The organism is Pseudoalteromonas espejiana DSM 9414, assembly GCF_002221525.1.
Classification (GTDB): Bacteria; Pseudomonadota; Gammaproteobacteria; order Enterobacterales; family Alteromonadaceae; genus Pseudoalteromonas; species Pseudoalteromonas espejiana.
Genome location: NZ_CP011028.1, coordinates 3,676,263 through 3,720,756 on the forward strand (window position 1 = coordinate 3,676,263; position 44,494 = coordinate 3,720,756).

At 38.3% G+C, this 44,494-nt stretch carries 41 protein-coding genes, 1 rRNA gene and 1 pseudogene; 3 read left to right on the forward strand and 40 right to left on the reverse strand.

The window, feature by feature from the left end; translation table 11 throughout:
• Nucleotides 1-201 precede the first annotated feature (201 nt).
• The 5 genes from PESP_RS16705 to PESP_RS16725 all read right to left on the reverse strand — a co-directional run bounded on the left by PESP_RS16705 (nucleotide 202) and on the right by PESP_RS16725 (nucleotide 10,215).
• Nucleotides 202-1,737 (reverse strand): 16S ribosomal RNA (locus tag PESP_RS16705).
• A 596-nt stretch (nucleotides 1,738-2,333) separates the two neighbouring features.
• Nucleotides 2,334-4,127, reverse strand: coding sequence for a choice-of-anchor I family protein (locus tag PESP_RS16710; RefSeq protein WP_089349029.1), 1,794 nt, complete (start codon nucleotides 4,125-4,127; stop codon nucleotides 2,334-2,336).
• A gap of 144 nt (nucleotides 4,128-4,271) precedes the next feature.
• Entirely contained in the window at nucleotides 4,272-5,630 is a 1,359-nt protein-coding gene (gene glmU / locus PESP_RS16715; RefSeq protein ID WP_089349030.1) for a bifunctional UDP-N-acetylglucosamine diphosphorylase/glucosamine-1-phosphate N-acetyltransferase GlmU, read from the reverse strand.
• 210 nt (nucleotides 5,631-5,840) lie between these two features.
• Nucleotides 5,841-8,978, reverse strand: coding sequence for a lantibiotic dehydratase (locus tag PESP_RS16720; protein ID WP_089349031.1), 3,138 nt, complete (start codon nucleotides 8,976-8,978; stop codon nucleotides 5,841-5,843).
• Nucleotides 8,979-8,997: 19 nt separating this feature from the next.
• Nucleotides 8,998-10,215: a lanthionine synthetase LanC family protein gene (locus tag PESP_RS16725; protein ID WP_089349032.1), complete on the reverse strand. Its 1,218-nt coding sequence runs from the start codon at nucleotides 10,213-10,215 to the stop codon at nucleotides 8,998-9,000.
• A gap of 149 nt (nucleotides 10,216-10,364) precedes the next feature.
• Here PESP_RS16725 and PESP_RS16730 point away from each other — a divergent pair, with 149 nt between their 5' ends.
• Entirely contained in the window at nucleotides 10,365-10,544 is a 180-nt protein-coding gene (locus PESP_RS16730; RefSeq protein WP_089349033.1) for a hypothetical protein, read from the forward strand.
• Between the two features lie 516 nt (nucleotides 10,545-11,060).
• Here PESP_RS16730 and PESP_RS20485 read toward each other — a convergent pair.
• The 14 genes from PESP_RS20485 to PESP_RS16750 all read right to left on the reverse strand — a co-directional run bounded on the left by PESP_RS20485 (nucleotide 11,061) and on the right by PESP_RS16750 (nucleotide 20,979).
• The gene (locus PESP_RS20485; protein ID WP_164504432.1) at nucleotides 11,061-11,207 is read right to left on the reverse strand and encodes a hypothetical protein; all 147 of its coding nucleotides are present in this window, start codon (nucleotides 11,205-11,207) and stop codon (nucleotides 11,061-11,063) included.
• A 354-nt stretch (nucleotides 11,208-11,561) separates the two neighbouring features.
• The gene (locus PESP_RS20490) at nucleotides 11,562-11,729 is read right to left on the reverse strand and encodes a hypothetical protein (protein WP_164504433.1); all 168 of its coding nucleotides are present in this window, start codon (nucleotides 11,727-11,729) and stop codon (nucleotides 11,562-11,564) included.
• A 17-nt stretch (nucleotides 11,730-11,746) separates the two neighbouring features.
• Complete coding sequence (locus PESP_RS20495) at nucleotides 11,747-11,923, reverse strand: hypothetical protein (RefSeq protein WP_164504434.1); 177 nt, start codon at nucleotides 11,921-11,923, stop codon at nucleotides 11,747-11,749.
• A 449-nt stretch (nucleotides 11,924-12,372) separates the two neighbouring features.
• Entirely contained in the window at nucleotides 12,373-12,546 is a 174-nt protein-coding gene (locus PESP_RS20500) for a hypothetical protein (protein ID WP_164504435.1), read from the reverse strand.
• Between the two features lie 114 nt (nucleotides 12,547-12,660).
• Entirely contained in the window at nucleotides 12,661-12,834 is a 174-nt protein-coding gene (locus PESP_RS20505; protein WP_164504436.1) for a hypothetical protein, read from the reverse strand.
• A 114-nt stretch (nucleotides 12,835-12,948) separates the two neighbouring features.
• A complete protein-coding gene (locus PESP_RS20510) occupies nucleotides 12,949-13,122 on the reverse strand; it encodes a hypothetical protein (RefSeq protein WP_164504437.1) in 174 nt (57 codons plus the stop codon).
• A gap of 253 nt (nucleotides 13,123-13,375) precedes the next feature.
• A complete protein-coding gene (locus PESP_RS16735; RefSeq protein ID WP_089349034.1) occupies nucleotides 13,376-14,293 on the reverse strand; it encodes an ATP-grasp domain-containing protein in 918 nt (305 codons plus the stop codon).
• Between the two features lie 13 nt (nucleotides 14,294-14,306).
• Entirely contained in the window at nucleotides 14,307-14,480 is a 174-nt protein-coding gene (locus PESP_RS20515) for a hypothetical protein (protein WP_164504438.1), read from the reverse strand.
• Nucleotides 14,481-15,984: 1,504 nt separating this feature from the next.
• A complete protein-coding gene (locus tag PESP_RS20705; RefSeq protein WP_281255071.1) occupies nucleotides 15,985-16,113 on the reverse strand; it encodes a hypothetical protein in 129 nt (42 codons plus the stop codon).
• Nucleotides 16,114-16,147: 34 nt separating this feature from the next.
• Complete coding sequence (locus tag PESP_RS20710) at nucleotides 16,148-16,273, reverse strand: hypothetical protein (protein WP_281255072.1); 126 nt, start codon at nucleotides 16,271-16,273, stop codon at nucleotides 16,148-16,150.
• A 560-nt stretch (nucleotides 16,274-16,833) separates the two neighbouring features.
• Nucleotides 16,834-17,064 carry a hypothetical protein gene (locus PESP_RS20520; RefSeq protein WP_164504439.1) on the reverse strand — a complete coding sequence of 77 codons (231 nt, stop codon included), beginning with the start codon at nucleotides 17,062-17,064 and terminating at the stop codon, nucleotides 16,834-16,836.
• A 113-nt stretch (nucleotides 17,065-17,177) separates the two neighbouring features.
• A complete protein-coding gene (locus PESP_RS16740; RefSeq protein WP_089349200.1) occupies nucleotides 17,178-19,391 on the reverse strand; it encodes a peptidase domain-containing ABC transporter in 2,214 nt (737 codons plus the stop codon).
• Nucleotides 19,391-20,635 carry an HlyD family secretion protein gene (locus PESP_RS16745; protein ID WP_089349035.1) on the reverse strand — a complete coding sequence of 415 codons (1,245 nt, stop codon included), beginning with the start codon at nucleotides 20,633-20,635 and terminating at the stop codon, nucleotides 19,391-19,393. The genes PESP_RS16740 and PESP_RS16745 overlap by 1 nt, the downstream gene beginning before the upstream one ends.
• Nucleotides 20,636-20,637: 2 nt before the next feature.
• Nucleotides 20,638-20,979, reverse strand: coding sequence for a hypothetical protein (locus tag PESP_RS16750; RefSeq protein WP_089349036.1), 342 nt, complete (start codon nucleotides 20,977-20,979; stop codon nucleotides 20,638-20,640).
• Between the two features lie 471 nt (nucleotides 20,980-21,450).
• On the opposite strand from PESP_RS16750, the pseudogene PESP_RS20765 reads away from it, so the two are divergent.
• Nucleotides 21,451-21,630, forward strand: a pseudogene (locus tag PESP_RS20765) (transposase); the annotation flags it as partial.
• Nucleotides 21,631-21,752: 122 nt separating this feature from the next.
• The gene (locus PESP_RS16760) at nucleotides 21,753-22,121 is read left to right on the forward strand and encodes an IS3 family transposase (RefSeq protein ID WP_164504440.1); all 369 of its coding nucleotides are present in this window, start codon (nucleotides 21,753-21,755) and stop codon (nucleotides 22,119-22,121) included.
• Between the two features lie 500 nt (nucleotides 22,122-22,621).
• On the opposite strand, the gene PESP_RS16765 is transcribed toward PESP_RS16760, so the two are convergent.
• From PESP_RS16765 to rpmH, 21 genes are all read right to left on the reverse strand, one after another.
• On the reverse strand, nucleotides 22,622-23,122 hold the full coding sequence (locus PESP_RS16765; RefSeq protein ID WP_089349038.1) for a hypothetical protein: 501 nt from the start codon (nucleotides 23,120-23,122) through the stop codon (nucleotides 22,622-22,624).
• Nucleotides 23,123-24,182: 1,060 nt separating this feature from the next.
• Entirely contained in the window at nucleotides 24,183-26,300 is a 2,118-nt protein-coding gene (locus tag PESP_RS16770; protein WP_089349039.1) for a winged helix-turn-helix domain-containing protein, read from the reverse strand.
• A 167-nt stretch (nucleotides 26,301-26,467) separates the two neighbouring features.
• Nucleotides 26,468-26,890, reverse strand: coding sequence for a F0F1 ATP synthase subunit epsilon (locus PESP_RS16775; RefSeq protein WP_089349040.1), 423 nt, complete (start codon nucleotides 26,888-26,890; stop codon nucleotides 26,468-26,470).
• A gap of 13 nt (nucleotides 26,891-26,903) precedes the next feature.
• A complete protein-coding gene (atpD, locus tag PESP_RS16780; RefSeq protein ID WP_089349041.1) occupies nucleotides 26,904-28,289 on the reverse strand; it encodes a F0F1 ATP synthase subunit beta in 1,386 nt (461 codons plus the stop codon).
• A gap of 33 nt (nucleotides 28,290-28,322) precedes the next feature.
• Nucleotides 28,323-29,183, reverse strand: a complete 861-nt coding sequence (atpG, locus tag PESP_RS16785; protein ID WP_089349042.1) for a F0F1 ATP synthase subunit gamma — start codon at nucleotides 29,181-29,183, stop codon at nucleotides 28,323-28,325.
• A 60-nt stretch (nucleotides 29,184-29,243) separates the two neighbouring features.
• Nucleotides 29,244-30,785, reverse strand: a complete 1,542-nt coding sequence (atpA, locus tag PESP_RS16790; RefSeq protein ID WP_089349043.1) for a F0F1 ATP synthase subunit alpha — start codon at nucleotides 30,783-30,785, stop codon at nucleotides 29,244-29,246.
• Nucleotides 30,786-30,799: 14 nt separating this feature from the next.
• Nucleotides 30,800-31,333, reverse strand: coding sequence for a F0F1 ATP synthase subunit delta (atpH, locus tag PESP_RS16795; protein ID WP_089349201.1), 534 nt, complete (start codon nucleotides 31,331-31,333; stop codon nucleotides 30,800-30,802).
• 16 nt (nucleotides 31,334-31,349) lie between these two features.
• Nucleotides 31,350-31,820, reverse strand: coding sequence for a F0F1 ATP synthase subunit B (gene atpF, locus PESP_RS16800; protein WP_089349044.1), 471 nt, complete (start codon nucleotides 31,818-31,820; stop codon nucleotides 31,350-31,352).
• 42 nt (nucleotides 31,821-31,862) lie between these two features.
• Entirely contained in the window at nucleotides 31,863-32,096 is a 234-nt protein-coding gene (atpE, locus tag PESP_RS16805; RefSeq protein ID WP_004588071.1) for a F0F1 ATP synthase subunit C, read from the reverse strand.
• Nucleotides 32,097-32,147: 51 nt separating this feature from the next.
• Nucleotides 32,148-33,005 carry a F0F1 ATP synthase subunit A gene (gene atpB / locus PESP_RS16810; RefSeq protein WP_089349045.1) on the reverse strand — a complete coding sequence of 286 codons (858 nt, stop codon included), beginning with the start codon at nucleotides 33,003-33,005 and terminating at the stop codon, nucleotides 32,148-32,150.
• 14 nt (nucleotides 33,006-33,019) lie between these two features.
• The gene (locus tag PESP_RS16815) at nucleotides 33,020-33,400 is read right to left on the reverse strand and encodes an ATP synthase subunit I (RefSeq protein WP_089349046.1); all 381 of its coding nucleotides are present in this window, start codon (nucleotides 33,398-33,400) and stop codon (nucleotides 33,020-33,022) included.
• Between the two features lie 142 nt (nucleotides 33,401-33,542).
• Entirely contained in the window at nucleotides 33,543-34,469 is a 927-nt protein-coding gene (locus tag PESP_RS16820; protein ID WP_089349047.1) for a ParB/RepB/Spo0J family partition protein, read from the reverse strand.
• Between the two features lie 20 nt (nucleotides 34,470-34,489).
• Nucleotides 34,490-35,275, reverse strand: coding sequence for a ParA family protein (locus tag PESP_RS16825; RefSeq protein ID WP_089349048.1), 786 nt, complete (start codon nucleotides 35,273-35,275; stop codon nucleotides 34,490-34,492).
• Nucleotides 35,276-35,288: 13 nt separating this feature from the next.
• The gene (rsmG, locus tag PESP_RS16830; RefSeq protein ID WP_089349049.1) at nucleotides 35,289-35,909 is read right to left on the reverse strand and encodes a 16S rRNA (guanine(527)-N(7))-methyltransferase RsmG; all 621 of its coding nucleotides are present in this window, start codon (nucleotides 35,907-35,909) and stop codon (nucleotides 35,289-35,291) included.
• Nucleotides 35,910-35,924: 15 nt separating this feature from the next.
• Nucleotides 35,925-37,814 carry a tRNA uridine-5-carboxymethylaminomethyl(34) synthesis enzyme MnmG gene (gene mnmG / locus PESP_RS16835; protein WP_089349050.1) on the reverse strand — a complete coding sequence of 630 codons (1,890 nt, stop codon included), beginning with the start codon at nucleotides 37,812-37,814 and terminating at the stop codon, nucleotides 35,925-35,927.
• Nucleotides 37,815-38,241: 427 nt separating this feature from the next.
• Nucleotides 38,242-38,691, reverse strand: a complete 450-nt coding sequence (mioC, locus tag PESP_RS16840; protein WP_089349051.1) for an FMN-binding protein MioC — start codon at nucleotides 38,689-38,691, stop codon at nucleotides 38,242-38,244.
• Nucleotides 38,692-39,925: 1,234 nt separating this feature from the next.
• Complete coding sequence (gene mnmE, locus PESP_RS16845; protein ID WP_089349052.1) at nucleotides 39,926-41,290, reverse strand: tRNA uridine-5-carboxymethylaminomethyl(34) synthesis GTPase MnmE; 1,365 nt, start codon at nucleotides 41,288-41,290, stop codon at nucleotides 39,926-39,928.
• 135 nt (nucleotides 41,291-41,425) lie between these two features.
• Nucleotides 41,426-43,060 (reverse strand): membrane protein insertase YidC, encoded by a 1,635-nt coding sequence (yidC, locus tag PESP_RS16850; protein ID WP_089349053.1) that lies wholly within the window; start codon nucleotides 43,058-43,060, stop codon nucleotides 41,426-41,428.
• Nucleotides 43,061-43,068: 8 nt separating this feature from the next.
• Nucleotides 43,069-43,344 carry a membrane protein insertion efficiency factor YidD gene (gene yidD / locus PESP_RS16855; protein ID WP_004588061.1) on the reverse strand — a complete coding sequence of 92 codons (276 nt, stop codon included), beginning with the start codon at nucleotides 43,342-43,344 and terminating at the stop codon, nucleotides 43,069-43,071.
• A 125-nt stretch (nucleotides 43,345-43,469) separates the two neighbouring features.
• Entirely contained in the window at nucleotides 43,470-43,895 is a 426-nt protein-coding gene (rnpA, locus tag PESP_RS16860; protein WP_029772813.1) for a ribonuclease P protein component, read from the reverse strand.
• 7 nt (nucleotides 43,896-43,902) lie between these two features.
• Complete coding sequence (gene rpmH, locus PESP_RS16865) at nucleotides 43,903-44,037, reverse strand: 50S ribosomal protein L34 (RefSeq protein ID WP_004335215.1); 135 nt, start codon at nucleotides 44,035-44,037, stop codon at nucleotides 43,903-43,905.
• Between the last annotated feature and the right edge of the window lie 457 nt (nucleotides 44,038-44,494).

Consider the following 44,494-nt stretch of genomic DNA (forward strand, 5'->3'; position numbering starts at 1 on the left):
AAGAGTGATTAAATGGCACTGAATGATACTGCTATCATTCTTTTTTACTTTTGAAAACTCTTGATAAATACGAATATTTATCAGAATTTTATTATCAGCTTTTCCAAATTTTTAAAGAGCATATTAATTAGTAAACCCAAAGGGCAAACTAACTAACAATCATCTGTGTGGACACTACGAACAAATAAGTTCTAAATCGTATAAGGAGGTGATCCAGCCCCAGGTTCCCCTAGGGCTACCTTGTTACGACTTCACCCCAGTCATGAATCACTCCGTGGTAAACGTCCTCCCGAGGGTTAGACTATCTACTTCTGGAGCAACCCACTCCCATGGTGTGACGGGCGGTGTGTACAAGGCCCGGGAACGTATTCACCGCGTCATTCTGATACGCGATTACTAGCGATTCCGACTTCATGGAGTCGAGTTGCAGACTCCAATCCGGACTACGACGCACTTTAAGTGATTCGCTTACTCTCGCGAGTTCGCAGCACTCTGTATGCGCCATTGTAGCACGTGTGTAGCCCTACACGTAAGGGCCATGATGACTTGACGTCGTCCCCACCTTCCTCCGGTTTATCACCGGCAGTCTCCTTAGAGTTCTCAGCATTACCTGCTAGCAACTAAGGATAGGGGTTGCGCTCGTTGCGGGACTTAACCCAACATCTCACAACACGAGCTGACGACAGCCATGCAGCACCTGTATCAGAGTTCCCGAAGGCACCAAACCATCTCTGGTAAGTTCTCTGTATGTCAAGTGTAGGTAAGGTTCTTCGCGTTGCATCGAATTAAACCACATGCTCCACCGCTTGTGCGGGCCCCCGTCAATTCATTTGAGTTTTAACCTTGCGGCCGTACTCCCCAGGCGGTCTACTTAATGCGTTAGCTTTGAAAAACAGAGCCGAGGCTCCGAGCTTCTAGTAGACATCGTTTACGGCGTGGACTACCAGGGTATCTAATCCTGTTTGCTCCCCACGCTTTCGTACATGAGCGTCAGTGTTGACCCAGGTGGCTGCCTTCGCCATCGGTATTCCTTCAGATCTCTACGCATTTCACCGCTACACCTGAAATTCTACCACCCTCTATCACACTCTAGTTTGCCAGTTCGAAATGCAGTTCCCAGGTTGAGCCCGGGGCTTTCACATCTCGCTTAACAAACCGCCTGCGTACGCTTTACGCCCAGTAATTCCGATTAACGCTCGCACCCTCCGTATTACCGCGGCTGCTGGCACGGAGTTAGCCGGTGCTTCTTCTGTCAGTAACGTCACAACTAGCAGGTATTAACTACTAATCTTTCCTCCTGACTGAAAGTGCTTTACAACCCGAAGGCCTTCTTCACACACGCGGCATGGCTGCATCAGGCTTGCGCCCATTGTGCAATATTCCCCACTGCTGCCTCCCGTAGGAGTCTGGGCCGTGTCTCAGTCCCAGTGTGGCTGATCATCCTCTCAAACCAGCTAGGGATCGTTGCCTTGGTGAGCCATTACCTCACCAACTAGCTAATCCCACTTGGGCCAATCTAAAGGCGAGAGCCGAAGCCCCCTTTGGTCCGTAGACATTATGCGGTATTAGCAGTCGTTTCCAACTGTTGTCCCCCACCTCAAGGCATGTTCCCAAGCATTACTCACCCGTCCGCCGCTCGTCAGCAAAGTAGCAAGCTACTTTCTGTTACCGCTCGACTTGCATGTGTTAGGCCTGCCGCCAGCGTTCAATCTGAGCCATGATCAAACTCTTCAATTAAAAAGTTTTTATGTTCCGAAGAACAGCTCAATGAATTCTGAATTTATTTAATATCTTTCGATATTGAATTGACTGTGCTGAATAACTACCTAAGTAATTATTCTGTTGGTCACTCAGTTTCAATTGAGACTCTAAATTTATTTGCCTCACTACCGAAGTAGCTTGGCTGTTAGAACTCAATCTGTACGAGTGCCCACACAGATGATTGCTTTATATTGTTAAAGAACGTTGCGACGCTGTCGCTAGGGATGCGTATAATACACCCTTTATTTTTCGAGTCAACACTTAATTTTAAACTTTCTTTTCAGAAGATTAAAACCGAAGTTTTACTTAACTCTGTGAGTCGTTGCTGCCTTGCTATGCTTCGGCGTTTCCCGTCTCAGTGGGGCCGCATTATAGGGAGATTCGAGCGGGGGTCAATGTTTTATTTCAGCTTTTTGACAAATAAATGAATTTAGTATGAAACGCATACAAATATAGGGCTGCGGACTGATTTTAGATTAAAAAACGCGCATGTTAAGTCGCTATTTTACAGCTAGTATTTGCGCGTTAGAAAAAGCAGTACATTTAATAATCGCTGCACTGCTTTGTTGGTTTTAATTTGCTGCAATTTGCCATACAGCTATAGAACCTGAGATCTCATTACCTATTATAAGGAGTGGTTTGTTAGTAGCACTTTGCTCAGCCGGTACAAACACCATGCCTTCGGGTGCAAGGTCCCCGGTTATATCTGCTCCCTCTATTACACCTCGGTTATAAAAGTAATCTTCAAATTGTACATCGTAAGGGTTAGTAATATCGTAAACCATAATCCCACCCATACGCTCAAGACCTATAAAAGCAAAGGTGCGTTCGCCGATAGTACCTATTGTTAGCGCTTCTGGTTCTGCGCCTTTGTCGTCTGAGCGTGTGTCACCTTCGTTTTCATCTTCATTATTATTAAAGGCTTCGCCATGTACAGATGCAGTTATACGGCCTATATCGTCGCCTGAATCAAACACCACCAGCCCATTACTGTCCCAAATGGTAAACGACCGTGCACCGTAGGCATAAAGCGATTCGTACTGGCCATCGTGGTTAGCATCACCTTTTACTCTACTTACTTTTAAACGACCAATATCGTTATCGTCGTTATTTAAGTAATCAAAATTAGCAGCAAGGGTTAAATCTTCAACACGGCTTTCATCTATATATGCAAGGCAACCATCACCTTCATCGTAACCTAGACCACCTTTTGCTATGCAGTCTGCTTCGTCTGTTGTATCAAAGAAGTATTCACGTGCATCACCTTCATTTGCCGACACTATAAAGTTTGCGCCTTTCCAGCTAAAACTTGAGATAGTATCTGGCTGATACATTCCATATAAGCCAGAGTATGATTTAAAATTAACACCGCCGTCTTTATCTGATGCATCTATTTGTAAGTTAGACCAATCTTTAAACCCTAACCCTTTTAGTTCAAGAGAGTTATCTTCTAAATTAACGATGGCTAGTGCGTTATTTTCTTGAATTGATATATAGGCATATTTGTTATCTTTAGAAATGCTTATGTACTCAGGCTCTAGGTCCATGGCAACTGTTGTATTTATTTCATTGCCATTAATTGTTCGCCCTGTGGGGTTGGCAAAAACTAGCCCTTTCTCTTCAAGCTCGGTTTGTTGATTGTTATATGCAGTAAAATCAATATTGGTGGCCGTATCGGCAATTACGCCATTTTCAATATTAATAACACTAATAGAGCCCTCTGGGTCGATACTGTAATCGCCGTTAGGTTCGCCCTCATTGGCAACAACTACTTTTGCCCCATTATGACTAAAGGTCACCATGTCTGGTAAAAAGCCGGCCGTTACATTTTTAATAAACACCGGTGTATCGCCGCTAATATTGTAAAACGCTATTTGACCCGCTTCGCCCATGGTTTTAGCAGCCATTGCAACAGCCAGTAATTGGTTAGTTTCATCTATTGCTATGCTGTTTGCATCGCCTGGGGTGCTATCATTTAAGTTAAGGGTAATTGCTGATGCAAGGTTAGTTGCACTCACTATTCCTTCGTTATCTTGAACGAGTGAGGCAGTATCAAAGGTATCGGCGGGTATAATGTTCACTACTGCTTCACCACCAGAGCTATTAATAGCGTAAATCCATTTTTTAGATGCTTGATAAGCCACTATTTCAGCCGCGCCCTCAGGGCTTTGGGCATTAAGTACGACTCTACCGACCAAGCTTATATTTAACGCAGAATTTGCATTGGTGCCATTAGTACCATTTTGACCCGTTGCACCTTGTTCTCCTTGAATACCTTGCGTGCCGTCTTTGCCGTTATCTCCATCTAGTGAGCAACCCGTTAATATTGATATGAGTGAAAGTGCTATAAGTGACCTTTTTAACATTGTTATTTTCCTTAGTGTTGTATTGGCAAAAATAACAACACACCGGTATGACAAAGTTATGGCATTTTTATTTTGATTAGCTTTCGGCAATAAAAAAGCGAGTTATAAAACTCGCTTTAATTATTTAATGAGGAATGGTCATTCCTATTTTTTAACTGGGCGTTTCCAGCCGGTTAAATTACGCTGTTTAGAACGTGCTATTGCAAGCTGCTCATCTTCAACGGTACTGGTGATCACAGAGCCTGCGCCTACAGTTGCTGTTGCACCAATATTTACAGGAGCAACAAGTGATGAATTAGACCCAATAAAGGCGTTATCACCAATAATGGTTTTTGCTTTATTAACACCATCGTAGTTACAGGTAATAGTACCCGCACCAATATTCACTTTTTCACCGATTTCTGCATCGCCTAAGTAACTTAAGTGGTTTGCTTTAGAACCCTTACCTAAGCGGGTTTTTTTCATCTCTACAAAGTTACCAATGTGCGAGTCTTCTTCCATTACCGCACCTGGGCGTAGACGTGCATATGGCCCAAGCGTACATTTAGCCGCTACGCTTGCATCTTCAATTAGGGTATTCGCTTTTATTACAACGTTATCGCCAATAGTGCAGTTTTTAAGTACACAGTTAGGGCCAATTTGTACATTGTTACCAAGGGTTACATTGCCTTCAAAAATAACGTTGATATCAATTAACACGTCTTCGCCTGTTTTAACGTCGCCACGTACATCGATACGGGCTGGATCGGCGAGGGTGGCACCGTTTAACATTAACTCTTCTGCCTGCCATGCTTGATAAGCTCGTTCAAGGCCTGCAAGTTGTACGCGGTTATTTGCGCCTTCAACTTCCATTGCATGATCTGGCTGTGCTGAAGTAATTTCTACGCCTTCACTGTGAGCCATAGCAACGATATCGGTAAGGTAGTATTCACCTTGCGCATTATTATTAGATAAGTTGCCTAACCATGTTTTTAAAAGCTTGCCGTTAACCGCCATAATGCCGGTGTTTACTTCACTAATAAGTAACTGCTCGGCGCTTGCATCTTTTTGCTCAACAATACCAACAAGCTTGCCATTTTCACGCAGCATACGGCCGTAGCCATTTGGGTTAACTAAGTTAACGGTTAATACCGCTAAACCATTTTTAGGTGTTGCAGCTAATAAGCGCTCAAGCGTTGATTGCTTTGTAAGAGGTACATCGCCGTACAACACAAGTACGGTGTCGTCATCATTAATATGTGGGTTAGCTTGTGCTACTGCGTGGCCAGTACCAAGTTGATCTGCTTGCAGTACCCAGTTTACGTTGTTATCGGCAAGTTGTTGTTGTAATAGTTCGCCGCCGTGTCCGTAAACTAAATTAGTGGTGGTTGCACCAAGTGCCTTTGCGTTATCTATAACGTGCTGCACCATAGGTTTACCTGCCACTTTATGCAGTACTTTAGGTAGAGCAGAGCGCATACGAGTACCTTTACCCGCAGCAAGAATTACTGTTGTTAGAGCCATTAAAACAATTTCCTTTTTCCGTTGTTTTAGTTAACAAGTCTGTTTATACAGAAGATTGCGTAAGTCACGCCCTGTGCAAATACTCAGTAAACTAATTTGCTAGTACTGAATCTTGACTGAAAAACACACTTAATTTAATGGCGTTATTGTAACGGGAATTGAAAAAATATATAAGCGCGTTTAAAGCTGTTACACCTTTAAACCGCTTTTTTATTTTGCTTTACTTATAGAGAAATATTTTCGCCTCATTAAATCATGTACGACAAACTCTTGTTCTCTCCCATACGATTTGAACATACGATTATTATGCATATGCAAAAGTGAAGCTAAAAGTGAGTCTCTTCCACAATTGAGTTTATTTTCATTAATGAGATTAACTAAAGATTTAACTACTGGTTCAGCATTTTGCTGCCAGACATTAATTAGCTTAAAAATAAACGTTTGCGTTTCATCAAGCCCTTCATTATCAATATTATCTAGTTTATTGAAATCGTCATTTAATTGTTCTTGATACTCTCGAAAACGATTACCTAACTGCTTACGTAAAAGACTACTTTCATTAAACTCACTTCCAAAACCATCTCGTAAACGGCTAATGAGATTTAAACGTTCGTCACCTGTATAATTAAATAGATCTAGCAACTTATGTGTATAACTCAATGCTATTCGCCAACGTATATCTTCTCCGTATTTATCGATTAATAAACATGTGTTCGTAACCAACAAACTGTCATACATAAATAAAGATTCAACCAAGCCTATAGACTTAGGCCCACCATAGCGTTCAACTTCACGCTCATAGGTCATTAGATCTACTTTTTGTAACTCACCGCTTTCGATCATTGGATCAAGCAACTGGTTTAATAAAGGTAACAACTCACCACATAGTTTACTTGGCTCCCCTTGAAAGCGAACTCTAATATGCCAGTCAGGGTCTGCGTACCTAATAAAAAACCACTTATTAAAAAGGTTTTTGTTTGACTCAATGAGTGGAAGTAACTTCTCACACAAAAGTTGTTCAACTAAAGAGTTACCGCTATAAATTTTTAAACTCAGCCATTCAGAACCAGCACTAAACCTTCTTTTCATTGGCGCAGCTGATATATTTGCAAGAGGCTCCTCTACAAAGTGTTGATGTACTTTTGCTAACTTATTTCTAAAAGGCACTATTACTTCATTATTATAATGATGACCAAATTCATCTTTTACACGAGACGAAAAACTAGAAGATAAAACCTCCTTCAACTCAACCTTAGCTTGTCCTTTAGTCTCTGCTAATAAAATTTCAAACATGTCAGAATTTCGCAAATCCAATTGCAAAATATTATCAAACATTGCATAACAAACTTGCGGGTCTAATTGGAAGGTAGCTAAGAGAGTATTAAGCTTATCCCTATTAAGTCGGCCATCAACTAAGACTTCCTGTAAATATTTCCTATCAATGCGCCACGTTTTTTCACTAAGCACTAAATTATCTAACATTATTCGCGGCACAAAACTATCTCTAGTTGTACTTTGTGGCATAGAAAACTGAGGTACTCGCCCATCTTGATGTTGCAGCATACATAAAAATTTATATGCACTAAGGCTACGTGAAGAATAATTGTGTGCACATGATAAGCGCGGAACAACTTGTTTATTTAATCGCTTACTCCAGAGCTTAACCTGATGGCCTTCAACCCAAACATGTAAATCACTTAAATGAATTTGATATTCGTCATTTAGGCTACTGTCAGCCATAAATACAATCTCGTATTCACGCAAATGCGGACGAGCAATAACGTTACCTGGTCGCCCTTCTGGCATGTGTACAACTTCAGCAAAAATAACATTTGGAGAATGTGCCTGTTCTAGCTTTAACTCATCCCTCACTCTATTTTTTAAACTTTCATCTAAATGGCAAAATCGCCCCAATAAGTTTGCTGACGATGGCCCATAGCAACCATTAAACTTAATTATAGGATGGTGTTTATCATCTTCGTACAAACTTAGCATTGCAGCAAAAGAGCTGGGATAATATTTTAGTGCGTCAGTATTTGTCGCTTTAACTTTGAGCTCCTTGCTTTTTAAAACAATACAGTTTTTATTGCGATTTTTTGGTAAACTAATTTCTTCTTCAATAATTGCATCAATTAGACTCACACCTGCCGAAGTATTAACAATACCGCCTGCCCGAGAAAGGGGTAAGCCAGCAATCAGCGGTGCTTCATAGCCTGTTTCATTTGAAATACCAATCCCTGTTTCATCATCTAAAATCACATCAAGTGCAACAAATTGCCCTTCAAAACGAGCATTAAATTGGTTAATAAACGGGGATAAAGGGTTGCTTCTTTCGTTTAAGCTCAACCCAGACAGTAACTCAAGCTGCTTTTGCAAGCGATTAATCTCTATTTCATTTAGATAACACGTACTGTAATTACGATATATATCAGCTTGAAATAGCTTATTTTCTTGTGCTTTTATCGGCAATTTATCTAAATGCGTAAGTAATTGTTTATATGGTGCAATGCTTCCTAAGTTACCTTCATCTAAATGTTCTATTTTTACCAAAGCTGTAGCAAGGTGGTCTGCGTAAGTGTTTTCGTTAAGATTTTGAATAGACTTTAATAAAGCATAATCTGGAGAATCTCCAGTTAATGGCAATGGTATATCAGCTATTAATATGCCTTCATCTATTAAATCTTGAATATATGATTCTACCTCTTCTTTATTGGCATCTACATATTGCTCACAAAAAGCCTTACATAAGTTATTAAAACTAGCCCCGGTACTTGATAAGTTTAAAGCAAATTTAAAATATTCGTCACTTTCAATAGCACTCAGTCGATATTGCATACTATTATCTAAGAGGTAACTTTCTATATACCGGCATTGATCCGCAATAAAATAATGTGAGGGGTTTGGCTTATATACAAGTGAATTTGAGCGAGGAATATTTTTAATAAAGTAATCTTTTAGTGCGTTTAAATAAAACATGTCTAAACGCGTTTTACGGCTATCTTTTTTATAATCCCCACAGATTAAATCTGTAACCGAAGTAATATCGCCTTTATTTACACCAGAAAACAAACCAAATGGCGTTGGCCTTGAACACATTCTGACCATATATTTTATTAAAGCGTGTGTAATCTTTTTCCCTTGCTTGGTGTTTGGCTTTTCACGCCATTGGCTTATGCGCTCTAATAAAGAAGGGCTTGCAAGATAAAGCGCCTCTTGAACACCGTACATACTTAACCAGCTTTCTAGTATTTTGTTAGTATTAACATTATTAAACTGTAGAAGTTGTTCGTTACTTAACCGTGGTGTACGTATAACAAAAAATGGAGCATTTTTTATTTTATTTGTCATTCCAATTTCCTTTTGTATTTTAATCAATTAGCAAACTATCGGCCCAACCAAACTCACCATTTAAAAGACTCATAATTACTAACCCAGTACCTGAATACCCCATTAAGAGATTGAAATCCTCTTTATAACCGCCCTCACCACCTTTATAGCTGTAAAAGCTGCTAATTCCATTATCTGCGTATTGCTCTAAAGCAAAGTTTAGCCAATAGTTAATGGCAGCTTGTAAATCTGGATGTGGTGATAGTTTATTTAACAAGCTAAATATCATTATTAACCCAAAGTAACCGTGGCAACCCCCCGCATCCTTGACGTAGCCAGAAATCTCATCACGCTTGGCTGCGTGACAAGCGATAACTAAAGCTCTTTCAACATAGTGAGGTATATTTAAAACGACCCCTACGCGCATAAGAGTCAAAGCAATTGTTAAGTCACCATAACACCAGCCCAAACGGGAATCGCCCCTATCGCCAGCACAACTGCCAAAACAAGCGTTACTACATAAATTACAGTTTTGATTAGTCAATAGCCAATCACAACTGCCTAACAATAACTTACGCGCTCTTGCCTCTAGTTTGGGTATATGTAGGACAGGAATTAAAACAGCAATAATACCTGGCACACCATCGGCTAAGCCTAAATTATACTCAGGTAAGTTTTCATCATTTTGATTAAACCTATAAGCCGACTTATAGGGTTGAGACCAAGTAAAGTTTTCATTATCTAAGTAAGTGGCTGTTTGCTCAAAAGATCTAACGATAATACTATAAAGACTTGTTTGATCGTTAAAACGAGCACGTCTTGCTGTATAAGGTGTGTAACCTGCTAGACCTAGTATTGTTTCAATCTCACCAAGCCAAACATCATTCTGAGACAAACTATTAGCAAATAGAATATCCATACTTTCAAGAAGCTCGCTATCATAATCAGCTTGATTTGATTGATTTAAAAATTCCAACAACCATGCCTGCCCAGCTAATCCCGAACTAAACTCCAAGGAGTGCTGAGCTAACTGAACCTGTAAAAGCTCCATCTTTTCATTAAAGAATGAATCAACAACACAAATATCCTCAAATTTCTCTGCATTGTATAAAAACAAGATGTAACCAGCCAGACCATTTAATAACCCATTACCACTATCTTTTTTTATTATCTCTTCTGATATTTTTTGAGTTATTTCTTTGAGAATCACCTTCATCATATCTCTATGTGCACTGCCAACCAACCCATTGATTATCATTAAATTCCTTCCTGTCAACGTCTGTAAGAAATCAAACAACCATATTTTCATATTAACATTAAAGGCACAAATGTTAATGTTTTACATTGCATATTTAACTTGGTGTGGTGTAATAACATACTACTGTGTTACTAAGCTATAAACTAGAAATGAAATTAAATAAAAAGAATATTAAAAGCTTATCATCAGGCATGCAGCTTGTACCAAATGAACTTACACCATTAATCGTCGGAGGAGCGATGAAAGAAGGCCGCCATAGGTCGCTGAATGAAACATATAATTTACAAGTAAACTTAAGTTATCAAAAAACTTTATGGGTAGAGGGATAAAAGAACTAGAGTGGTTTAATTACAAACCGGAACATACTCAATCATTGTCAGCCTAGATTGAACATCACTTTTTGCCGATAAACGAGAGCGGGTATAGTCTCTATGTAAAAAAGCCTAAGCACAAAAATATTTTATATTACTTACTAAAACAGAGTTTACCTTTAAGTATTGCTTTGAGTAACATTGAGTTTTATGCGGTTTAGTGAAGATCCACTTTCAAAATATAGTACCTAAGTTAGTGCATTACCAACCAACTTTTTATTATCAGTAACTTCTGTGTTAGATTACAGAAGCAATTGGTTATTCACCGCTGTATCTAATTTTTGTAAAGATAAATACATTCAAAACCTATCGCTAACCATTTTAAAAATTATCAAAAATAGGTGATTCTTTATTTACCTTATGCTAATGACCTCTTTTTAAAAAACGTTATAGTCCAAAACAAGAGTAACTTATTCCCATAATAACAATCCATTTAACATAAGTGCGTTCAGAATAGATATTGTTTAGTAAAAATTAAAGCCTTTCAAATAAGCTTATAAGGGTATCAACTAAAGATGACCCTATGGATATGCCTAATATAGCGGCTAAAATGAAACCCACAATCAAACATCCCACTTTAAAATAATTTGTATTTTTTTCAATTGTTTCTTCAGATTCCATGATTTTCCATATTTTAGGTTGTTATTTTTAGGCAACTTAATCCTTTGCCGTCCGATTATTACAAAAAGATTTTGGTTAAAGCCGCAGTATTAACTAATAGCTACACATAAACGCCCCTAATACTACCAGTTACAGCACCAATGAACCCAACAACCTTAGTGCACCACCTATAGCTGGCAGAGGTAGGAAACTATACCTTTATTAACACCTTGAATTTTTTGGTACTTACTTTTTATGTTTGATGTTTTTAAAAAGGTTTGATTATAAGCTCACTTTTCTACAAAAAAATGGGCTTATAATCAGTTAACATCAGAAACTTTTCAAAGTTTGCTGATGCTAACTATATTTAGTGGCTTAACGTAATTGAAGATAAAGTTCGATACCAATACCTACAGCCAAACCTGCTGGACCACCGAAGCGCGCACCAACTGAAATAAACCGTAAAGCTGCTGTTGCCGTACGCGAGTATTTAGATGCCCCACCGGCTACTTCATTAAAGTCTTCCTTTATTAATTCATACATTTTTACTATCCTTTCTATTAAAGTCGCTTCATTAAAGAAACTAAACGATTAGTTGCGAATGAGCCGGCCCCAATACCACCAATTGCTGCACCAACGAACCCAGCCACTTTTAATGCACCACCTACAGCTGGTGGAATTAAGAAAACCACTCCGCCATTGGCATGTTGAATTTCTTGTACGTTTAATTCTCGCATATAATCACATCCTCTATATTTTATATAAATCAAATTGTTATAATCTTATTTCTTAAATAATTAACTTGTTATTAGTTAATCAGATCGTATTTAAAGTTTATTAAAGCTAAATACTTTACCAATGCATTACCTAAAATGGTGATGTACCAATAACGATCATAGGTGGCATGCGAATACAGCCCTGGCCATTTTCGTCCATTTTTACGCCACCAAAAATTTTATCTACTTTTTCTGTTCAACCATCTTTACTACTATCACTTAATAATAAATGGAGGAAAATTAATAAGTGGAGGAATACAACCATTACCATTTTCATCCATACGTACACCACCTGAAATAGCAGATATTGTTTCTTTATTTCTTAACTGAATCATTTTTAGCCTTAGATTGTTTATTAAAATAAATTTTTACTTATACTTCGGGCCACTACACCCCGAGTTTAAAGAGCCTTACATCCACTCTTCAGGTGGGAATGGGCGTGGATCGTTACCATCTTCTGGGATAGCCATAGTAATCGGATCATCTGGACCACCTGTTTCTTTTAGGGCGAGGGTTACATAGAAGTCGCTTTTACCGCCTACAACTTGCTCATTTTGTTTTTTTTCTAATGAAAATGGGTGCACTTTCTCTTCCTTATTTACTTTCTCGTTAATGGCTTTATTGCCGTGTTTATTACGTGATACTCCGCCAAGAACCCACGTAATGTTAAAACTTACCTTTGCCTATAAAGTTTTTACTTACATCCACTCTTCAGGTGGAAATGGACGGGGGTCGTTACCATCCTCTGGGATTGCCATAGTGATCGGATCAAATGGGCCACCGGTCTCTTTTAAAGCGAGGGTTACATTGAAGTCACCTTTACCGCCAACAACTTGCTCATTTTGTGTTTTTTCTAATGAAAATGGATGCATTTTCTTTTCCTTATATACTTTCTCGTTAATGGCATTATTGCCGTGTTTATTACGTGATACTCCGCCAAGAATTCACGTAACGTTAAAGCTTACTTTTATCTATAGAGTTTTTACTTACATCCACTCTTCAGGTGGAAATGGGCGTGGATCGTTACCATCTTCTGGAATAGCCATAGTGATAGGACCATCTGGACCACCAGTCTCTTTTAAAGCGAGGGTTACATTGAAGTCACCTTTACCGCCGACAACTTGCTCATTTTGTGTTTTTTTTAATGAAAATGGATGCATTTTCTTTTCCTTATTTACTCTCTCGTTAATGGCATTATTGCCGTGTTTATTACGTGACACTCCGCCAAGAATTCACGTAACAGTAAAAACTAATATTTCTGTTTAACCTACTTAAAAATTAAGGGAAAAATTTTCGGATAGCTTGCAAGCTATCTACCCAATTACCATTTTCGTCCCAACCCAATCCACCATTAACGGCTTCCATTTCAACAATACCTAACTCTTTCATATATATTCTCCGCTTTATTAATTACTAATGCTCTAACATGTAATCAACAATATAATCGGACATTGAAATGCCTGATTGTTTTTCAAAACCAATAAACATGGGAGAAGGGTTTGCTTCTAAAAAATAATACTCGCCGCTTTCGTTCCTACGCCAATCTATAGCAGTCCAATTAAGGTATAACTCCTCAGCAATCTGTTTTGCTTGGCTCTTTATTAACTCAGGAGTATCAATCACTACCAGTTTTGCATCATCATCTACTCTAAAATCAGCCAACTCACTTTTTAGCTCTATTGATATAACACGCTCACCTACTACATAGGTTCGTATATTAGTGCCGGCAATAAACTCTTGTACTGTAATGGGAGATTTAGCCAACGCCGCTTCAACTCTTCCAGCCTCAAAGTGAGACTCTGTTAAAATTTCAGTATGCGCGCCACCAAAAACAGGTTTAAAAATACTTTGATCTAAATTTTTATATGCAAGCTTTATATCTTCTATGTTGTTACCAACATAGGTTTGAGGAATTTTAACGCCCAAATTTTTTATTTTTTGTAACTGATACGGTTTTTCTTGATGATGCTGAAAAGCCTCCCAGCCATTAACCCACTTAGTGCCATTTTTTAAGTAAAACCAAGTTCTTAAGCAGGCCATGCTATCCTTTGCAGAAATACCCTGCTCAGTCATAAAAGTGGCTCGAGTCTCTTCATCGGACACGCCCGAGAAGCTACGCCAAAACACGGCTTTAATATCACTTAAATTGATAAGCGTGCCACAACTTAAAGTTAAACTACCATCGCCATCATTAGGTGAAAAACTAAACTTTACTTTGCGAGGAAAGTCATGCGTCTGTAGCAAATATGCGTCTACATTTCTCGCTTTTAATTTATTAAGTATTTTTAAGGCATGCTCATCATGTAACTGCCCAATAACAATATAAGCCATTTACTAAACCCTATTAATAAAGTGTGTAATAATCTAAATTACTTATGTCGCTTTCCGCGATATTGAATATTTGACAGCTATTACTCATAACACCGTCTGAATCTAAATAACTGTCAATACAGTCGGCTGCAATTTGCTTATCTAAAAAACGTTCTAGTTCGTATTCTGATTGGAAGTACTTAGCCATTTTTATTGTTCCTATTTTGTTATTAGTGGCTGTAACAACTACGCTTTCAAATATGCATATAAAATCAGCCAATTACTGGTTTATAATTCAAACTCATGTCGCTCTATGTTTTCGACGGGATTAATAATGAGCGTTTTTTATAAATTTAGCAAAAGTCAGATAGACAATTAAAATAAATAAAAATCAACAGCTTAATTAAAAATATTATCCTTTTGTAAGTTCATTTTATGACCTACATATGAAATAACCATTTTGATAAGAGCTGTATATTATTTAATTAGCTGATAAATTAAGCAGGGCCTTTTCAACTATCGGAAGTCCAGAGTAGCAATGTTTAAAGTTCAGGAAATGGCTGTTCATGAATTAAGTAAACGCTTTTTATAGGTATAAGGAAAATTCGTAAAAGGGTTTTATCGAAAACTTAATTAGCAAATTCAATAGGCATTCTCATGAAAACTATTATTTAAAGTCTTGAATAGTAATTAGCAGTAAAATCACAAATTGAATCAAGCTTAGAATAAAAACCGCAATATCAATAAAGTGCTAAAAGACCTGCTAAAGGGAAAGGTTTTGAATTATTCTGTCATTTTAAGTTATTTAGTAAGGAGTGACTGAAGAGAGATTTAATATATCACCATAAAAAGGATCTATTTTATAAATAAATCAACAATCCCTGGCTCAAAATATAAATGTATGCCCGCTTACCAACGGAAAACCGAAGTAACCAATATGATAACTATAGAAGAGTATGGCCTAATAAATTATTACCCCGATAGAAAGCGATAGTAACCTGTTAATGAAAGCCCCTAAACAATTTAAAGCAAATAGATAAGCAATAGTAAGCGCCGGCAATAAGCTCAGCTATTTGGCTTGAGAGTCTATTAGCAATCAGAGTTTAATACTTGGAATTTATACAGCGCTATTACTTGTTAACAGTCTCTCAATAGAAGAGTCTAAGCTCAATCGAACCACTGTATAAAAAGCTTTGATTGTAGCCAAAGCTTGGATATCACACTACCTAAACAAGGTTAAATATTAGGAACCATTACCATACCAGGGCTTAGGTGATATAACACCAATAAAAAACTCAACAGCTAGTCGTCGTTAAAAATGGGGGTCACCTGCCCTTTGTTTGTATATTAAAACTCGCAGTTTTTGAGGGCAAAAAAAAAGGAGCATACCTGCTCCTTATTCATCTTATTTCTCGCAATAAATTAATATTACTTCTCCGCCAAGAGAGCTCATACTATCGATTAAAACCTTTATTATCTGGATGCATCGGAGCTTCTTCATCAACAGCTAATTTTTAAATTTCAAAGAAATATAAATATTTGCTATGAACTCCTTACTAAGATTAGTAATAAGTTTTTAGAATATAATAATAGGTTCACAAACTGTTATTGCAGGTTTCCTTAGTTCAATTTCATCATCCGCAACAGCTTGTATCTTGTGCTGGTCTAGCTTTTTCATATGCACTTCCTTTTATTAATAAAGCTCTAACTTGTTACTTACAAACAAAGCCACCATTACTTACTGATTGAACATTTCCTTCTCCACAAACCTCCGTTGCAATAATGGCATTGGTTTTCACGCTTCCACCACTTACAAACCCCAATAATGTAATTTCTTTCATTTTCTTTCCTTTTTATTAATTCAATTTCTATTTCTTACTTACAAACAAAACCATCGTTACTTACCGACTTAACACCATCTTTGCATATCTCCATTGCAATAGCTGCATTAGTTTTCACACTTCCACCACATACAGACGCTAATAATGTAATCTCTTTCATTTCTTTTCCTTATATTTAATTAAAATATCTTTTTAGTTTAAGCTTGTGAAAAAGCCGTATACTACACCAGCTAAAAAAATTGCCGTAACGGGGTCTATCCCGCCATTTACTTCTTGGATGTCTACTCTTTTTAACTCTTGCATAACTGTTTCCTTATTATTTTATGAGTGATGCTAACCATTGACCAACTGCAACACCTGCATCCCAAGCAGCTTCTAATACATTTACGCCACCATTAACATCTTGTACCTGATTTTCATTTAACTCTTTCATTTTATTTCCCTTATTATTTATAAACTTGTGAAAAATCCGTAGACAACACCAGCCAGAAAAACTGCGGTTACTGGATCTATACCGCCATTGACTTCTTGAATTTCTACTCTTTTTAACTCTTGCATAACTGTTTCCTTATTATTTTATGAGTGATGCTAACCATTGACCAACTGCAACACCTGCATCCCAAGCAGCTTCTAATACATTTACGCCACCATTAACATCTTGTACCTGGTTTTCATTTAACTCTTTCATTTCTTTTCCTTATATTTAATTAAAATATCTTTTTAGTTTAAGCTTGTGAAAAAACCGTAAACTACACCAGCTAAAAAAATTGCCGTAACGGGGTCTATTCCGCCATTGACTTCTTGGATGTCTACTCTTTTTAACTCTTGCATATATGTTTCCTTTTTATTAGTTTTAGTTGCTATGATTCTTAAATATAAGTGAGACTTTACACAGACCACTTCACTTACTTTCAACTCTAACTTTAGAGTTATTAAGGCAATATTTTGCACTTGTCTCCTGGTAATGGGAAAACCCCTTCAAAAAGGCCAATAAAGCGACCGCCGTTTACACTTTTCATTTCATTTAGGTTTAACTCATTCATTTATTTCTCCTTTTTTATTAATTAACTTATTAAAAAACTTCCGTCTGAACTTGTGTCTGTAAACTCTTCATTTTCAATATTTAAGCTATTTATTTTCTTTATAGCTTTAGTTCTTGAACCTAAATCTGGCTTATCTACTTCTATTGCTTCACCATATCTAAGCTCTATAACTCTATCTGCACTGGCTATTGTTTCAGGCCTATGTGCAATAATAATGCGTGTCACATCTAAATTTTTAACGGCTTCGTTTACTGAAAACTCTAGCTTTGTGTCTAAGTTACTTGTTGCTTCATCCATAAATAGAATTTTAGGTTTTCTGTACAAAGCTCTTGCTAGTAATAAACGCTGTATTTGTCCGCCCGATAATGCAGCCCCCATGTCACCAACGAGTGTGTTGTAGCCCATTGTCATTTGTAAAATATCGTTATCTATAGCCGCAATTTTGGCTGCCCATTCAACTTGTTGCATATCGAGCTCTGGGTCAAAAAACGATATATTGTCTGCTATTGATCCTGATAGAAGCTGGTCGTCCTGCATTACAGCTGCAATCTGCGTTCTATATTGACCAAGTCCTAGCTGTCTAATATCAACACCGTCTACCTCAATTTTTCCTTCGTCGGGTTCAAACAATCCAAGCATTAACTTTGCAAGCGTGGTTTTACCGCAACCCGACGGGCCAATAATGGCGACTGACTCTCCGGCTTTAATTGATAGGTCTAGGTGTTTAAATACCTGTGCTTCTTTTTTGTTATATCGGTAATTAATGCCTTTAAGCTCTATATCACCACTGATTTTTTTACCGCTCATTTTCCCTTGAATATCTTGCTCTTTCTCAGTTAAAGAAATATCAGCTAGGCGGTTAAAATGAAGACTAAGCATTTTAAATTCGATTATTTTTTCGATTAAGCTCGCCATTTTTTCTACAAATTGGCGTTTATAAGCCATAAAGGCAAACAACATACCGACCGTTAAATCACCTTCCATGACCAGCATGGCTGCAAAGTAAATAACTAGAACATTTTCAAGGCCAAAAATAACTTTATTAAACGCTTCGTAGCCTATGTTTAAATGACCTACTCGTATGCCTGAGTTCAAGCTATCTGCATATTTGTTATGCCACACACTTTGCCTTTGCACTTCTCGACCAAAAAGCTTAATGGTTTGAATACCCCTCACTGTTTCCATAAAGTTAGATTGCTCTTTTGCCTGATTAACAATCACCTCTTCTGACATTTGGCGAAGTGGACGGTACATTGCAATTCTGAATACGGCATAAATAGCTATTGCAATTAACACGATAACGCTCAGCTTTGGGCTATATAAAAAGATCATAATGAGTGTCGCAATAGCCATAACACCATCAATAACCGCTTCAATCACACCTTTAGTTAAAAGTTCTTTCACCTGTTGCAGTGAACCGAACCGAGAGACAACATCACCAATATGTCGCTTTTCAAAATACTGCAAAGGTAGTCTGACTAAATGATGAAATAAGTTTGCCCCGAGCTGTATACTCATCAAGTTACCAAAGTGTAGTAATAAAATGCTTCTAACTGCACCTGTCACCATTTCTATCGCCATCAACAACCCAAAACCAATAGCCAATATAGCGAGTAAATTTTTGTCAAAACTCAGAATCACCTCATCTACTACTAACTGCATGTAATAAGGACTCGCTATTGCAAATGCTTGTAGTAATAGTGATAAAACAAATACTTTACCTAGCGTTGATTTTAAGCCTGTTACTTTGCTCCAAAAGTCAGATAATTTTAAGTTCACCCGCGAATCTTCAGATTTAAACTCTTCAGTTGGACTAAGCTCTAACGCAACACCTGTAAAATGTTTAGAGAACTCCTCCATTGTATATTTTCGTTCGCCTAAACCTGGATCATGTATCTCTATTGACTTTTTAGTTACCTTTTTCAGAACCACAAAGTGATTCATATCCCAATGTAAAATACAGGGTGTTTTAAGCTGTGATAAATGTTCTAAATCTAACCTTAGTGCTCGTGTGCTTAACTTTAATTTATCTGCAATTTGCATTAGCTCTTCAAGGTTTGCACCCTTCAAAGATATTTCATGCTCTTGACGTAAACTAGTTAAGTCTGTTTTGTAACCATAATAAGCGGCAACCATTGCTATACTTGCTAACCCACACTCCGCAGCTTCTGTTTGTAAAATTACTGGGAGACGTTTTGTTCCGCTAAATTTTAATAAATGCATTGGGTTTTCCATCATACTGCTCCCTTAATGCTATATATTGGCTCAAATAACCACTCAAAGAGTGAACGACTATCTACCATAATGTCTGCTTCGAGTAACATACCTGCTTGCAAAGGAACTGAAGCTCCATAAGCTTGTGCATTTTGATTCGTTAGCTCTACAACCACTTGATACATTGGCTCTTGGAGCGACACTGGTAAAGCCGTCTCGTTTGGTAAAAGTATTGACTTAGAAACACTTTTTATTACTCCGTCATAAATACCAAAGCGTTGATACGGAAATGCCTGATAACGAATGCGTGTACTTTGCCCTTTCTGCACAAACCCATATGCCCTTGTGGGTACAAAAAGAACAGCTTCTAATTTTGTGTCTTCTGGTAACACTGCCATTAATGGATAATTTGATTGCGCCATCATCCCAGGTTTAACTAATAAGTTACTGATGCGACCGCTACGCTGACTTCTCACATCATAACTTCCTTGTGATTCAGCCTGGCTAATTTGCTGATTTATGTCAGCTAATTGAGAGCGTATTTGCGATTCAACTTCTTGCTGGTTCATCGGCATTTGTATTAATTCAAATCGATACTGACTTAGTAATTCTTTTTGTGAAAGTAACTGGGCTTCTAAATCTTCTGCTTGTTGCTGAATAGAAAAGTAATTATCTTTTACCGTTTCTAAATCGGCGTTAGAAGCAAATTGCTTTTCTATAAGCGACTCAGTATCAGTAACTCTTTTTTTACTTAAAACAACTCGTTTATTTAATAATGTCAGTTGTTTTTTAGACTGCGCCACTTGAAAAGTCGTACTCGCTATTTGAGATTCCAGTTTCTGAATACTGACTTCAGCTAATAATTTTTGATTTTGTAAGTTTTCATTTAAAAACTGCTTTTGCTTAGTTAATTCACTTACGATTACATCATTAATATCGTTACCAGAGGAAAGTAACCTTTCCATCCTGATCCGCGCTAACAGTTGCCCTTTGGTGACATGTTGGCCTTCTTCCACAAAAATCTCTTCAACGACCCCTGTTGTTAAAGGGTAAACTTTAGATAAACCAGTCGTTGGTCGCAAATAGCCAGAAACAACCTCTTTTCGGTGATATTCACCTAAAACAAGATATGTAAAACCAATAATCACAATCCCTAAAATTAGTCCGAGTATCCATGTAAAAGACATATGCGTTGCTATAGTTACTTCACCGTCAAGTTTTTGCCCTTGATGGTCAATCGCTTCTTTACGAAATAAATCAGACATATTTACACCATTGCCTCAGGTAGCGGTGTACTACAATGTAATTTCCATTCACCAGACTCTTTTACTAGCGAATGTAAATTGCTCGACACTTTATCTATATCATTGCCATCTATCTCGGCTTTAAAATTAACTACATCTCTTACAACTAATAGGTCGTCTTGTTTTGCAATTAGTGCAACATTTTGCAAAGTGAATTTAAAATCAAATTGCTTCCTTAGTGTTTCAAACTGTTGCTTGGTTGCATTAAATAAAGGGGAGCCAGAACAAAAGTAATTCTCTAGTTCATCTAAACTACCATCGCAGATTAATGCATAGTAACTACTAAAATATTCATTAAGCGTCATAGTAAACTCCAAATTATTTAACTTTCTAAAGAGGGCTTTTTCATAGTCCCCTCTGATTTGATGAGATTTATATTTACAGTTATTTTTTAATTTAGCAAATCAGAAAATAACAAATAAAAACAAATAAAAACAAGACTATAACTAAAAACATTACTTTCGGGTAAGGTCGAAATAGTGACTAGATTTGTTTTATTAACTTAGAGGTATTATTTTTTTGAGTTGCATTCATTTTTTTATTTACTATGTTCTTTACGCTATATGAAATTGTAGTGACATAGTTAATAAGCCATCGGTTAAGATATATTGTAAATTCAAATAAGTAATGTCTTAAAAAAAGCAAACACTAAGTGGACTTCCCATAGTTTGCTAGACACCCAATGAGTTACATTGTAACTTCGAAAAGAGGTGTTTTAAGAGCAAAGGCAAGCGTTATACCCCAGAGCTTAAAGAAGCGGCAATAAACAAGTTACTGAGCGTGGATATTCAGTTGCAGAAGTCACTGAACGATTAGATATTTGTACCAAAACTTTATATCACTGGCGGAGCCAGTTAACAGATCAAACTAAATCCATTCAATCATCAGATGAAAAGTTGAAGATCGCTAAATTAGAGGCTGAGTTAAAGCGTGTCACGGAGGTACGGAACATTTAAAAAAGGCCATAAAGCACTTTGCCAGCAACCCCTAGTAAAGTACGGCTTCATTCGAGAACACCAAAATGAGTTTTCCATCACTACGATGTGCCGGCTTTTAAGCTGCATCATAGTGGTTGTTTGTGTATGGTCAAACATTTTATGTAACCAATGGCGGCACGTATGGTAGCTCTTGGATACATGCTGACTTGCAAGAAGCTGATGAGCAATGCTGCGTAAATCGAGTTGCTAAGATTATGCGACAACATAAGCTTAAAGCGCAAATTGTGTATAAGCGTAGCCATATTAAAGGCGGTAAAGCATCACGGATTGTAGATAACTTATTAGCACGCAAATTTAACCCAGCTGCGCCGAACCAATCGTGGGTGAGCGACATTTCTTACATGGGAACTTATGAAGGTTTTTTATATGTAGCAACAGGAATGGATTTATTCTCTAGACGTATTATGGGGTGGCCAATGGATAACATATGGATAAACACCTTGTTATAAACGCACTGTTGATGGCTGTATATCAACGTCAACCGAAGAGTGAAGTAGTGAAGTAGTGAAGTAGTGAAGTAGTGAAGTAGTGAAGTAGTGAAGTAGTGAAGTAGTGAAGTAGTGAAGTAGTAGTGAGAAGTAGTGAAGTAGTGATGCATAGTATAGTGATCAAATTAGTCAATACGGTAGCGCTGATTATCGCGCATTCATGAAGGAACATAACCTTGTGCCTTCAATGAGTAGCGCAGGGAATTGTCATGATAATGCGGTTGCTGGAAGCTTTATTGCGACGATTAAAAAACGAACAATTAAGCGTAAGTTATACTCGATACGAGAAGATTCGAAAGCTGAGATATTTAATTTTATAGAAATGTCTTACAACCCCAAAAAACGCCATTCTCACAGGTGGCTTATTACCTGTTAAGTTTGAAGCTAGTGTAATATTCTGATTTAAAACAGTCTAGTGAAAGCTGGAAGTCCATCAGTTAGAAGTTTTTAATAGTTCTATTTTATTGATTACAAATATAAAACGTTGAAATTTCTGAAGTTACATGCTTTTGCAAAACGTCTGAGTTTAATTTCATTGATACTAAAATTGTCTTATTATTAACCCTGAAAACCTCGAAGGGAGAATTATACTCTTCCGAGCATATTAAAGTGCCCACCTTTAAAAAAGATTCAAAGTTAGAGGTACTTAGTGATGATAATACAGCATAGACAGCTTTACTTTTGATTTTGAATAATAATTCCCCCTGCCTAAAGAAGCTTTTGCTCCCAAATTCAGAACTATAAGTTATTATTCCGTCGAAAGTTGAGTTGAGATATTTTTCCTCTTTCGCGGCAATATACAATATTAATGGATCTTGCTTTTTTACCTTATCGCCTTTGCTAACATAAATCTCTAGAATCTCTCCTTGCTCTCGAGAATATAAATATTCCTGAATCTCAGGAGTATTTATATTCAACGTAGCTGAAAAGGTAACAGCTAAGAATAAATTGATTGTAAACAAGCCCACCGCCTTTAGTTGCTAATCTTTTGAAAGCCTACATCAGGCCCTATGATATCTGGGAGAGGTATGCTAGAAGGTGATGCGCCGTTTATAAGCTTTGTTTGTTTCATGTCTATAGCGTTACGACTATCAAACGTATTAGATCTTAAAACCTTGAGCTTTTTTTTCTTTAAAAATAGATTCATTTTATTAATCTCACTAATTATTTTTTTGGATGTTTTGTCACAATTAATTTAGCGCCAAAATTCGTTTTAAGGTAATTATGAATCCTTATGGTTTTCAGTAAGATTTTAATTTAAACTGTTGAATTATATCAAAAAAAATAAATTATGATTTAAAAAGTTTAAGGTAATACTTTCAAGGGTTTGTAATACTACTAAAAAGGCATTATCATTGTCTTTCCTTATTACATTTGCTCTTCTCGCACATGTAGCCCAAAGTACCGCCATACTTTGGGCATATTATATATACTCCAAGTTATATCCAATTACCCAACCAAGCTTATTTGAATAACGACAATGACTACTAATATTGTGCTCCTTGCAATCGTTATCAAAGCTATACTGAAGACTATATTTAGTGTAGACAGCCAAAATCAAATGTCATTGTTACAGCGAGCAATAGATTACCAAGCATTTTAAAGGCTATTAGCTTAATAAGCGGTATTAGTTGACACAGGAACTGTTAAGTTAATATGGCTGCAAAAAATTTTTCAATTCACGTAAGAAATGAATATATGTGACTAGCTATGAAGCACGAGCAGACTTATTTGGTTATATGATCTAGTTTGACTTCACAGCCAGTTAAGCCATCAGCCCCTTGAAGGTTTTAAAATCATATATAAATTGGCAAGCTAAGTTTTTGGGGTTAGGGGAAGAGCAAACTCTCCCACAGGAGGAGGCAATAACATTTTTTACCAGTCCGTTACTCTTTCTGGGCCGTGAGTAGGATATTCAACTATCACTTTTCAAGTTATTGGATCAGCTTTTATAGAGTGTATACTTTGTCCAACTTCAAAAGCCAATATAAAGTAGTTATTAAATTTCTTTAAAGCTAATAACTACTTATCTAAAGTTAGCCTAACAAGCTCGTTATTCTCTAGCTCTAAAACCTCTAAAAGCAGCTCTTTCCCCGAGTTAGAGGCTTGTATATTACTAATAAAATATTTCTTATTATCAATACTATAAACTTCAAGAGGTTTCACCTCGATACCCTTCGAGTAATCATACTCATATATTCGACTACCATTCGAGTGAAATAGTTTATTTCCAGCAATTGAAAAAGAATTTTTATAGCTTGATTTGTTTATCTTTCCACCCTTTTTTTGGGTTCCTGTAGATAAATCAAAAAATAATAACTCATCTAAATTATTCAAAAAAACAAACTTATTATTCGCTAACTGAGCAAACCATACAGCATTTTTTATCGGTAATAGTGTGCTCTTGGAGCTTGAGCGATTATAAATGTAGGATTGGCTTTTATTACCACTCCCCCCATATGCGATATATCCTATATTATTTTCTTTCAGATACTCTACTGATATTAAATTGTCAGTTGACTCGATAATATGTTTCATAGACAAGTTTTTATAATCTAAAATTTCTATCTTTCGCTGATCAAAACCTAAAGCTTCTTTTGAGTTTTTTGAAACTAGGAAGCCTTGATAAATTAAATTAGCTGGTTTTGAAGTTATCTTGTTATTTTTGTCAATAGTGTACAAACTATTTTCATTTTCAGATTGACTAAAAAATACGATACTTTCATCGACGAAGTTCGAAAACTTACTTCTATGGGAAGAAACTCTCTCAAAGGCTGCTGAAGATAAATCTAATTTATAGACGTTGTGTGAAAATGGGTAAGTTAAACCTAATATTTTATTCTGTGATATTGGAAATGTTAAAGAATAGGTACTTAGGCTATCAACTTTAACCTTACCTGCTATTCGGTTCCTTCTCAAAGAATAGTCATATAATACTTTATCTACATTGTCATACCATATTAACGAATCAGAGTTAGCATCATAATTCACAGTCCAAATTCTATTTTTAGTCTCGTATAGTTTAACCTGATCGCCCCCTTCTAAATCTGTCATGTATAACTCACTAGAATTGAACTGACGTCTTTCGAACACAATCTTACCTTTACTTTTTATATAAAATAGGTATTTATCACCGTAAGAATTTAAATTTGGTGAACTTATTTGAAATTCGTTTCCGGTTGATAAATTTCTATTTACTAGTACAGACAATTCACTCCTTTGCCTATATCCATATTTTGCGTATATAAAAGTGTCATTCCCCAAACCTATGTTTGTAGACATTAAAGGATCTGATGGCTGACATTCAAACAAATAATTACTATTTGCAAACTCATCTGTCCCAACATCCCAAAGTTCACATTTACTTTGAGTTTGTAATCTATAAATAACCCGGTTACTATCAGCCGACCATCCAGCAGGAAAAATATTAGCGTTAGGATCCGATATTTTTCTTTCTTGGCCTGTACTTAAATTTTTAATTAATAACGATGAATAATGTTGGCCTTTTTGTATGTAAGATATCGATACAGAAGAGTTATCAGGTGAAAGCATCATCTGGTTGTACACTCCTCGCATCCATGAAAGAGTCTCTTCATTGTACTTTTTATTAGTAACTATGGTTTTTCCTGGGGCAGACTTTAAATCAGTGAAGGCATCTTTATCGACGAAGATAGAATAAAAGAAGTAAAAAGAAGTAGCTACAATTATCATTATAGCCACAGGAACATTTAAAATTTTTCTTCTACTTTGATATTTTACAGCTTCTATTTCACTAACCGTATCAGCATTTCCTTTGTGATATACAATTTCAGGTTCTAAGAAAAAGCTATACCCCTTTCTGTAGTGTGTTTTTACGACTAAACCACGTTGCACTTCAGATTTTAGAACTTTTCTTAGTTCTGACATTGCTCGATTAATTGCATTGTCATCAACATAATGTTGACACCAAACATCGTCTATCAGGTCTTGGCGGGTAATAATCTCATCTTTGTTAATAATCAAATAAGAAAGTATTTTAAATAGGAGTGGCTCTAATTCTCTTTCAACATCACCATCTGTAATTATTTGCAGTTTTGGATTTAGGGTCCAAGCACCAAACTTGACTTCTTTGACACTTCGAGGGAAATTTGCTTCTTTCATAATTATTATGATCCAACATCCATATCACAGCTTGAGAATAAAAATGTTTAAAACTGTTTTAAATGCAAAAAAAAACATTAACGTGAGATTAACAGCTATGTAAAGTAATGTCATCCAGCAGGCACAAAAAAGCCCACATAAAGTGGGCTTTTTAAAACCGGATAGGCTTACTTTTTACGTAATTGCTGAATTACGCGAAGTTGTGCAATAGCTTCCGCTAGTTGCATAGCTGCTTTTTGATAATCAAATTCAGCAGCTGACGCGTTAGCCATTTGGCTTTCTGCGTCACGTTTAGCTTGCTCTGCAGCTTGCTCGTCAAGGTCTTCACCACGAACAGCTGTATCAGCAAGTACGGTTACTATGTTCGGTTGAACTTCTAGTGTACCGCCAGCAATGTAGATCAGTTTTTCTTCACCAAATTGCTTAACTAAACGTACCATACCAGGTTTAAGGGCAGTTAGTAGTGGGGCGTGACCGGCATTAACACCAAGCTCACCTTCACTACCAGATACTTGAATCGATTCAACTAGACCAGAGAACAAGCTCTGTTCTGCGCTTACTACGTCAAGATGTACAGTCATAGCTGCCATACTACCCTCCTAATTACATGCTTTTAGCTTTTTCTTGAGCTTCTTCGATAGAGCCAACCATGTAGAACGCTTGCTCTGGAAGGTCATCAAACTCACCGTTTAAGATGCCTTTAAAGCCAGCAATTGTATCTTTTAGTGATACGTATTTACCAGACGCGCCTGTAAACACCTCTGCCACGAAGAATGGCTGAGATAGGAAACGTTGGATTTTACGTGCACGAGATACAAGTTGCTTATCTTCGTCAGAAAGCTCGTCCATACCTAGGATTGCAATGATGTCTTTAAGTTCTTTGTAACGCTGAAGAACTGTTTGAACGCCACGTGCTGTATCGTAGTGCTCTTGACCAATTACTAATGGGTCAAGTTGACGTGAAGATGAATCAAGTGGATCTACCGCTGGGTAAATACCAAGTGATGCGATATCACGTGAAAGTACTACTGTTGCATCTAAGTGAGCAAAGGTCGTTGCTGGAGATGGATCCGTTAAATCATCCGCAGGTACGTATACCGCTTGGATTGATGTAATTGAACCAGTCTTAGTTGAAGCGATACGCTCTTGAAGCACACCCATTTCTTCAGCTAGTGTAGGCTGGTAACCTACCGCTGATGGCATACGACCAAGTAGTGCAGATACTTCTGTACCAGCAAGCGTGTAACGGTAGATGTTATCTACGAAGAAAAGTACATCGCGACCTTCGTCACGGAACTTTTCAGCCATAGTAAGACCTGTTAACGCTACGCGTAAACGGTTACCTGGAGGCTCGTTCATCTGACCGTATACAAGCGATACTTTATCAAGTACGTTTGAATCGTTCATCTCATGGTAGAAATCGTTACCCTCACGAGTACGCTCACCAACACCTGCGAATACTGAGTAGCCGCTGTGCTCGATTGCGATGTTACGGATAAGTTCCATCATGTTTACGGTTTTACCTACACCGGCACCACCGAATAAACCAACTTTACCACCTTTAGCAAATGGACATACAAGGTCGATTACCTTGATACCAGTTTCTAAAAGCTCAACTGAACTTGATTGCTCTTCGTATGAAGGCGCTGCACGGTGAATAGACATACGGTCTTCTTCGCCGATTGGGCCAGCTTCATCGATTGGCTCACCAAGTACGTTCATGATACGACCAAGTGTTGCTTTACCAACTGGAACTTGAATCGCTTCACCTGTATTTTCTACCGCTGCGCCACGACGTAAACCGTCAGTAGTACCTAGTGCGATAGTACGAACAACACCGCCACCTAGCTGCTGTTGAACTTCTAAAGTCAAACCAGCTAAATCGCCATCTGTTACTTTTAGCGCGTCATATACGGCTGGCACGTTGTCTTGAGAAAACTCAATATCCACAACGGCACCGATAATTTGGACGACCTTACCTAAACTCATGTCTATTCCTCTCGTTAATCTTTGCCTGAAGCATTAAACTGCGGCTGAACCAGAAACAATCTCACTAATTTCTTGTGTGATTGCCGCTTGGCGGGCCTTGTTATAAACAAGCTGTAACTCATCCATAAGGTCGCCGGCATTATCTGTTGCAGCTTTCATTGCAACCATACGGGCAGCCTGTTCAGAGGCAGCGTTCTCAACCACACCTTGGTATACCTGAGACTCAACGAAGCGCACTAATAAAGACTCTAAAATAGCCTCTGGGCTTGGCTCGTATAAGTAGTCCCATGTGTGGGCAGATACTTCTTCTTCAGCTTTTGGCAAAGGGAGTAACTGATCTATTGTTGGCTCTTGCTTCATGGTATTAACAAAGTTGTTGTATACCAGGAATAAACGGTCAATTTTACCTTCAGAGAATGCATCTAGCATTATTTTTACAGGACCAATAACGTCTTGTACTGAAGGCTTATCTCCTAGGCCTGCTTTTTTAGCAAGCACTTGACCACCAAAGCGTTGGAAGAAACCAGCAGCTTTGCTGCCTAAAGTTGCAAACTCTGCGTCTACACCTTTTTCTTTCCATGCTTTAATGTCTAATGCAACTTTTTTAAACTCGTTTGAGTTTAAGCCGCCACATAGACCACGGTCAGTAGAGATAACAATATAACCAACTCGTTTTACTTCACGCTCTTCTAAGAACGGGTGAGTAAAATCAAGATTTGCTTGAGCAACACGACCAATCACTTTGCGTAATTTGTCAGCGTATGGACGGCTTGAAGCCACTCGTTCTTGCGCCTTTTTCATTTTAGACGCAGCAACCATTTCCATTGCGCTGGTGATCTTTTGAGTATTTTTAATACTCCCGATCTTGCTTTTAATCTCTTTTCCGCTGGCCATGACTCTCTCTCCGAATCAAGGTGTGCTTTAGTAAACTAAAGCGCACCATTAATAACTAAATTACCAAGTTTGCGTAGACTTGAACTTCTCTAGAAGCTCTTTAAGTTGCGCTTCGATCTCGGCGTTGTAGTTACCAGTTTCATTGATTTGAGCCACAAGCTCTGCGTATGTGCTACTTGCGTAAGAAAGTAAAGCTGCTTCGAAATCCATGATTTTAGCGATTTCGATATCTTTAAGATAACCTTTCTCAGCTGCAAATAACGACAAAGACATTTCAGCAACAGACATTGGCGCGTACTGTTTCTGCTTCATTAGCTCTGTTACACGCTCACCATGCTCAAGTTGAGCACGTGTAGCATCATCAAGGTCAGACGCGAACTGCGAGAACGCAGCTAATTCACGGTACTGAGCTAGGGCTAGACGAATACCGCCACCTAGTTTCTTAACGATTTTAGTTTGTGCAGCACCACCAACACGCGATACCGAGATACCAGCATTTACTGCCGGACGGATACCTGAGTTGAATAAGTCAGTTTCTAAGAAGATCTGACCATCGGTGATAGAGATAACGTTTGTCGGTACGAACGCAGAAACGTCGCCGCCTTGAGTTTCAATGATTGGCAATGCCGTCAATGAACCAGTTTGTCCTTTCACTTCACCGTTTGTGAACTTTTCAACGTAATCAGCGTTTACACGCGATGCACGTTCTAAAAGACGCGAGTGAAGGTAGAATACGTCACCTGGGTATGCTTCACGACCCGGTGGACGCTTAAGTAGTAATGAGATTTGACGGTAAGCAACTGCTTGCTTAGATAAATCATCATATACGATTAATGCGTTTTCACCACGGTCACGGAAGTATTCACCCATAGTACAGCCCGAGAACGGTGCTAAGTACTGAAGTGCCGCAGACTCAGAAGCAGATGCTACAACTACGATAGTATTTGCAAGTGCACCGTGCTCTTCTAATTTACGTACTACGTTAGCAATAGTAGATGCTTTTTGACCAACCGCTACGTACACACACTTAACGCCTGTGTTCTTTTGGTTGATGATTGCATCGATTGCTAGTGCAGTTTTACCTGTTTGGCGGTCACCGATTACAAGCTCACGCTGACCACGACCAACTGGGATCATAGCATCAATAGATTTGTAACCAGTTTGTACTGGCTCATCTACAGATTGACGCTCGATTACACCTGGTGCAATTTTTTCTACAGGTTCAAAACCGTCGTTATCTAAAGCGCCTTTACCGTCGATAGGAGCACCTAGTGTGTTTACAACACGACCAAGTAAACCAGCACCAACAGGAACTTCTAAGATACGACCAGTTGTGTATACTTTTACGCCTTCAGTAAGGTCAGCGTAAGGACCCATTACTACTGCACCAATTGAGTCACGCTCAAGGTTTAGTGCGATAGCATAACGGTTGCCTGGAAGCTCAATCATTTCACCTTGCATACAGTCAGCAAGACCGTGGATGCGGATGATACCGTCAGTAACAGATACAATTGTACCTTCGTTACGAGCTTCACTTACAACTTCGAACTGCTCAATACGTTGTTTGATCAGATCTGAAATTTCAGTGGAATTAAGTTGCATGCTCTTTTTCCCAATTACGATTGTAGTGTTGTGGCTAAGCGGTTTAATTTACCGCGTACTGAGCCGTCGATTACAGTGTCACCCGCCTTAATAATAAGGCCTCCAACAACTGCAGCGTCTTCACTACAATTCAGCTTAACTTTGCGTGCGAAACGTTTTTCAAGTGTCGCTACCAATGACTCTTGCTGCTGTGCAGCAAGAGGGGTTGCCGAAATCACATCTACGTCGATTTCTTTGTCATACTCTGCTTTAAAAGCAGCGAATAACTGAGCAACCTCAGGCAGTGCAATCAAACGTCCATTTTCAGCCATCACCTTCACTAGGTTCTGACCTTGTTCGTTGAGCTGCTCAGCACATAAGTTAATAAATAACTCAGCTTGTGCAGTAGCAGTAGGCAATCCAGCTAAAATGGCTGATGCTTGTTCATTGCTGGCAACTTCGCCTGCAAAGAACAACATGTCATTCCAGCTTTCAATAGCGCCTTTTTCAACGGCAAGTTCAAAAGCCGCTTTAGCGTATGGGCGAGCGATAGTAGTCAATTCAGACATGCTCATACCCTCCTAATTACAGCTCAGCGACAAGTTTTTCAACGATGTCACTATGTGCGGCTTGATTGATTTCACGCTCTAAAATTCGTTCTGCGCCAACCACTGCCAGAGTTGCTACTTGCTTACGTAGCTCTTCTGTTACACGGTTACGCTCTGATTCAATTTCAGAGTGCCCTTGAGCAATAATTTTTTCACGCTCTTCTTGTCCACGAACAGTTTCTTCGTCAACAATTAGCACGGCACGCTTTTTAGCTTGTTCAATGATATCAGCCGCTTGAGCTTTTGCATCTTTAAGCTGTTCTGCAGCTTTTTGTTGCGCAAGTTCTAAGTCTTTTTCGGCTCTATCAGAGGCAGCTAAACCATCTTCAATTTTCTTCTGGCGAGCTTCAATTGCACCATTTAGTGGTGGCCATACATATTTCATACAAAATAGTACAAACACCGTAAACGCAATTAATTCACCGATAAGAGTGGCTGTTATGTTCACGACCGCTCCTCCTTAAAATAGTAAGCTGTTCAAAAAATAAAATTAAAGTACGAACAGGATTACCATTGCGATACCAACACCGATCATTGCTACCGCATCGATTAGACCAGCTAGGATGAACATCTTAACTTGTAGTGAAGGTGCAAGCTCAGGTTGACGCGCACATGCTTCTAGGAATTTACCACCCATGTTACCGAAGCCGATAGCAGTACCGATTGCACCGAAGCCGATAAGTAAAGCAACTGCGATGTACTTAAGACCTAATACTAGTTCCATTTTTTTCTCCAAAGTTTCAATTGTTAAAGTTAAATATAAAAAGTGTATAAATTAGTGATTGTCTGAACTTGCCATGCTTAAGTAAACAATGGTTAGCATCATAAATACGAATGCTTGTAACACGATTACTAAGATATGGAATACAGCCCAAACAAAGTGCAACGGAAGTTGCATTAAACCAACTGCGCCGATAAGTATGAATATCAATTCACCAGCGTATAAGTTACCGAATAAACGCAGTGCTAACGAGAAAGGCTTAGACACTAAAGCGATTGTTTCTAGTAATAAATTACAAGGAATTAAGAAAATCATAGCCACTTTACTATTAGAGCTAAACGGGTGAAGCGTAAGCTCTTTAATAAAGCCGCCAATCCCTTTAATTTTAATAGAGTAACCGATCATCAGAATAAACACGCCAATAGCCAAAGCTGCGGTTAAGTTTATGTCTGTGGTAGGTACAATTTTCATGTATACGTCGTGTGAATCCATGCCAAAGGCTTGTTCACCAACAAAACCAGCTAATGCAGGTAAGAAGTCAACAGGGATTAAATCCATTAAGTTCATTAAGAACACCCAAACAAAAATTGTTAAGGCTAATGGAGCAATTAACTTGCTTTTACCGTGGTAAGTGTCACGTACGTTGTCGCCAACGAACTCAACAATCATTTCAATAAAACATTGAAATTTACCAGGTACTCCTGTGTGTGCTTTTTTTGCGGCGCTACGGAAAGTCCATAAAAATATTAGACCTAGTCCGATTGACCATGCGAGGGTATCTATATTCCATGTCCAGAAACCACTGTCTGCACACGCTTTGTTGAAGGCAAGACCTGAGTCGGTCATACACATCTTAGCGTTTGTTAAGTGATGCTGGATATGGCTTGATATAGTAACTTCTTCTGCAGCCATGTTATATCCCAAAGTTAATGTTTAAAAAAAACGGGTGCGAACAATCCAGTAAAGAGCACAAATACATAAACACAAAAAAACGGCACTAAAACGACCGTGGTTGACTTGAGTATCAGTGCAAACAATACGATTGTTAGCATAAATTTTAATCCGTTACCGCGTTTTAACGAGGTATACGCTTGATTTGCTTGGCTTGCACCCATAAATCTGAATGCATAAAGCGCAAATACTAGGTGAGGAAGTATTGCTACTGCACTACCAGCTAATGCTGATAAGCTAGCATCGACTCCCCAACCAACAAAAATAATTACTGCAGCTACTAAAGCTACGATACCCTGAAGACAAATTAATTTAAATGCGGCAAGCCTATAAGGTCTTGCTAACTTATTAGTCACGTTTAGTTAACCTTTATGGCGTTCTAATTGTTAGGGTGTGAAAACTGGCGAAATTATACTTAATCCTACCAGTTTTGCAACTTGAGTAGACGCTTTGTAACACAAAATAGCTACAAATGTCTCTTATTGGACATGTAAAATTTTAATGGTCGGTATTGCTGTGATTTATACGATTTAAAATGCCATCTAGTTCGTCTAAATTGGTGTAAGAAATAACCAGTTTACCCTTACCTTTAGCATTATAATTTATTTCAACTTTAGCCCCTAAGTTGTCGGCTAGTTTTTGCTCTAAACGCTTAACATCAGGGTCTTTTTCTGGGGCTTCTTTGGCGGCAACAGGCTCTAAAATTGAACGCACTAGCTTTTCAGTTTCGCGTACTGTTAGTGCCTTGGCAACAGCAAGTCTTGCTGCGTCAGATTGTGGTTCGCCTTCAAGGGCTAATAAACAACGTGCATGGCCCATTTCTATGTCACCATGCTCTAACAGTATTTTAACATCATTGTTTAAGTTGTTTAAGCGTAGCAAATTGGTCACAGTAGTACGTGATTTACCTACTGCATCTGCAACTTGTTGGTGAGTCAGTTCAAATTCGTTTAGCAATCTATTTAAGGCTATTGCTTCTTCCATTGCGTTTAAATCTTCGCGCTGAATGTTCTCTATTAAAGCAATAGCAACTGCGGCTTCATCTGGTACGTCTTTAACAATACACGGAACACTTTCAAGCTTCGCTATTTGCGCTGCACGCCAACGACGTTCACCGGCAATTATTTCAAAGCTATTTTCTGCAATAGGGCGCACAACAATTGGCTGAATAATACCTTGTGAGCGAATAGAACTGGCTAGTTCTTCAAGCGCTTCTTCAGACATGTCTTTACGAGGCTGATATTTACCCGAATGTAAAAACTCAATAGGTAATTTTTGTAATTCGCTATCAGCAGCCTGTGCTGGGGTTTGTACAACATCAGTCACATTTACTGTGTCTTGTTCCTTGCTTGGGCTTGGCGCTGGTTTTGATGAACTTAAAAGGGCATCGAGTCCTCGGCCTAAACCTCGTTTTTTAGCAGACATGTTATTTTTTTACCTTAAAGTTAGGCGACTACCGGCGCTGTTTTTTCTTTTCTGCGTAGCATTTCGCCCGCAAGTGCTAAGTAGGCTTTTGCACCACTTGATGCGCGGTCGTAGTACATTGCGGGTGCACCAAAACTTGGTGCCTCAGCAAGGCGCACATTTCGTGGGATCACGGTGCGGTATACTTTATCGCCAAAATGTTGTTTTAATTGTTCTGATACATCATTTGCTAGTCGATTGCGTGGATCGTACATAGTACGAAGTATGCCTTCAATTTGTAAGTTAGGGTTAACTAACTTTGCAAGTTGCGTAATAGTGTCCATTAATGCTGTTAGTCCTTCAAGCGCATAATATTCACATTGCATTGGCACTAAAATAGAGTCGGCCGCTGCCATTGCATTTACGGTCAACATATTTAGTGAAGGCGGGCAGTCGATAAATATAAATTCATATTTATCTTGTATTTTTTCAAGGGCGTTACGAAGGCGCACTTCGCGTGCAAACAATTCCATTAACTTTACTTCGGCTGCGGTTACATCGCCGTTGGCCGCTATCATATGATATTCACCAGAGGTTTCGGTGATAATCACCTCATCCATTGGCTTATCTTCAATGAGTAAATCGTAAATGGTGGCTACATCGCCATATTTGTCTACACCGCTACCCATAGTAGCGTTGCCTTGCGGGTCGAGATCTATTAACAGCACTTTACGTTTCGTTGCAGCCATAGATGCAGCGAGATTTACAGCGGTAGTTGTTTTACCAACGCCGCCTTTTTGATTTGCTAATGCGATGACTTTTGCCACTATGTCTCTGATCCTAGTCTTTAGAAAGAATAATTAAATGTCGTTGTGCATCAAGCTCAGGAACTGCTAGCGAGATTTTTTCTTCAAATTTAACACCTTGAGGAAGTGACTCTAGCTCTTCACTAGGAAACACACCTTTTAGTGCAATAAACTTACCTGAATGGTCAATAAGGTGCGAGCACCAATCTACCATATCTTGTAATGAAGCAAATGCACGACTGAGTACGCCATCTAATTTAACACTTGGTTGATATTCTTCAACTCTTGACTGCACTGGGGTTACATTATTTAGCCCAAGCTCATGCTTAACTTGCATTAAAAAGCGAACGCGTTTGCCTAAGCTATCAAGTAATACAAATTGCGTATCGGGTAGTGCAATTGCTAACACAATACCAGGAAGGCCAGGTCCAGTGCCCACATCAATATAATGATGACCGGGTAAATGAGGTGCAACAACTAAGCTATCCATAATGTGCTTAATCATCATTTCTTCTGGTAAGCGCACTGAGGTTAAGTTATATGCTTTGTTCCACTTATTGAGTAATTCAACATATTTAACCAGTTGCTGTTGCTGTTTTTCAGTTAGCGCAATATCAGTTTGCGCTAACAATGTTGTTAATTGTTGCTGTAACACAGTTTACCTTTACTGTTACGCAGTTTTGCGTAATAAGCCTTGCTTCTTCAGATATACTAATAATAGCGAAATCGCCGCTGGGGTGATACCAGAAATACGTGAAGCTTGGCCAATAGTATCTGGACGCGCATCAGTAAGCTTTGCAACTACCTCATTAGATAAACCCGACACGGTTGAGTAATCGAACTCTTTTGGCAAAATAGTTTCTTCATGGCGAAGCTGTTTGTTGATCTCATCTTGCTGGCGAGCTATGTAGCCTGCGTATTTAGTATGGATCTCAACTTGCTCAAGTGCAGCTTGGTTAGTAAATTCAGATCCTAATCCGTCAATGACCATTAAATCGTCATAACGAATTTCTGGACGACGAAGCAGATCCTCTAAACTAGCTTCACGAGTAAGTGGCGTTTTTAATAACGCATTTACTTGATCAACCACTGCATGATCTTTGTGGATCCAGGTATCTTTAATACGCTGTTTCTCTTTTTCGATCACTTCCATTTTTTCGTTAAATGCCTGCCAACGTTCATCGTTAACTAAACCTACTTCACGGCCTTTTTCAGTTAAACGAATATCAGCGTTGTCTTCACGAAGCAATAAACGGTATTCGGCACGGCTTGTAAACATGCGGTACGGTTCTTTTGTACCAAGCGTTGCTAAGTCGTCAATCAGTACACCCACATAGGCTTCATCACGGCGTGGTGTCCAAGCGTCTTTACCTTGCACTTGTAATGCAGCATTCATACCTGCAATTAAGCCTTGAGCGCCGGCTTCTTCGTAACCGGTAGTGCCATTAATTTGGCCAGCAAAAAATAGCCCATCAATAAATTTAGTCTCTAAAGACTGCTTTAAATCGCGTGGATCAAAAAAGTCATATTCAATAGCGTAACCCGGGCGACAAATATGTGCGTTTTCAAAACCGTCTATCGATTGCACAATTTGTAACTGCACATCAAACGGTAAACTGGTCGAAATACCATTAGGGTAAAGCTCATAAGAGGTTAAACCTTCTGGCTCTACAAATATTTGGTGTTTGTCTTTATCAGCAAAACGTACAATTTTATCTTCAATTGAAGGGCAGTAACGTGGGCCTATTCCTTCAATAACACCAGAGTACATTGGTGAGCGATGCAAATTGTTACGAATAACTTCATGAGTTTTTTCGTTTGTGTAAGTGATATAACACGGAATTTGCTGCGGGTGGTCGCTTTGCTTACCCATAAAAGAAAATACAGGGGTAGGCGCATCACCAGGTTGTTCTTGCATCTTGCTAAAATCAACTGTACGGGCATCAATACGTGGTGGAGTACCCGTTTTTAAACGGTCTACTCTAAATGGCAACTCACGTAGTCGATCTGCTAGTGCAATTGAAGGTGGATCGCCGGCACGGCCACCTTTAAAATTCTCTAAACCAATATGTATTTGGCCACCTAAAAAAGTACCCACTGTAAGTACTACACTTGGGGCGCTAAAACGTAAGCCCATTTGTGTAACTACGCCAACTACTTTGTCGTTTTCAACGATAAGATCGTCACACGATTGTTGGAATATTTTTAGGTTTTCTTGTTTTTGTAGTGTGTCTTGAATTGCAGCTTTGTATAAAGCGCGATCTGCTTGAGCACGGGTAGCACGAACAGCAGGACCTTTTGAAGAATTTAAAGTACGAAATTGAATACCGCCTTTATCAATAGCTTGTGCCATGGCACCGCCAAGCGCGTCAATTTCTTTAACCAAATGGCCTTTGCCTATGCCACCAATTGCAGGGTTGCAAGACATTTGACCAAGGGTATCCATATTATGAGTTAGCAGCAGGGTATTCATCCCCATGCGTGCAGCAGCCAATGAGGCTTCAGTGCCTGCATGTCCACCACCTACTACGATAACGTCAAACTTTTCGTGAAAAATCATTAATGGGATCCTACTTAATCAAACCAGTAAACTTCAAAAGGGAGCGTATTCTACCTAGAAATTAGCAGAAGATAAATGATTAAACAGTGGGCAAGATCTAAGTCACTGATCACTTATAATATAAAGGATCTTTTAAAGAGATCTTTTAATACTATTACTACTAGTGATCGGCTTTTCTGTTGATAAGCTCTATTTATTCATTAAAAACATAAAATTAGATCAGATCTAAAGGTGTTAATATGATCGGATCATCAGGCAAATAAGCTCTGATCAAAAAGGGTGTTTATACACAGGGCAACATCAGTTGGATCTTATCCAATGGATAAGCATGCTTAAAAACGCAGTTTGATCAGCGGTTATCCACAAAAGCTATTAAATTATTAGTAAATTGTGAGTAACTTTGCTTATGATCTACTTTGTAAACGCGTTACTTTAATTGCGTTTTTTCTATCCAAGAGTCTAGCCACTCTAAAGCTGTATCTTCAGGTAATGCTTCATCAAGAATGTTGAGCTCTAACCTTGGTGCTATACATACCGCATGCTTACTGGCCATTAAGGTATTTATATTACGTGCAGCTAGGTTGTAAGTATCGTAACTTGTATCACCTAAGCCAACAACCGAATACTTAACAGCTGATAAGTCTGTTTGTTGGTTTAACTGTTCAACAAAAGGTAAAAGGTTCTCAGGATAATCACCTGCGCCATAGGTTGATGTGCATATAAGCCAAATTGTATTACGTTGATCAATATCAGATAAATCAGGTTGATCGTGTAACTCAGCACTAATACCTTGGTTATTTAATTCGTCGCACAGTTGCTCCGCTACATACTCAGCAGATCCCATTTGACTACCCACGATAATATTTACAGCACTCATATTTAAACTGATCACATATTGCTTATTTGCCCGCTATGATAACTTAGTCAGCCTTGCAGTAAAGAAAACCTTTGTAATTTTGTATAACTATTTTTGAAGTGTTTTTATTCTTTAATTATGTTCTGCATTTAAGTTGTTGAATATAAACAAGTTAACATTAATTCTTTAAATGTAATCTTCTGATCAAGTTGTTGATAAGATTGGGGAAAGCTCTGCTTAACTTACTGTGATAGGCGTTTATGTGATCGCTAAGTTATTGATTTTAAGTATAGGAGAGTCCACCAGCGAGTCTATTAATTTAAATTTAAAGCTGTTGATCGCAATGTGGATAGTAAGCTTGTTGATAACTTTATATCGCGATCAAAAATAATTTTATAAAACGATCTATTTATTGGGATCTGCTTTAAAAACCTTAAATTATTTTAATAAACAGGTATATTTTAATGTGATCGCGGTTTATTGAACGCTTTGCATGCCTAATTTTTCGAATTATTAGGCATAAAATCCCCAATTGTGGATAACCTTTTTTAATTACTCGTGTTTAAACTTTTTTTTTTTGGCGGTTTTAGCTGGTGGAAGACGGTTAATAAAGGCAGATCTAAGCCATATACAAGGTGTGATTTAGTGAGATGACAGCGTTTTAGTTTAATTTTTTGGGGTAAACGGTCTTTTAATAAAGCATTTATTGCTGTTTTGAGCACCATTTAGCTCATTATTTTGGCATTTTTTTGTGTCTAAATTAGTCCAAATACCTAGTAATACACATACTTAAGGCTGTTAATATTGGTATTAACTTTACTGATTTGAAGCTGTTTATTGGCATAGATTTACCCTTATTTTTCATTAGAAATACCATCAAAAATATTAGTTAAGTAAAAGTTTAACGAGCGCTTTTTCAAAATTTAACTAACCAGATATGACTTGTGAATGTTATATCGGGTATCAATATACTTAGCATTACATGCCATTTTTACATTAAAAATAGTGGGGTTAAATTAAGTATTAATACCAATTCGCTTAATTAATTGGTTTATTTGAGGCTGGAAAAGCTGTTATACCTAGGCAAATAATTCGCTATTTAATTGCATCAAACGAGAATATTTAAGACAGGTAGCGATACATTTAGCCCTGCAGAAGGATTAAATATTATTGCGCATTGGTATGAGTGTATTTAAGGCATAACAAAGGGCACGTGTGTGCCCTAATATTAAGATGTTTTTAGTTAGTTTTTGGTTTATTTACCAATACAGAACGAGCTAAATATTTTGCCAAGTAAGTCGTCTGAGGTAAATTCACCGGTTATTTCATTTAAGTACTGCTGTGTTAGTCGTAGCTCTTCAGCTAATATTTCGCCGGCTACGTGCATTTCTAGCTGCGTTTTACCCGTATCTAAATGATAGGCCGCATGTTCAAGTGCATCTAAGTGGCGACGGCGTGCCATAAAGCCACCTTCTGTAGCGCCCTGAAAACCAATACAAGCTTTTAAGTGGTCGCGTACAAGCTCTATACCTTGGGCATTTTTAGCGCTTAAGCTAATTACCGGGTATTGCTGGTTTTCATCCATACCTACCGCATCGCCCGATAAATCGGCTTTATTTCTTATTACTGTTACACCCATACCTTGTGGTAATTTAGCCATAAATTCAGGCCAAATAGCGTGTGGGTCGGTGTCGGTGGTGTCGGTACCATCAAGCATAAATAACACGCGGTCTGCTTGGTTTATTTCATCCCATGCGCGCTCTATACCTATTTGCTCTACACGGTCTGGGCTCTCACGTAGGCCTGCGGTATCGATAATATGCAGTGGCATACCATCAATATGTATGTGCTCTCGTAATACGTCGCGGGTGGTACCTGCTATTTCAGTTACGATTGCTGCTTCTCGACCTGCTAGGGCGTTAAGCAAGCTTGATTTACCTGCATTAGGGCGCCCAGCAATAACTACGCGCATACCTTCGCGCATTATACTGCCTTGCTTAGCTTGGCTCGTTACGGTGTGTAATTGGGCGATAATGGCATCTAGATCGCCCGATACTTTGCCATCGGATAAAAAGTCGATTTCTTCATCAGGAAAGTCAATGGCTGCCTCTACATACATACGTAAATGAATTACTTTTTCTACTAAGGTTTCAATATGTTTAGAAAACTCACCTTGTAGCGATTGTAGGGCACTTTTAGCAGCTTGCTCAGAGGTTGCATTAATTAAATCGCTAATAGCCTCTGCTTGGGTTAAATCTAGCTTATCGTTCATAAAGGCGCGTTCAGAAAATTCACCTGGCTTAGCTAAGCGAACGCCCTCTATTTGGCTAATTTCTTTTAATAGCATGTCCAGTACAACGGGGCCGCCATGGCCTTGAAGTTCAAGTACGTCTTCGCCGGTAAACGAATTTGGCCCTGCAAAATAAATAGCAATACCTTGGTCTAGCTGCTCGCCGCTTAGGCTTTTAAAAGGAACGTAGTCGGCATAGCGAAGCTTAGGTACTTTACCTATTATTTTTTCGGCGACGCTTTTAGCAAGGCTGCCAGAAACCCGAATTATACCTACGCCACCACGCCCAGGAGCGGTAGCTTGTGCTGCAATTGTGTCTTGATTGATCATGCTATTAATTTGCCAACGAGAGTAACTTTAATGGCGCTATTGTAACCTATGCAATTATTTGTAGCGAATCGCAGTTATAAAAAACAGGCAATAAAAAAGGCGACCTAAGTCGCCTTTATATAAGTAGAAGCTTAATTAGCCTCTTACTTTTATACCTTGTTTTTCCATGCCACGGTAGATGATAAGCATCTGGACAATAGAAATTAAGTTAGACACTAACCAGTAAAGTACTAAACCAGATGGGAACCATAAGAAGAATACAGAGAAGATAACCGGCATAAAGGTCATCATTTTTTGCTGCATTGGGTCGGTAACTGTCATTGGTTGTAGTTTTTGCGTCACAAACATACTCGCACCAAATAATATTGGTAATACGTAGTATGGGTCTTTTGTAGAAAGGTCAGTTAGCCAAAGTACAAATTCTGCATGGCGTAGTTCTGTTGATTCTAAGAATACATAAAATAGCGCTAAGAAAATTGGCATTTGTAGCAAAATTGGGAAACAGCCACCCATAGGGTTAACTTTTTCTTTTTTGTACATTTCCATTGTAGCCTGGCCGAATTTTTGACGGTCATCACCATATTTTTCTTTAAGAGCAGCCATTTTAGGCTGAAGGGCACGCATTTTTGCCATTGAGGTGTATTGCGCTTTAGTCAGTGGGTACATTAACGATTTAACGATAATAGTGATGGCAATAATTGCTACACCCCAGTTACCTAAAATACTGTGTAACCATTTAAGTAATACAAATAAAGGCTGCGAGATAAACCATAACCAACCGTAATCTACAGTTAAGTCTAAATCTGGGTGAATCGCTTCAAGAATATCTGACTCTTTAGGGCCCATGTAGTAAGTCGCATTAAGTGTTTGCTCACTGCCGGCTTGTACATTAATAGGTGCTGCTTTTGTACCAATAATTGCGGCATTACTTTTAGTAATTAAGCTGTAAAGCGTGTGTGTTTCGTCTTGCTTAGGTACCCATGCACTTACAAAGTAATGCTGAATAAATGCAACGTAACCACCTTGCGTATTTTTATTAAGGTTTTTATCAGCCATATCTGAAAAGCTGTATTTTTCATACGACTCTTCATCAGTACCGTAAGCTGCACCTAAATAGTTTTGATCAACTAAGCTGCCTTTTTCTTGTACAGTACGCTTAATTTGCGTGTATAGCTGTACTTGCACTGGCGCGCTTGTAGCATTATTTACTGTGTACTCTAGGCCTACATCGTATTGACCTTTTTTAAATACATATGTTTTAGTAAAGCTTACGCCGTTACTATCTACATAAGTAAGTGGTACACGTAACTCATCACCGCTTAGCGTGTAGGCTTTTTGCGCTGCTTGGTAAGTAGGGCGACCATTTGCTGATGCATCTGGGCCATTTAAACCAATTAAACCACTTTGTGAGAAGTATTGATTGCCATCAAACTCACCTAGAAGCATAAATGGTGTTTCTTCACCTTTTACTTCTTCGTATTGCAGTAAGTCTGCTTCAACAATGTCACCGCCTTTGGTGTCGATTTTTACGTTGAAAACGTCAGTCGTAATGTCAATAACTGAACGCTTAGCAGCAGTAGCCGAAGCTGGTAAACCTGAATCTGACGATGACGGTATATAATCATCTGACTCTGGTGACGTTGTGTTTAGTGTTTGTGTAGTGGCACTAGGATCGGCTTTAGGTGTGTTGTAGTCATTATTCCATTCTTGAAATAATAAAAACGACACTAACATTAAACCGATTAATAAAAACGTGCGTTGCGATTCCATAACAGCTCTTATTTCTCGTGTTGGTGGTTAATACGGGTTAATTTTTCAGGAACGGGGTCTTCTCCGCCTGAATGTAAAGGATGGCATTTTAATATGCGTTTAAGTGCTAACCAACTCCCTTTTACAAATCCATGCAAATTAATTGCTTGAATAGCGTAATGAGAGCAGCTTGGATTAAAACGACAATGCGGGCCTAGTAGTGGGCTTATCCACATTTGATAACCGCGGATAAATAACACTAAACACCGCTTTGGAATAGCAACAAGTGGTTTAAGTAACCTCATGATGTTTATGCCCCTGCGTATATTTAGTGAATAGATACCATGTATTTAAAGGCTCAATTAGAGATTTTAAACGCATGATTAAAAGGTGAGCTAAAGATACCTTAATTAACCCTGTAATTCTATTGCTATCGGGTTTGTTTATTCGATTTAGCTGATTTGTTAGGGCGCTTTTTAAAAGGTGGTGGTTTTGGTGCACCCGGTTTGCAGCGTTCATTAATTTTGCGCCACAATTTTGTAAGTTGCTTGGTTATTTCTTCATTAGACTGCTCGTCAATGCCACTTTTTACCATAAGCACAATATCAATGTTATCGATGGTGTGTTGATTTAAACGAAAACTTTCGCGAGCAAGTCGTTTAATACGGTTTCGTTGGCATGCCTTTTTTACACGTTTTTTAGCAACAGTAAGTCCTAACCTAGGTTTATCTTGGTCATTAGGTTTTGCTAGAAGAGTAAATAAAGGAGTTGCAGCCCGAGCGGGTTCATTAAATATGCGAGAGTAATGCGAGGGAGTTAACAGACGTAACTCCCTGCCAAAGCTAAAGTCTTCCACTTATATATTAAGCAGAAAGTACTTTGCGGCCTTTAGCGCGGCGACGTGCTAATACTTTACGGCCATTTACAGTTGCCATGCGAGCACGGAAGCCGTGTGCACGTTTGCGTTTTAAAACGCTAGGTTGAAAAGTTCTTTTCATAACAATCTCATCCGATCGGTTAAAGTTAAAACATCCTATGCAGGTCGCGATCCTGGCACAGGTGCCATTGCGAGCGCGAGATATTATAGATTAAGCACTTTAAAGTCAATCATAATTGCGCTGTAAACACCGTGTTTATTACATTTTTTGTACTTTAGGTTGATATTTATGGATTAATTTTAGAGCAAATTGCGCTCCTTTTACTCAAAAAGCTCAATTACTAAGCTTTAGGCAAGCTAATAATATGGATCGTAATAAAGTAGGGTGATCAACTAGGATCATCATAATTAAGAAGTTTTCCACAGCTGTTGTTTAAAAAGTGAATAAAAGCATGGGAAAACTAATTTAGATCGTAAAATTGGTTCGCGATCTCACTGTGTTTTTGATATGATCTGTTATCAGGCTTTAAAATAAAAGCCGATATAAATCAGTCTGTTAAGGTATTTATACACTGATA

What these genes read in the sequence shown, in the direction of transcription:
- PESP_RS16710 (WP_089349029.1), bottom strand. Translation starts at nt 4,127, where the DNA reads ATGTTAAAAAGGTCACTTATAGCACTTTCACTCATATCAATATTAACG.
- glmU (WP_089349030.1), bottom strand. Translation starts at nt 5,630, where the DNA reads ATGGCTCTAACAACAGTAATTCTTGCTGCGGGTAAAGGTACTCGTATG.
- PESP_RS16720 (WP_089349031.1), bottom strand. Translation starts at nt 8,978, where the DNA reads ATGACAAATAAAATAAAAAATGCTCCATTTTTTGTTATACGTACACCA.
- PESP_RS16725 (WP_089349032.1), bottom strand. Translation starts at nt 10,215, where the DNA reads ATGATAATCAATGGGTTGGTTGGCAGTGCACATAGAGATATGATGAAG.
- PESP_RS16730 (WP_089349033.1), top strand. Translation starts at nt 10,365, where the DNA reads ATGAAATTAAATAAAAAGAATATTAAAAGCTTATCATCAGGCATGCAG.
- PESP_RS20485 (WP_164504432.1), bottom strand. Translation starts at nt 11,207, where the DNA reads ATGGAATCTGAAGAAACAATTGAAAAAAATACAAATTATTTTAAAGTG.
- PESP_RS20490 (WP_164504433.1), bottom strand. Translation starts at nt 11,729, where the DNA reads ATGTATGAATTAATAAAGGAAGACTTTAATGAAGTAGCCGGTGGGGCA.
- PESP_RS20495 (WP_164504434.1), bottom strand. Translation starts at nt 11,923, where the DNA reads ATGCGAGAATTAAACGTACAAGAAATTCAACATGCCAATGGCGGAGTG.
- PESP_RS20505 (WP_164504436.1), bottom strand. Translation starts at nt 12,834, where the DNA reads ATGCATCCATTTTCATTAGAAAAAACACAAAATGAGCAAGTTGTTGGC.
- PESP_RS20510 (WP_164504437.1), bottom strand. Translation starts at nt 13,122, where the DNA reads ATGCATCCATTTTCATTAAAAAAAACACAAAATGAGCAAGTTGTCGGC.
- PESP_RS16735 (WP_089349034.1), bottom strand. Translation starts at nt 14,293, where the DNA reads ATGGCTTATATTGTTATTGGGCAGTTACATGATGAGCATGCCTTAAAA.
- PESP_RS20515 (WP_164504438.1), bottom strand. Translation starts at nt 14,480, where the DNA reads ATGGCTAAGTACTTCCAATCAGAATACGAACTAGAACGTTTTTTAGAT.
- PESP_RS20705 (WP_281255071.1), bottom strand. Translation starts at nt 16,113, where the DNA reads ATGAAAGAAATTACATTATTGGGGTTTGTAAGTGGTGGAAGCGTGAAA.
- PESP_RS20710 (WP_281255072.1), bottom strand. Translation starts at nt 16,273, where the DNA reads ATGAAAGAGATTACATTATTAGCGTCTGTATGTGGTGGAAGTGTGAAA.
- PESP_RS16740 (WP_089349200.1), bottom strand. Translation starts at nt 19,391, where the DNA reads ATGGAAAACCCAATGCATTTATTAAAATTTAGCGGAACAAAACGTCTC.
- PESP_RS16745 (WP_089349035.1), bottom strand. Translation starts at nt 20,635, where the DNA reads ATGTCTGATTTATTTCGTAAAGAAGCGATTGACCATCAAGGGCAAAAA.
- PESP_RS16750 (WP_089349036.1), bottom strand. Translation starts at nt 20,979, where the DNA reads ATGACGCTTAATGAATATTTTAGTAGTTACTATGCATTAATCTGCGAT.
- PESP_RS16770 (WP_089349039.1), bottom strand. Translation starts at nt 26,300, where the DNA reads ATGAAAGAAGCAAATTTCCCTCGAAGTGTCAAAGAAGTCAAGTTTGGT.
- PESP_RS16775 (WP_089349040.1), bottom strand. Translation starts at nt 26,890, where the DNA reads ATGGCAGCTATGACTGTACATCTTGACGTAGTAAGCGCAGAACAGAGC.
- atpD (WP_089349041.1), bottom strand. Translation starts at nt 28,289, where the DNA reads ATGAGTTTAGGTAAGGTCGTCCAAATTATCGGTGCCGTTGTGGATATT.
- atpG (WP_089349042.1), bottom strand. Translation starts at nt 29,183, where the DNA reads ATGGCCAGCGGAAAAGAGATTAAAAGCAAGATCGGGAGTATTAAAAAT.
- atpA (WP_089349043.1), bottom strand. Translation starts at nt 30,785, where the DNA reads ATGCAACTTAATTCCACTGAAATTTCAGATCTGATCAAACAACGTATT.
- atpH (WP_089349201.1), bottom strand. Translation starts at nt 31,333, where the DNA reads ATGTCTGAATTGACTACTATCGCTCGCCCATACGCTAAAGCGGCTTTT.
- atpE (WP_004588071.1), bottom strand. Translation starts at nt 32,096, where the DNA reads ATGGAACTAGTATTAGGTCTTAAGTACATCGCAGTTGCTTTACTTATC.
- atpB (WP_089349045.1), bottom strand. Translation starts at nt 33,005, where the DNA reads ATGGCTGCAGAAGAAGTTACTATATCAAGCCATATCCAGCATCACTTA.
- PESP_RS16820 (WP_089349047.1), bottom strand. Translation starts at nt 34,469, where the DNA reads ATGTCTGCTAAAAAACGAGGTTTAGGCCGAGGACTCGATGCCCTTTTA.
- mnmG (WP_089349050.1), bottom strand. Translation starts at nt 37,814, where the DNA reads ATGATTTTTCACGAAAAGTTTGACGTTATCGTAGTAGGTGGTGGACAT.
- mioC (WP_089349051.1), bottom strand. Translation starts at nt 38,691, where the DNA reads ATGAGTGCTGTAAATATTATCGTGGGTAGTCAAATGGGATCTGCTGAG.
- mnmE (WP_089349052.1), bottom strand. Translation starts at nt 41,290, where the DNA reads ATGATCAATCAAGACACAATTGCAGCACAAGCTACCGCTCCTGGGCGT.
- yidC (WP_089349053.1), bottom strand. Translation starts at nt 43,060, where the DNA reads ATGGAATCGCAACGCACGTTTTTATTAATCGGTTTAATGTTAGTGTCG.
- yidD (WP_004588061.1), bottom strand. Translation starts at nt 43,344, where the DNA reads ATGAGGTTACTTAAACCACTTGTTGCTATTCCAAAGCGGTGTTTAGTG.
- rpmH (WP_004335215.1), bottom strand. Translation starts at nt 44,037, where the DNA reads ATGAAAAGAACTTTTCAACCTAGCGTTTTAAAACGCAAACGTGCACAC.